The organism is Flaviflexus huanghaiensis, assembly GCF_014118685.1.
GTDB classification, from domain to species: domain Bacteria; phylum Actinomycetota; class Actinomycetes; order Actinomycetales; family Actinomycetaceae; genus Flaviflexus; species Flaviflexus huanghaiensis.
Genome location: NZ_JACFAK010000012.1, coordinates 1 through 57,671, shown reverse-complemented (window position 1 = coordinate 57,671; position 57,671 = coordinate 1). Strand labels below are relative to the sequence as shown.

Sequence of the window (57,671 nt, the reverse complement as noted above, 5' to 3'; positions counted from 1 at the left end):
GGCGATGCGGGGCGCGTGCCGGACCTCGTTGCAGGCTGCGACAGGACTGTTCTTGGTATCGGCCTGGGTCACCAGATTCTCGCGGGTCTGTGCGGGGCCCTCATCGAGCCCATCGAGCCCCGCCTCGGCTGGGTCTCGCACCTGCACGTCCCGGGCGATAGGGTCCACGACCCGCGCACGATCGTCGTCGATGGGCAGCAGGTCGTCGATAGCCATTCGTCGGCAGTGCGCGAGCCAACGGAGCGGATGGTGGTCGATGCGGTGAGTGACGACCATATTCAAGCCTTCCACGCGGTCGATCGGCCGTGGTGGGGCCTCCAGTTCAACCCCGAGTCCGCCCTCACGGAGGGCGGCGTTGAGAATATCCGAGCCTGGGCCCGTGCTACAGGGCTCCTGCCGCATGCTCCGGCGAGGCGCACGCTTCTGTCGCAGGAAGTGCCGTTGCCGGATCTCTCCCGTGCGGCTCGCCTTATGGTAGGCGACGGCCCGTTCTTCTGGCTGGACGAGGCGCGCCACGCGCATGCCGGGCCGGGCTGGTCCTACCTCGGGCTGGGCGGTGAGGTCGTGTGGCCGGACGAGGGCGAGGACGTGCTCGATGTCCTCCGCCGCTCCGCCTGGCGGGGCGTGGGTGGGCCGGATTCGCCGTTCACCGGCGGCTGGGTCGGCGTGTCGGGCTACGAGCCGGGCACGGCACTGTGGATGAGCGTCCGGCGCTGGGTGGCCGTCGACCATGAACGCCAGCGGGCCTGGCTGGTCGCCCGCGAGGAGCCGGGCGCGCAGGAGTGGCTGGACCGGACCGCCGCGGCGCTGAGCGCCCCGGCGGATGACGTGAGTGTGTCGGTCGATGCTGACTTGCTGGCCGCGGTTCGCTCATTGCCGGACCACCGGCGTGACGATGACGACTCATATCGCGCCAAGGTCGAGCAGGCTCACGAGCACCTGCGGGCGGGCACCAGCTTCGAAGTCTGTCTCACGACCATGGCCGAGGTCGCGCATGATGCGACACGCGAGGAGCTACTCGAGCTCTATCTCCTGCAGCGCCGAACGAACCCGGCACCCTACGCGGCCTTCCTCGCCTGCGATGACACGACAATCATGAGCTCCTCGCCGGAGCGCTTCCTCCGAGTGCGCGATGGCGAGGTGGAGTCGAGGCCCATCAAAGGCACGCTGCCTCGAGGGGAGACGCCGGAGGCTGATGCCGCGCTGCGCACGAGGCTTGAGACAGATCCGAAGCTTCGTTCGGAACTCGTCATGATCGTCGACCTGCTGCGCAATGATCTGGCCAAGGTCTGCGCGCCCGGTTCGGTCGCGTGCCCCGAGCCCGTCCGGGTCGACAGCTTCGCCACCGTTCATCAGCTGGCCGGTGTGGTGACGGGACTGCTTGGCGCTGGCGCCGATATCGTCGACCTGCTGCGCGCGGCCTTCCCGGGCGCGTCGATGACCGGTGCCCCCAAGCACCGCACGATGGAGATCCTTGCCGAGCTCGAATCGGGCCCGCGCGGCTACTACTCCGGGGCGCTCGGCTGGATCAGCGGGGATCGAGATGCGGAGCTGTCCGTCGTCATCCGCACGCTTGTCCACGACGACGGGGTGCTCTCAGTGGGTGCCGGAGGGGCGGTTGTGCCGGACTCGACCCCGCAGGGCGAACTCGACGAGATGCTGCTGAAGATGTCGGCGGCGCTGCCCTGAGGCCGTGGTCGGCCCGGCGGGGCCATCCGTTGCGACATCGTCCCCGCTACTGATGTCGACCGTCTGATTCTCTGCGGCCATTCCCTCTCGAGGTTATCTGGCTCGTACCGTAATGTGGTACGTAAAAGGAGTGGAGGCCGGTATGTCCATCAGTGCAAGCGAGGCGCGCAGGACGCTGTTCCCGCTGATCGAGCGTGTGAACGATAATTACGAGGCGGTCGAGATCGTTTCTCGGAAGGGCAATGCCGTGCTCATGCCTGCGGATGAGTACGCCTCATGGCAGGAGACTGCCTATCTGTTCCGATCACCGGCCAATGCCCGCCGGCTGCTCGATGCCTACGAGCGTGCTCGAGCTGGCGAGACCGAGGTTCACGAGCTCGATCGGGAGGAGTGAGTGCGCCTGGTCTGGGATCGGCATGGCTGGGCGGACTATGTGTACTGGCAGTCTGCCGATCGTCGGATTCTGAAGCGGATCAACGCACTGATCGATGCCTGCCTGCGAGATCCGTTCGAGGGGATCGGCAAACCTGAGCAGCTCAAATATGGTGCGCAGGGTGCGTGGTCGCGCCGCATCACCGACGAGCACCGCCTGGTCTACCTCGTCGACGATGACGATCTGATCATCCTCCAGGCTCGGTATCACTACTGAACGAGCAGGGCGGACTGCTCTGAAGGGCGCGCATGCCCATGGAGTGGCGCGTTCATCAGCTCCCAGATGAGTCGCTCGCGCGTCTCGCCGCGGGCTGAGAGGATTGTGGGGTAGATCAGAGCAGACCCTCGACAGGAGTTGAAGTGCCATGAGTTTCACCGTCTATCTGTCCGGCGAGATCCACACAGACTGGCGTGACGAGATCAAGCGCGGCGCCGAAGCCGCGGGATTGGACATCGCCTTCACCGCTCCGGTGACCGACCACGTTGCGAGCGACGCGGCCGGCGATCACCTCGGTGAGACCGAATCCGGGTTCTGGCGGGACCACCAGTCAGCGAAGGTCAACGCCATTCGCACCCGCACCCTCATCGAGAAGAGCGACCTCGTCGTCATCCGGTTCGGTGACCAGTACAAGCAGTGGAATGCGGCCTTCGACGCCGGCTACTGCGCCGCGCTCGGCACTCCCTATGTGACACTGCATTCGGAGGACATCGTCCATCCCCTCAAAGAGGTGGATGCCGGGGCGCAGGCCTGGTGCACGACCACAGACCAGGTGGTCGAGACACTCCGGTACGTGCTCAAGGACTGAGTAAGTCGAGCAGAGCGCCCGCGACTCGCGGGCGCTCTGCATAGTCTCGGGTGGTCATGCGTGGCGTGGTTCCTTGATCGTCATCGACGCTTGCCAGGCTCGAAACCGCCCACTCGCGACGAACCGAAGTATCGCGGCCGAGCGGTATCTTCTAACCGACCGTCCGGCGTAGGATGCTGTCCACATTGGAGGTGCTGTCATGAGTCAACCTGGTCACCACGAGATCGGCTACATCGAGTTCGGAGTCACGGATCTGGAAGCGGCCCGCAGGTTCTACGAGTCTGCGTTCGGCTGGGAGTTCAACGACTACGGTCCGGAATATTGCGGAATCAAGTCTCCCGATGGCGAGGGCGAGATCGGCGGACTCAGTGCGGGCTCTGAGCCGAGCAGCGGCAGCCCGCTCGTCCTTCTTCATTCCACCGACCTGGAGGCGTCGCAAACAGCCGTGGAGAACGCCGGCGGCATCATCGTCGCCGGGCCGTACGACTATCCGGGCGGTCGGCGATTTGAGTTCACCGATCCGAGCGGGAATCGGCTCGGCGTCTACTCTCCTCAGTGACCGGCCGCCTATGAGAGCGTGGGACCGGCGTGCCCGCCGGCGCAGCTGAGCCGGTCAGAGCATCGAACCGAGATCCGATCCGACGCTCGGGTAGGCCGCGACGAGGTTCGAGACCTCATCGGCCGTCAGGCCGAGCCTCATGGCCAAGGCGATGATGTTGACGACCTCGGCGTACTCGGGCCCGAGCATGTGCGCGCCGAGGATGCGGCGGGTCTCGCGGTCGATGATGATCTTCGTGGCGGCGACAGTCTCGCCGAGCCGGTAGTTGGAGAACCACTCGCTCGTGTCGCTGTACCGGACATCGGTATCCAGACCCTGCTCGCGCGCCTCATCCTCGAGCATGCCGACGCGGACGAGCTCGGGGATGGTGAAGACTGCCGTCGGAATCCCCGCGTAGTCCGGGGTCTCTCGGGTTTCATTGAGCATGTTGCGGGCGGCGACCCCGCCCTCCATCGACGCGACCGGTGTGAGTGGCATGCCCGGCGATGCCGCGGCGTCACCCGCGGCATAGACGGCCGGGTTGCTCACGCTCTGAAGATGCTCGGAGACAGTCACGCCGGCCTTCGAGTACTCGACCGAGGCTGCCTCCGGGTTGAGATCGGCCAGGTCCGGTTCTCGCCCCGCCCCGTGGACGACGAGATCGACTTCGAGCGTGGACTCCTTCCCGTCCATCTCTGTCACCACCGCGAAGCCAGACCCGGTGGGAACGATGGAGTTGATGGCGATGCCGGTACGGATGTCGATCCCGAGGTCCGTCGAGCGGGTCCGGAGAAGGTCAACCAGGTCGGGATCGAATCCTTTGAGCAGCCGGGGGCCATGCGTGGCGATCGTGACATCGCTGCCCACACGGGCGGCGATGTGGGCGAACTCGAAGGAGATGAAGCCGCCGCCCACGAACAGGATCCGGTTCGGAAGCTCCTCGAGCTCCATGAACGCGGTGCTGTCGATCATGTGCTCATTGCCCTCGAACGGCATCGCCTTCGGGCGGGCGCCGGTGGCGATGAGGAAGTGCGAGGCGGTGAGGGTGTTGCCGTCGACCGTCAGACGATCCGGAGCAGTGAACGAGGCGCGCCCATGGAGCGTCTTCACCCCGGCCGATTCGAGGCCCTTCTCGATCTTGTCGGACATCGGCTCCGTAAAGCCGCGCTTGTGTGCCATAAGCGCCGGCCAATCGACGCGCAGGGTGCCGGGGTCGATCCCCTTGCCGCTCAGGAGTGCGGCGCCGTCGATGATCTCGGCTCCTCGGCGGAGGATCTTCTTCGGGTCGCAGCCGCGCAGGACGCATGTGCCACCGAAGGGACGACTGTCGATGACGGCGACCCGCCAGCCCTCCTTCGCGCATGCGTGTGCCGCTGTCGTCCCGGCTGTTCCGCTGCCGATGACGATGAGGTCATAGTGCGTAGTCATGGGCCTGTCCTGTTCCACAAGTAGGAGACGTCGGGTGATATCGGGGTGCTCGTGGTGTCCGCGGGCCGACGGACTGGCCATCGTCCGGAGCGGCGCCTGTGGCCGTCGAGGGGCCGGTGGGCCGTATCGGTCGGACACGTGGGAAGGGATGTGACGCAGACTATACCGGAGTGCGCGGTGTGCAGAGGCTCCGCGAACGCTGGGCGCAGTCCCTGGTCAGGCTGGGGAGCGAGGCCCGTCCACTGGTCTGCTGTCCATGAGCCCCCTAGGGTGAAGTCGAAACCTGAGGAGGTTCTCATGTCTATCGAAGAGCGCGCACGCAACCTTGCCGACCAGCACGAATCCGGCGACCTCGTCATCCTGCCGACTGTGTGGGACACATGGAGTGCCCGCGTCGCCGCCGACGCAGGCTTCACCGGACTGACCATTGGGAGCCACCCGGTGGCCGACGCGATCGGCAGCGCCGACGGTGAGCAGATGGACTTCGATGAGTACCTGGCCGTTATCGAGCGCATCGTCCGCTCGGTTGACGTCCCCGTCAGTGCCGACGTCGAATCGGGCTATGGACTGCCTGGCGGTGACCTCATCAACCGCCTCATCGAGGTCGGCGCGGTCGGTGCGAACATCGAAGATGTCGTGCATCGCGAGGGCCGGCGCGTCCGCGATCGAGCCGAGCACGCCGAGTACATCGCCGCCGCCCGCGAGGCCGCCGACAGTGCCGGTATCCCGTTCGTCATCAACGGCCGGACGGATGCGATGAAGCTCGGCGATGTCTTCGAGGATCCGCTTGAGGAGGCCGCGGAGCGGATGAGGCTCATGGAGCAGGCGGGCGCCCGCTCGGTCTACCCGGTCGGACTCCGCACCGCCGACGAGGTGAGGCAGCTCGCCGGGGCGGTATCAGTCCCCGTCAACGTCACCGCCCATCCGGTGGAGATGCACGGGGCGGGCGACATCGCGACGCTCCGCGAACTTGGGGCCCGCCGCATCACCTTCGGTCCGAAGTGGCAGGCATGGCTCGGCGAGGTCTCGGCGAAGCAGTTCCAAACCTGGGTCGCAGAGATCTAGTCGCACAGGGCGACGCTGCGAGAAGGCGAGCGATCGGCGCCGCCTCTGAGCGAGCTGGCGACCGTCTCGTCACTCCGGTCCCACTGCAGTCTCGGACTGCTCGCCTGCGGCATCTCCCTTCAACTCGACGAAGATCGTGTGCGTCGGTGTCGAGCCGATGTTGTGACCGGAGTGCCGCTGGGCAGGAAGCCACACGGCCTTCCCGGCGGGGAGCGAGACGTCCAGTTCCCGATCTCCGGAGGTCAGCCGCCGGTCGAATGAGGAAAGAGTGATCATGACGCTGTTCGGATGGGAGTGCGGGGTGGTCTGCACGCCCGGGGTGTCGGTGTACTCCAGGACGCGAACGAGCTCGTTCTCCCACAGCACCCGGTAGTGATCGGGATTCGTTGTCGTCGGATCGTCGTCAATCATGGCAGAACGCTACGCCGCACCAGGCCGAACCACCAGTGCGCGGTTGTGTCAGATGGGATGGCTCTGCGCCGCGAAGGCAGTCTCTGGCGCCTTCGCGATGGCGCGGGGGGCCTCTTCCGTCAAGTCGTGGCTTGATTGCGGAGGGACATCCGCGTTGAGTCATCGGGATGCGTCGTCGGCCGCCAGGTGCAGCCAGTTCAGCACCTCAGAGTCGACATCCTCCGCGTCGTTGACTTCGAGGTGGTGCATCCACGGGCCAGGATGCACCACCTCCTTGAATCGTGGCGACTCGATGCGAGAGTTCGCAGCGATCGACAGCACGACCGGCGCGGCTGGGCGTCGAAGGTACTGGTCGGGCTTCCACAGAAAAGCGAAGCCGCGCCGACGGCGGAACGCCACCTGGCTTGTCGTCACCCGGATCGTCACATTCGGGTGAGACGTCAGGAGCGCGTCATGCACGCGCCTGAAGGTCTCGATTCCGACGCCCTCGGCGCCGAAGAAGTCGTCGGGCGATGATGCGGTCACGCCTTCAGTCTAAGTGGGGGACTGTGGGAGCCGTCGGCAGTGTCGCCGGGAATCAGGCCGAGGCCCGCCCGTGTGCTGATGGCTTGACGGCGCGGATCAGCGCGGAATGCATGCCGGGCGCCACCTCATGGGTGAACGTCACCTCTTCCTCTGCGAATCCTGCCTCGGCCAGCCCGTCGAGATACTCCGATCGGGATAGCGCGCCGGCGATGCAGCCGACGTAGGAGCCGCGCTCGGTGCGATCGGCGGGGCTGAGGTGGTCCTCTGCGACGACGTCGGAGATGCCGATACGGCCGCCTGGTGCCAGAACGCGGAACATTTCGGCGAGCACCGCGGGCTTGTCTGTTGAGAGGTTGATGACGCAGTTGGAGATGATGACGTCGACGGCGTCATCCGGCAGCGGGAGATCTTCGATCGTGCCCTTGAGAAACTCGACGTTCGTCGCGCCAGCCTTCGCTCGGTTCGACTCGGCGAGCTCGAGCATCTCGTCCGTCATGTCGACTCCGTAGACGAAGCCGGTGCGGCCCACGCGACGAGCTGAGAGAAGCACGTCGATGCCGCCGCCGGAGCCGAGATCCAAGACTGTCTCTCCCTCGCGCAGCTCGGCGACCACCATCGGGTTGCCGCAGCCGAGTGAGGCGAGCACCGCCTCGGTGGGGAGCTCGCTTCTCTCGTCGGTCGAATAGAGGGACGCGCCAAAGCCCTGCTCGACTGAGCCGGAGTCGCCACAGCACCCCGACGTGACTGTGGGGGTGCCGCAGCAGGACGATTCGGCGGGCCCGCAGCAGGACTCGTTCGCGGCGACGGTGAGAGGAACGTGAATTCCTTGAGTCACCGCAGTGGCGGCCGCGGCGTAATTCTGCCGCACCTGTTCGCGCATGTCGGACATCATGCCTCCTATTGATGAGTGTCGATATGACAATAGGGCACATATCGACGCTCGTCAATACGGGAGGTAGGGTGGGTGCTATGACTACGCGCATCGACCTCCCCATCGCCCCCGCCAGGGTCCAATCCTGCTGCTCGACGGCCATCGGGGACGGGCTTGATGTGGAGGCGGCAGAAGGGCTCGCGAGGGTGTTCAAGGCGCTGAGCGACCCGAATCGGGTGCGGCTCATCTCCCTCATCGCCGCCACCGAAGGCTCCGAGGCGTGCGTCTGCGATCTCACCGAGCCGGTGGGTCTGAGCCAGCCCACCGTCTCGCACCACATGAGAGTCCTCGTTGAGGCGGGCCTCGTCACCCGTGAGCAGCGGGGGAGATGGGCCTACTTCCGCCTCGAGGAGAGCGCCTTCGAGGCGCTGCGCGAGGCGATCAGCTTCTGATGTTCGAAAGGGTGCAGAATCGACTGCGGCGTGGCCCCGACACGCGCAAGAGGCGTCGCGTCGATGTCGCATCGTGACGCCTCTGTGCTCTTCGCACGCTCTGATCTATTCCTGTTCCCTTTCGTGCCTTCTCGCCCGTAGACTCAATCCACAATCGGCCCTGCGAACGGAGCTTCCATGTCAGAGAAGACAGGCGCCCGCTACAGCAGGTTGCGCAGATACAACATCATCGCCGCGGTCGTCCACGCGGCTCAGGCGGTCGCGGTGGTCTTACTCGCGACTGATTTCACCCTGCCCGTGACGGCGACCTATCTCGCTGGTCCTCCAGGAACTCCGCCAGGTGACTCCGTCCTCCTGTGGGATCTGTCGACGCCGATGCTGATCGCGCTGTTCCTCGCGCTGTCGGCGGTCTTCCATGTCATCGTCTCCTCGCCGCCGTTCTTCGCGCGATATAGGGCGGGCCTCGAGCAGGGCCACAACTACTTCCGCTGGGTCGAGTACTCGCTGTCGAGCTCACTCATGATCGTCATCATCGCCCAGCTCGTCGGCATCTCCGACGTCGTGGCACTGCTGGCCCTGTTCGGCGTCAACGCCTCGATGATTCTCTTCGGCTGGCTCCAGGAGCGCTACCACACGCCGGGCGACGGCGGATGGCTGCCGTTCATCTTCGGCTGCTTCGCTGGGATCATTCCCTGGATCGGCGTCGTCATCTACACGATCGCCCCGGGCTCGACGACAGGCGCGGAGCCGCCCGGCTTCGTCTACGGGATCATCGTCTCGCTGTTCCTGTTCTTCAACGTCTTCGCCGTTGTTCAGTGGCTCCAGTACCGGCCGGTCGGCAGGTTCCGCGACTACCTCGTGGGGGAGAGGCTCTACATCACCCTCAGCCTCACGGCGAAGTCGGCACTCGCCTGGCAGATCTTTGCGGGGACCCTCGCGGGCTGATCTGACTTACGCCGGTCAACGAACCGAACACTGCTGCTCTATCTCTCAGCGGCGCGAGCCGAGAGATAGAGCAGCAGTCTTTTGCGCCGAGATTTCGAAGGATCGGCTCCGATGACTCCCCCGCGGCGATGCGTAGACTGTGGCGCTATGGCGCGACCCCAACCGGAGAAGACTGACGATGGTCGGTGGATCATCGTCGGCGGCCGTCGTTGGCGCGCGACCGACCCGACGATTCCAGACGAGCTCAAGAATGAGCTTGTGCGCGAGCTCATGCGGGCGAGGCGTGCGATCAAGAGCGGCGACCTCACCGCCCGAGCCCGCGTTCACGCGGCGAAGACGGCGCTGGGCGAGCGCGGTGAACCCTGGTGGGAGCCCACAGATGAGGGCCGACGTGCCCGAGCCGTGGCGGTGATCAGCACGCTGCTGAGGGAACGACGAGGCGAGGCGGTCTACGCCGCCGAGGTCGCGCGCGTCGTCGGCGGAGACGATTGGCGGGACATCATGGCAGCCGTTGAGAGCGTCGTTCGGGACCGGCATTCCAATGAGAGTTGGGTCCTCCAGGAGGACGATGCGGGGCTCAGCGTAACGGCCGGGCCAGGATTTGACTACTGACGCGGCAGTTGGATCTGCCGCAGGAACCGAGGGCGCGAGGTTACGCGATGCCGCGGTCGAAGGTCGTGGAACGGCCAAGGCGTGGAGAGGTGAGGTGCCGAGCCGCATCTGAGCGCGCTGCTTCTGCTCAGGAGAAGACGCTGACCAGGTACATGAGAGACACAACCAGCAGGACGACCGCATGGACGGGGGTTGCCCGCTTCGCTCCGAGTATCGACAGGGAGATGAGGGCGAGGATTGCCAGGAATGCGATGTTGGTCGCCGACTCGGCGAAGACGATGTGCTGGCCGGTGATGAGCCCGATCGTGAGCACCGTTGGAATGGTGAGGCCGACGACCGACACCATGGCCCCGTGGGTGAGGTTGGAGACTCGCTGTATCTCCCCGAACCAGGCCGCGCGAAGAGTCGTCAGGCCTTCGGGCAGCATGACGATGGTCGTGATGAGGAGGCCGGACAGTGCGACGGGTGCGGATGTGCGGGCGAGAACGGTGTCGAGCAGCCCCGCCATGTCATGGCTGAGGACGACGATGGGGGCGGCTGTGAGGAACAGGATGAGGCCGTGGAGCCATGCGGGGCTGGTGCTCGGCGTCTCCTGCTCGACTCTCAGCGCGGTCACCTCTTGGAAGTCGCGTGCGCGGGGGCCGATCTGCTGCCAGAGGAAGAAACCGTAGGCGCCGGCTGTGGTGAGGACGACGAGGATGGCCTGGCCGGTTGTGTAGGCGCCGTCGACGCCGATGAAGCCGGGCAGGACGAAGGCGATCGACCCGAGGGCGATGAGCATGGTCAGGTAGGACGACAGGCCGGACCGGTTGAACTGGAGCGGGCCATGCCGCAGTGTCCCGATCAGCAGTCCCACACCGAGGAAGAGGCCGGGGAAGAGGACTGCCGCCGCCATCGTCGCATCCCGCGCCACCGTTTCGTTGTCCCCGGGGCCGAAGAGGACGGCACCGATGAGGGCGACCTCGATCGTGACGATCGACAGGGTGAGGACGAGCGTGCCATAGGGATCGCCCAGCCGGCGAGCCAGCTCCTCGGCATGGCCGAGGACCCCGAACGCGCAGACGACAATGACCGTGACGATGGCGACGAGCCAGGCGACCGACGCAGCCAGCGACTGCGATGGGTCGGGGGCGATGATGGCGAGGGCGGCCACGCCGGACCAGCCAAGTGCGAGGGGCCCGAGCGAGCGGGTGGAGACGGCCGAAGTCATTGATGGTCCTTCTCCAGGGCCGTCCCTGAATGAGAACTCATCGCTTCGCGGGTCGTCCCGTGAAGGTGCGCAGCAGAGGGCTGGGCACTGCCGAGGCTAGCACGGGCCGCAGGCTCTGCGCTGTGAGCTCGGACCCGCGGTCCGGCCGGTCTAACGCCTGACGAGACGGAGGACCATGACGCCGTCCTCATCTCTGCCGGGGACGTCTGTGAAGCCCTCGGATAGGTAGAGGTCCTTCGCGGGGTTGTCCTGCTCGACTGACAGGCTCAGCCGCTCGAACTCGAAGATGGCCGCCTGCACGATCAAGGCGCGGAGGAGTGTGCGGCCGATGCCACGGCGGCGTGCGGTGGGTGCGACCCACAGGCTCAGTTCGGGGACCGTGGGATCGATGAATCCATAGCCCGGGTCCGACTCCGGAAGAAGTACCGCCCACGCAACGCCGAGGACATCGCTCTGCTCGGCGACGATGCCGAAGTCGCCCCGGTCCGATTCAAGGTGCGTGTAGTGGGCGAACTCCGGCCGCTCGCGAACATCGTCGATCGTGAACCTCGGTCCGCACCAGTTCACGTTGCCGAGAGTCGCGGCCTCGAGAAGCGCCGTCTCGTCGTGGCGTAGGGGGCGCAGGCGTGGACTTTTCACTGCGCGATCCTACCCCGTCAACTGCGGACCATGCCGGTGCCCGGCCCCGGCTGGACTCGACGAAGTGGCGCCGCAGGCTCGACTGTTAGCATGGCCGGGACCTGTACTTTAAGGAGTCTGCCGTGGAATTGAGCATGTCGAAGGGCAACGAGTTCGTCGAGGCCACCCAATCGCCCGAAGGGGCCGCCGCCTGGAAGCACCAGCTCGACGAGTTCGCGCCCGGCGCCTCGGACTGGGTCGTCGGCGCGGTTTTCGGCGGCACCTACCAGCGCGAGGGTCTCGAACTGCGGGACAGGCAGATGCTCAATATGGCGGCGCTCGCGGCGATGGGCGGTGTCGAGCCCCAGCTGACGGGTCACATCAAGACCGCGGTCGACGTCGCCGGCATGTCCGCATCCGAGGTCGCCGAGTGCTTCATTCACCTCATGCCCTACATCGGGGTGCCGAAGACGCTGGCGGCGATGCGCTGCATGAAGGCTGCTCTCGAGGGCTGAGCCGCGCTGTCGGCAGTGCCGGTTCCCGGGGGCATCTGCACGTCGTGACGAGGAGTCCCACGGCTGTATCCCGTGGTCCTGGGGGTGTGTGTCCACCCTCGTGGCCCGCCAAACGGACCGAACCTGCTTTCTCGCCCCAGCCGCTTAGGCTGGGGTTTTTCGATTGAAAGGGAAAACAAGATGGCTGAGACAATTCGGACAACCCACGTGGGATCGCTGCCGCGCCCGACCGCCCTCATCGAGGAGAACATTGCTCTCCAGAAGGGAGAGCTCGACCGCGGGGAGTTCGACCAGCGTCTCCAGTCGCACATCAACGACGTCGTCGCGCAGCAGCTCGAGGCTGGCATCGACCTCGTCAACGACGGTGAGTACGGCAAGCCGATGGTCGAAGAGATCGAGCCGACCGCCTGGGTGTACTACGCCTGGCACCGATTCGACGGGCTCGGCTTTGCCGAGCACCGGGATGGCGTCATGCCGAACCCGAACGAGGTCCCCGGCAAGTATGACGAGCCGGAGTTGACGACCTACGCGAACCGTCGGGACTACTCGGCCTTCAAGGACGCCTACCTCTCCGACCCCTACAACGCGGGGATCATGGCGGCGCTCGACAACCCGACCGCCCCCGCGATCGTCAAAGAGGTCACCTACGTCGGGCAGGATGCTGTCCGCGCCGATGCAGAGGGCCTGCGCAGTGCGCTCGCGGCGGCCGGCGCCGAGGGTCGCGGCTTCATCTCCTCCATCTCGCCCGGCATGCTCTCCTCCATGGGCAACGCACACTACGAGTCCCGCCACGATGCCGGCATGGCCCTCGCGGGCGAGCTCAACAAGGAATACCGGGCGATTGTCGATGCCGGCCACACGCTCCAGATCGACGCCCCCGACCTGGCGGACTCGTGGGATCAGATGAACCCAGAGCCCACCGTCGAGGAGTACCTCAAGTACGTCCGGCACTCCGTCGAGGAGATCAACGAGTCCATCAAGGGCATCGACAGGGACAAGGTCCGCATCCACATCTGCTGGGGCTCCTGGCACGGTCCGCACACGACCGACATCCCCTTCGATGACATCGTCGACACCGTCTTCGAGGCCAACGCGGGAGCGTTCTCCTTCGAGGCGGCGAACCCGCGTCACGCGTGGGAGTGGAAGATCTGGAAGAACCGCACGCTGCCGAAGGGCATCAAGCTCATCCCCGGCGTCATCTCCCACAACACGAACATCGTCGAGCATCCCGAGACCGTCGCCCAGTCGATCATCCGCTTCGCGGAGTTCGTCGGTCCCGAGAACGTCATCGCCTCAACCGACTGCGGCCTCGGCGGCCGCCTGCACTCCCAGCTCGCCTGGGCCAAGCTGCGGGCGCTCGGCGAGGGTGCGCAGCTGGCCGAGAAGTACATGGGTCTCTGAGCCGAGAAAGTTCCGAGTTGAAATCAAGGGAGCGGTGGCGATTACTTGCCACCGCTTCCCTTTTCCGTTTGGTGCTCGAGAACTGGCATCCGTCTGCGTGGCTGGAGGGTCTCTGCGATGGCTGAGCACTCCTTTTGCGTAGCACGCGTGCTACATTTGATTTATGGAGAACGACGAATCTGTCATCGAAACGCTGTCCCAACGCGAATTGCGCAACGAGTCTGCACGCGTGCTGCGCGCGGTCACCGGAGGACAGTCTTTTGTGCTGACCAATAGGGGTGCTCCTGTCGCAAAAATCGTTCCTCTTTCGAGTCAGGAACCCGGCTTGCCCATCACGCGCCCGGCCAGGCGCAGAGGCGGCTGGGCTGAACTTGGAATTGAACGCAGAAATCATGGGGAGTCGCTCTCCGCCATACTCGAGGATCTGCGCGGAGATAGGCTGTGAGTGTGATTGTCTACGTCGATACCTCTGCGATGGGTGCGCTGCTGATCGACCAGCCGGAGAGTGAAGCACTCGTAAATTGGCTCGACAATTCGGATGCTTATCTGGTTTCCAGTGATCTCCTTGAAACCGAGCTGCGGCGGCTCGCAGTCCGGGAAGATCTTGACCAATCGGACGTGACACGGCTACTTGAAGGCATTTCTCTCGCCTCGCTCGATAGGGCTGTTTTCCGAAGCGCCGGAGTTCTGCCGCTACCGTATCTCCGCACCCTTGACGCGCTTCATCTTGAGTCTGCCATACGACTCGATGCGGCAATGCTCCTGACGTACGATCACCGGCTCAGCCAGGCTGCACGTGCAGTAGGACTCGAGGTCGTAGCGCCCGGGTCTGAAGAGAATTCGGCGTAGTTCATGGCTCGGATGTAGAAGCCGCGCCTATCTGCAGTGTCCGTGTGCCATGCAGTTGCATCGGGGGCTGTGCGCCCTGTCGGCAGGCGACACCGGAAAGGTGAAATGTGAGAATTCCACTTGTTCAGATCGATGCGTTCGCTGACTCGCTGTTCGAGGGAAATCCGGCGGCAGTGATGCCGCTCGATCGGTGGCTGTCGGATGATGTTCTGCAGAAGCTCGCGCTCGAGAACAACCTCTCTGAGACAGCATTCCTCGTCCGCTGCCAGAACGATGGGGAAGCGCCGCCGGACCCGGGTTCCCCGGCGTACGAGCTCAGGTGGTTCACTCCAGCAATCGAAGTTGATCTCTGTGGGCACGCGACTCTTGCCGCTTCCTCGTATCTGTTCGATGACGTGCATGGCGACGCGAGAGTTCTTCAGTTCTCGTCGCGAAGCGGCTGGCTCACTGTCACGCGGTCCGATGATGGCCTGCTGACGATGGATTTTCCTGCTGAGCCGCCGGTCAGGTCCGAGATTGACCCAGTCATCGCCCGCGCCCTCGGAGCTGACGTCCTCGAGGCACATCGGGCAACCGACCTCATCTATGTCCTCAAGGACGCTGAAGCGGTGCGGAACGTGAATCCGGATATGACCGTTCTGGCGTCGCTGCCCGTGCGCGGAGTGGCGGTCACCGCATCCGGGGAGGGCACAGGTTTTGATTTCGTCTCCCGGTGGTTCGGCTCCCAAGCCGGCATCCCAGAAGATCCCGTCACAGGCTCGGCGCACTGCCAGCTGGCGCCGCTGTGGGCGGAGCGCATGGGCAGGACTGAGATGACAGCCCGCCAGATGTCGCCGAGAGGGGGAACGGTGGCGGTTCGCCTCGCGGGCGATCGCGTCTTTCTCTCTGGCCGCTGCGTCCGCTATCTGGAGGGCACTGTCGTTCTGCCTGACTGACGTCAGCCACAATCGCTCGGCTAGGCGGAGCCGTATTCAGAAGAGCGTTGCCGTCACGGGCTCTTCACAGTCGATCGCCGAGTCGACTGCCATCTCGGCGATGATCGGGATGCCGTACTGTCTCGCCTTCTTGGCCTTGCCCGACAGGGAGTCGGGGTCACCGGCGATGAGGACCTTCGTGGACTTGGCGATGCCAGCCACCTGAATCCCGCGAGCAGTGAAGTAGTCCTCCCAGTAGGCCTGAGTCTGCGCGACCGGGCCGGTCACGCAGACCCGGTCGCCCGGGCGAAGCGTGATCGAGGGCAGTGCCGACCGCACGTGAGGGGCGAACATGGTGATCGGCGCCGATCGCTGACAATCTCCAAGGTCGACTCCGACGAGGTCTGACACCGATGTGATCACGGCGCTCTCGTGGCTCGTGACGATGCCATCGGCCTCCGCCGCGTGGATGAGGAGATGGACGTAGTCGGCGTGCAGACTCCTGAGAGCCGCTGCAGATAGGTCATGGGTTCGAGCGAACTGGAGCAGCTGACTCTGCTCCATCTGCGACAGATAGTTGTCGAGCAGGACATTGTCGAGGAGCGTGAAGTACTCAGCTGCTATCGCGTCATCGGGCCTCGCGCGATGCCCGATCGCCTGTCCGATCCACGCGCCCCCGGACAGGGTCTCCTGCGCCTGGGCGACCGCCTGGCGCGAGCGTAGAGCATCCCGAGTGCAGTGCGGGTTGTGAATCCGGTAGCCGCAGAACTCACTGCTTTCGCTCACGACATCTGCCCACTCGGGATGATTGCGCGCATTGTCGTGCTGGAGGAACGCCTGGAGTACCTGCGCGGTCGCGAGAGCATCGGAGAGCGCGCTATGGGCGTTCTCATTCCTCACCCCCAGCGCGTCACACACATCGGTGAGCCTGGATCTCTTGAGTCCGAGCACGCGCTTGGCGATCGCCATCGTGTCGAGGAAGGGGATCTGCGAGTCATCGAGGCGTCCGGCGGCCGCGAGCTCGCACTGCGCGAAGGCGGCGTCGAACTTCGCATTGTGCCCAACGAAGACGCTGCCGGACAGGTCGAGAGCGAAGAGGTCGGCGATGTCCTCGAACGTCGGGGCCCCAACGACGTCCTTGGCGCTGATGCCGTGGATATGGGACGCGCCGACGTGACGCATGGGATTGATGAGTGTCTCCCACGAGTCGACGATCCTCCCCTCGGAATCGAGCCGGACGACACCGATCTCGACGATGCGGTCGCCCTTTCGATGGGAGAAGCCTGTCGTTTCGAAGTCGACAACCGTATAGCCGCGCACGTGATCACCAGAGTCCATTGGGGGAGGTACGAGTCAATGATAGATGTGCGGGACGAAGGCCGGGCCTCATACTCACATCGGAGCGCGTGCCGAGTCCACGCGGGTGGCGCGAGCTGCCCTGCGCACGCCGTCTGGGACCCGGATGTTGGGGAGTGCACGCCGCTGTTCAGTGAAGCGCGTCGGCCGTCGCGAGGATCCGCTGCTCGAGCGCGGCATCCTCCGCATCGGCCCGGTCCTGGTTCTCAACGAGGGCCGTGAGAGTGAGGGAGTCGAGGACGGCGCGCAGTTCCGGCTGATCCGAGCGGGCGACGATGACGGCGCGTGAGAAGTCGCGAAGGACGTCGACCGCCTCCGGGCGCTGGAGCTCGGTCGCCCGCAGTCCGGCGAGGCTGACGGGGACGGGGGACTTGGTCATGCGCCAGACCCCCGCATCGACGTATCCCGCGAGCACGTAGGCGGGCACGAGGGAGTACGTGATCTCGACATAGTCGTAACCGCCCGACTTCGGGAACTCTGCCAGGGTGAGGCTTCTGTGGTCGTAGGACTCGGGGTCGATGGCGATCCTTATCGGAGTGCCTGAGTCGTGAGCGCGGCTCACCGTGACGAGCCGGTTGCGACGGTAGTACGTGCCCGGGTCAAGAGCGGTCGAGGCAAGGATCTGGGAGTCGCCGTTCCGCTCGATGAAGGTCTTGAATGTGCCGGCGGAGACCGCCGTGATGTCGAAGGTGCCGTCGAGGAGTGCCCGGAGTCTCTGCTCGCCGCCCGGCATCGTCTCGAGCGAATGGGGCACATCCATCTCCGACAGCTCGCTGCTGATGGTGCTGTGCAGGGCGTCGATCTCGATGGCTCCCGAAGGGGAGAGGACGATGCGGACGGGGCCGAGCTGGGCGAGGTGCCATGCGGCGCCGATGTTGATCGCGGTGATCGTGCGGCCAAGGTGGCCGCGTGCCTGCGTGAGCACGGCACCCTGATCCGCGAGGAGGGTGATGGCGCGTTGGATGGTCCCGGCGCCGACGCCGACGCTCGCCTGGAGGTCGCTGCTCCGCTGGAGAGTGCCGCCGATCCCTTTGCGGAGGGCGTCGAGCACGACGGCGCGAACCGCGGGCTGTAGGCCCTGCATACCGGTCACGCCGGCACGCGTCGGCGGGGAGCTCATCTGTACTCTCTTTCTCGATCCTGTTGACAATAGTAAACGAGCGAGGCAATATTCAGTTAATGGAATCTTCCATAAACTGAGTTCTCCGAAGGGTGATGATGCCTGAAATCTCTGAAGTAGTGGCCGAGCTCCGGTCGATCGTCTCTCCATCGGCCGTGCTGACGGACGATGACATTCTCGATGCGTACAGCCATGACACGTGGCCGCTGTCGACGAAGCAGGCAGGCCTGGGCATCCACGAGACTCGCCCGGACGTGGTCGTTCGCATCGAGAGCTTCGATGACGCCGCCGCGGTCTTCGCGCTCGCCTCAACCCGGTCGATACCGGTGACCATCCGTGCGCTCGCCTCATCGGTGACAGGCCAGCCGCTTCCCGTCCAGGGTGGCATCATCCTCGATGTCTCCGCGGTCCCGGCGCAGTACTCCGTCAACCGCACGAACATGACGGTCACGGCGACCGCCTCCTTCAACGGCGGCGAGCTCGAACGACTGCTGGAGGAGGAGCGGCTGACGCTCGGTCACTCCCCGCAGTCCCTCCATCGATCCACGGTTGGGGGATGGGTGTCGACCCTCGCGACGGGCCAGTTCTCGTCGAAGTACGGCGGCATCGAGGATCTCCTCGTCGGATGTACGGTCATCCTTGCCACGGGCGAGACGGTCGAGCTGAAGGCGAATCCCCGGGCGGCGATGGGCCCGGATCTCCGCCAGGTGTTCATCGGCGCCGAGGGCACCCTCGGGCTCGTCACCTCGGTGACGCTCAAGGTGTTCCGCCATGATCTGCCGACCGAGCTCGAGGCGTTCTCGATGCCGGACGTCCAGTCCGGTCTCGACGTCCTGCGCGAACAGAGCATTCTCGGACTGTCCCCCTTCCTCCTGCGGTTCTACGACAACTTCGAGGCGCGGCACGTCCTGGGCGACGAGGAGTTCTCGACTCCGCTGCTCTTCATCGGGGTCCGCGGGCCCCAGGAGATGATTGACGCCGAGTTGGCCATTCTCCGGCGTCTTATCGCCGAGCGCGGGGGTGAGTCGATCGGCTCCGCTCCGGTCGAGCGGTGGATGGCGAACCGCTTCGACTTCTCCTCGGTGGAGAATCGCCTCGCGGAGAATGGTGGCTTCGCCGAGACGATCGAGGTCGCCCACAACTGGGACGGCATTGTCCCCCTCTACGAGGACCTTCGCCGGGCGCTCAGCCCGCTGGCGGAGGATGTGTACTCCCACTGGTCCCACGTCTATCCTCAGGGAACCTCCCTCTACGTCATCCTCAAGGGCCACGCTGAGGATGATCCGGCGGCAATCGCGGCGATCCAGACGATGTGGTCGACGGCGATGGACGTGTGCCTCGAGCACGGGGCAGAGCTGTCCCACCACCACGGCGGCGGGCTGGCCCGGTCCCCGTATTCCCGGGCGTCACTGGGCTCGGCCCACATCGTCCTCCAGAAATTGAAAGCCGCACTCGACCCCGCCGGGATCCTCAACCCGGGAAAGCTCGGACTGTAGCGCCGGAGCGCTTCGCGAGCAGACAGTCAAAGGAGACTCAGATGTCGCACGAGAAGATACTTGTCATCGATGCAGGAACCACGGGCATTCGCGCCCTCATCTACGACCGCGACGCCACGATCCTCGCGACCGCCTACACCGACTTCCCCGTCTACCACCCGAGCCAGGACAGGGTCGAGCAGGATGCTCTCGAGATCTGGGAGGCCGGGCTGGCGATGGTGAAGAAGGCGCTGGCCGACGCTGACATCCAGCCCGGTGAGATCACGGCCCTCGGCATCACCAATCAGCGGGCCACCACCGTCATCTGGGATCGTGAGACGGGCGAGCCCGTGTCCCCCGCCATCGTCTGGCAGGACACGCGGACCTCGGACCGGGCGGCCGAGCTGCTGCCAGAATGGGGGGAGAAGGCCTATTCCCACACCGGCTGGTCGCTCGCTCCGATCTACTCCTCCCTCAGCATCGAATGGATCTTCGACAACGTCGAAGGCACGCGGGAGGCGGCCCGCGAGGGCCGGCTGGCCTTCGGAACCATCGATTCGTGGCTGATCTACAAGCTGACGGGAGGGAAAGTCCACGCTATCGGCGCCTCGAATGCCACGGTCGCCGGATGCTACGACCTCATCGCCGATGAATGGTACGAAGAGTTCCTCACCGCACTCGACATTCCCATGAGCATCTTCCCCGACGTCAAGGACGACTCTGGCCTCTTCGGCCACACCGATCAGGATGTGCTCGGAGCCGAGATCCCCATCGGCTCCGCCATTGCCGATCAGCATTCCGCCCTCTTCGCGCAGGGCTGCATCGAGCCCGGCACGGTCAAGTGCACGCACGGCACGGGCACGTTCCTCGACATGACGGTGGGGGACAAGCCGGTCATCGACACCGCGAGCGGACTGACCTGCCAGATCGCGTGGCGGATGAACGGCAGGACAACATATGTGATTGAAGGCTACGCCGGAACCACCGGTGCCGCCGTCCAATGGCTGCGCGACGGTGCTGGTCTCATCAGCACCTCCGCGGAGTCCGAGGAGGTGGCCCGGTCGGTCCCCGACACGGGCGGAGTGTACTTCGTCCCCGCACTGACGGGGCTCTCCGCACCGTACTGGGACCCGTACGCACGAGGCGCAATCCTGGGTATCACGCCCGGGACAACGCGCGGCCACCTCGTGCGTGCGACTCTTGAGGGCATCGTGTTCTCCGTTCGCGACTTCATGGATGTCATGAGCGAGATGTCGGGATATCCGATCACGAAGATCGCTGTTGACGGCGGCGGTGCTCGAAACAACCTCCTGTTGCAGATGCAGGCGGATCAGCTCGGTGCCACGGTCACCCGGCCCGCCAATACGGAGGCGACGAGCCTCGGTGCGGCGTTCATGGCCGGGCTCGCGACCGGAGTATGGGCGTCCGTCGATGAGGTGCTCGACCTTGTTGCCCTCGACGCGACGTTCGAGCCGCAGATCTCCGACGAGGAGCGCGACGCCGCCTACTCGGTCTGGAAGCGGGCCGTGGAGCGGAGCCAGGGTTGGGCACGGAAATGATGGGAGGCCAGAAGCGATGAGGCGTACCGGCATCGACGAGGCGGCGCGCGAGACCTTCGATGTCATCGTCATCGGCGGTGGGATCACAGGCGTGTCGACAGCCCGGGAGGCGGCGCTGCGCGGACTCTCCGTGCTCCTCATCGAAAAGACCGACTTCGCGGCCGGCACGTCGAGCAAGTCGTCAAAGCTCGTCCACGGCGGCCTGCGCTATCTGCAGACGTACCAGTTCCACCTCGTGGCGGAGTCCCTCCGGGAGCGCGAGAAGCTTGTGAAGACGGCCCCTCACCTGGTGACGATGCGCCCGTTCCTCTACCTCGTCTACGAGGGCGACGAGTATGGGATGCGGATGCTCAATCTGGCACTGACGTTCTACGACGTCGCATCCGGAGAGTGGCGCAAGCGCCGGCATACCATGCTGTCGAAGGAGGAGGTCATCGCGCTCGAACCTCATGTTCAGCGAGAGGGTCTTCTCGGTGCGGGGAAGTACTACGACGCGTTGACGGACGACGCTCGTCTCACGATCGACACGGCGAAGAGCGCCTGCGAGTACGGCGCTCAGCTCATCAACCACGCCGACGTCACCGGCCTCATCATCGAGAACGGCCAGGCCCGCGGCGTCACAGTGAGGGACGCGCTCACGGGGGAGTCGGCGCAGATCCACGGACGGCAGGTCATGAGCGCCGCCGGGCACTGGACCGACAGCATCCGGCACCTCGAAGGGGACGATGCCGCCCGCATCCGCCCCTCCAAGGGCGTCCACATCGTCGTGAAGAAGAAGGACTTCCCGCTCAACACCGCCATCTTCCTCACCTCCCCGGACGACGGCCGCACCGTCTGGCCCATCCCTTCTCTCAACGACGATCTCGTCTACATCGGGACGACTGATGCGGATTACACGGGCGATCTCAATGACGTGAGGCCGGAGCCGGAGGAGATCCAGTATCTACTCAACGTCGCCAACAAGGCGATCCCCTCCGCCCACCTCACAACCGATCACGTGGTCGGTGCCTGGGCCGGGTTGCGACCGCTTGTCGCGCCCGCCCCGGGAGAGTCTGTCGGGAACACCTCCCGCGAGCACGCAATCGCCGAGGGCCCAACGGGGATGCTCACCATCTCCGGGGGCAAGCTGACCTCGAGCCGACTCATGGCCAAGCAGTTCGTCGATCGCGCCGTCAAGAAGAACCGCTTCAAAGTCGCCAAGTCGACCTCGAAGCTCGTGCCGATCTCGGGTGCGAACATGAGGCAGGCAGAGGCGACCCGCCGCAGCGCGATCAGATATGGCGTGCCGGAGGGCATCGCTGCCGCCTGGGTTCACCGCTATGGTTCGAATTCGGAGAAGGTCTTCTCGATCTGGCGGGCGGAAGCGGATTCCAGGGACGTTGTCGGACCCCGCGGGCTGACGACGGCGGAGGTCCGCTACGGCGTGCGTGAGGAGATGTGCCTGACTCTCGAGGACCTCCTCATTCGCCGCACCTCGCTCTTCTTCTGGGATGAAGAGGGCGGTCTTGGCGGCGTCGACCGGATCGCCGGTGTCATGGCCGGTGAGCTGGAGTGGAATGAGGAGCGGAAGGCGGCCGAGATCGAGCGCTACCGCTCAACTGTGACCGCACACCGCTTTCACTGAGAGAGTGCGTGGGTGCGGCGCTGACATCGGCGCCGCAACCCCCGCGATCCCGCTGTCGTATCCGGAGGTTGGATCTGTCCCATGGCCGGTGAGTCTGTGCCACCGTTGCCACCGTTGAATCCCTCGAGGACGGCCGCTTTGAGGGCGGGGGCTGTTCCCGGTGGGTTGATGTCAGCCTGCCAGTATTGCCTCGACGGCCGCCTGTGGGGAGCCCTGCCAGGGGGCGCCGTGCCCCGGCAGCACCCAGGATGCGGGGATCTGCGCTAGACGGGCGAGCGAGTCCCTCGCCTCATCCGGAGCATCGGTGAAGGGCGCGGGCTGAGCGCCGGTCACACCGGGACGTGCCGGGTCGTCAGCGCATCACCGACGAAGACGGCATCGACAGCAGGGATGTGGACGGCGACGCTGCCGGGCGAGTGCCCCGGCATGCCGACAATCACCGGCTGGCCCGGCAGGTCAAGGATGTCTCCGTCTTCGATCTCGACAACTTCCTTCACATGCGTCGTGCGTAGAGCAGACTTCCGTGCGGCATAGGCGAAGAAGCCGAGCGTCGGCCCGAGCCGCATGGGCCCCATGGGGGTCTTCGGCTTTTCGCCCGTCCGTGCTCGATGGGCGTCGGCCGAGTGGATGTAAATCGGCACCTCTGCCTCTCGCCTGAGCCGCTCGGCGAAGCCGAGATGGTCGCTGTCACCGTGGGTGAGGATGAGGCCGCGAATGTCGGACAGCGGTCGGCCGATCTCCTCCAGCTCCCGCTGAAGATCTCCCCAGTGCCCGGGCAGTCCTGCGTCGATGAGGGTGATGCCGTCCGGCAGGTCCACAAGGTAGGAGGCGACGATGTCGTTGCCGAGGCGGTGAAGGTGGGGTGCGAGCTTCATGATGACTCGTTCGGGTACGATGGCTACGATAAGTAGCCGTGATGGCTAATGTCAATAGCCGAGGAGGACAGGTGGCGGCACCTGCGCGCACCACGAACGAAGAAGTCATCTCTGCGGCCCGCGCCGTCCTCGAATCGGCAGGGCCGGTCGGGCTGACGATGCAGGCGGTGGCGAGGCGCGTCGGCGTGCGAGCCCCCTCGTTGTACAAGCGGTTCCAGGATCGTGAGGCCCTTCTCGGCGCCGTCGTCTCCGCCGCGATCGACGAGCTGACCTCCATGCTCGAGGCCGCCGCGCCGGATCTTCGGCTCCTCGCGGGCGCCTTCCGACGCTTTGCTCATGACAATCCGGAGGCGTTCCGACTGATCTTCACCCCGTACGCGCCGCAGGATGCTCTCGAGCGTTCGTCCGGCCCCATCCTTGAATCCACCGCCGCGCTCGTCGGTGAGGAGCACGCGCTCGGGGCCGCACGGCTCCTCACCGCATGGGCGACGGGTTTCGTTCACATGGAGCTCGCGGGAGCCTTCCGGCTTGGGGGAGAGGTCGACGAGGCCTTCGAGTACGGCCTCCAGCACCTCATCGCCGGGCTCGGTGGTGCCGACAGGGTCGAGGCCTGAGAGATTGATTCGCTCCCCGGACGAGGCGTGCGGGGAGCGAGGTGGTGAATAGAGAGTAAGCGAGGTTAACTCGGAAGCAGCTCTGACAACTCCTCGTGGGTGGTGATCACCAGCTGATCCCGCGCGCGTGAGGCGGCGACGTAGAGGAGCGATCGCTCCCTCTGGCGAGCATCGTCCGCCTCCGCGACCGCCAGCCCCGTGAGCTGATAGCGCTGGGGGAGGACGTTGCGTCCGACACCGATGAGCACGACGTGGGTGAATTCCATGCCCTTGGCGCTGTGCATCGTCATGACCTGGACGAGCGGGCCATCCCCGCGGTCCTCGGAGAGGGCGATGTCGATGCCGTGTTCCGCCAGGCCATTGACCGCTCGATTGACGAGGGCTTTGGTTCGTGCGAGAACCCCCACGTGAATGCCTTCTTGGCCCTGCATCCATGCCTTGATAATGCCCGCCACAGCCCTGATTTCATCTGCCTCTGACGAGAACTCGAAGAGGGCGGGCTTCGGCCCGGAGCGGGCGGAACGGTACTGGTCCGTCGTGTCGGTCTCACCCTCCGCGTCGGTCCACTCGCCATCGAGAATCCTCACCGCGTAGTCGAGAGTCTCGCGTGTCGTTCGATAGTTGAGGGTGAGGCGCTTCGAGGCACGACCCCTGGTGGATATCCCGAATCGGCTCAGCACATACTGCTGCCCGTAGATCCTCTGATGAGCATCCTCGGCGATGAACACATCGTTCGGTCCTTCGGCGACGAGACTGCGGATGAACTTCCAGTGGCCCGCGTGGAAGTCCTGCGCCTCGTCGACGAGGACGTGATCAAACATCCGTGGTCCGTTCTCAGCAGCGCGCTGTTCGAGGATCTCAGCGCCTATCGCAGCCAGGACAGGCCACGACACCTTGCCCTCCATGGCGCACGCACGCATGTACCTCTCGATGATCTCCCAGACCTCCTTTCGCGCCTTCCGGTTGAGGGGAGTCCCGCGCCCTGTTCGTGGAATGCGCAGGTAATCGGCCTGGGTCGTGATTCCGTGTGCGAGGACGACTGCCTCGTACTCCTGGGAGAGGAACGTGTCATTGGCGAGCTCGTCGCTCAGCCCGGCGCCCGCGAGAGCTCGTACATCGGACCAGAGCAGCTCCTCCTCCGACCGATTGAACACGCTGATCCGACTGGCGGCTGAACCGAGGACGACTTCGCTCGCGGCGGCCAGTTCATCGGGCCGTGCCTCCTTGACGGTCCGCATGACCAGCTGGTCGATTCCGCTTATCCACAGCCCGGAATCACCGGGCCTGGCCGCTTCGCTGTACACCGGATTGAGCGCCGTCATCTGTGACTTGAGGGAGTCGGCGAGTACACGCGTGTAGGTCGTGAGAAGAACACGGGGCGACTCGCGATCTCGATTCGCGCTCGCGAGCCTGTTGGCGCGGTGTACGGCGACGACGGTCTTACCGGTCCCCGCGCCTCCGAAGACGCGGCCGGATCCGGAGTAGCTGCGGGTGACAACATCGAGCTGGCTCGGATGGAGGAACACCCGCCAAGAGGCGAAGTCGCCCGACTCGAGGACATTTCGCAGCTCGTCATTGTCGCCGCCCTCGAGATACGCGTACTCCAGCCGGGCTGCGGGAGTCTTGAGACCCTCGACGAGCCGACTGTCGGCATCTCCGTGGACCGGAGCCACCATCCCAAGGCTCTCCTTGACCTCCTCGATCGTCATGCCCGCGACGAGGCCGATGAAGGCATCGCTCTCCCAGGCGGGGCGATGCTCGAGGGCCTTGAGGAGCAGATCCTCAGACTCGAGCCCGAGGACGATCTCCGTCGAGGTGGGGTCGATGCCGAGCTCGGACTCGAGAACTTGAGGCGTGTAGCCAGCGTCCGTGAGAGCATCCGATGGCCGCGTGGGTGCGGCTTCGACAGGGGGCGGTGCGCTGACGCTTCTCTCCTCCATCTGCTCTCGAGCCTGTTCTTCGGCGATGCGGAGCGCTTCGCGCTCCGCAACTGCGGCTTTGACACGCGATTCGACCTCGGCCCTGACGACCGCGGGATCGGGTTCGGACGCGTGGACGAGTTCGGTGATGCCGTTGATGGGATTCACCCGCAGAGTCGCGGTCTTGATCTTCGCGATGTCGTCATCGTGGTTGTAGATCCCGACGATGACGAAATGGTGCGTCTCCCTGTCGCGAAGCTCGAACATGACGGCGCGGTAGAAGTCCGTGACGCGGCCTGTGCGCGCCCGCGAGTCCGCGCTGCCCGCGATGGGCTTGACCCGAAGCGACGGATTAGTCGGATCCTCTTGGAGCTTCTCGAGGAAGTCCATGACCGACTTCTTGATGCTTCCATCAAGCTTCAGGCTGTTGTGGATACTGATTGACGCGGTCATCGGCGTGCCAGTTCTTTCAACTCGGTGGGGATACGGTCAGCACTGAGATCCTTCGCTCCGAACACGGTCCAGCCTCCCAGCGCTGCAGGATCACCTTCATCGTCGTAGAGCATGGCGATCTTCGCGCTTGTCCACATGAGCAGAGCCGGAATCCCGGAAATCTCACTGCCGATCTCATCCGCCACAGGCACTCCTTCGTCGATGAGCAGCTGGAGCGATTCCTCGATGCCCTCGCCCTCGAACTCCTCGAGAATCTCCTGCCATTCGCTGGAGACAACGGAGGAGATCGACTCTTCCACGGGCGTTTCCACGGGTGTGGCCACGGACGGCTCCTCCTGGCCCACAGTCTCAGTGGAGTGAACGTCGATGAATTCAGCCGGATCGTTGGACAGCCAGTAGAGGTTGGCGAGGTTGAGGAAGTCGTTCCACTGCTCGATGCTCGGGTAGCCAGGTGTGGTGTCGAAGATCAGACGATTGGAGCGGATGCCTCCGCTGCCGTTGGGCTGCGCTTCGACTCTGACCCCGCCGCCGTGGATTGCGCCGACGAGCCCGTTGTCGAGCCGTTCCGCGCCTTTGGATAGGACGAAGGCTGCCGCGACGTGCCGCATGTCCTCCCAGGCGGGATTGTCCGGTCTCTCAAGGATTTTGAGGAGCAGGTCGAAAGGTGAGGCCTTGACGAGGCTGTAGTTCGTCGCGCTGAGCCCACAGGACCTCCGGGCAAGCTCTTCGCCATTGGCAGTGCCGAACCACGCGGGCTCGATGGTGCTGTCGCTCTGCCTGCGATCGAGGTCGCGAGAGGTGAGAGCGAAGGGCTGGATGCCCTCCTCATACAGGCGAGCCCGCTTTCGAACATCGCCGTCGACTCGGTTGTTCGCGGGAGATACGTGATACGCGGCGCCATCCAAGAAGACGGCAATCGGCCGGGCATTCGAGTTCATCGGTTCGAAGTAGAAGTCGGGCACCGTGTATCCGAACGAGTGCTGTTCTCGCATGCGCCACTTGATGCCTGCCGGCGATACGCCGGCGGCGGGCATCGTGAACTGCCATTCGCTGCGACCGCCTGACATCGACTGCGTGACGGTCACGCCGGGCAGCGCCTCGAGGGCGGCGAGCAGCATCTCCCTGAATCGGTTCTCAAGGTGGGAGCCTTCGGTGATGGCGGGACGACTCGTCATGATCTCCCACTCGTCGCCTGTAATGGGCGTGCCCGGCTCGGGGCTCCGCGACGCAAGCAGCAGCGACCGGAGTACCGCTTCTGCAGCCGCCCGTGACGTGGACTGAACTGCGCGGCGCGCGAAGGGGATCAGGCACCGCGGGCAGGCCATTCTGTCCTCGAACTGACACGGACATGCCGACACAGTCTCGAGGGCGGCGGTCAGCAGGCGGCGCACATCCTCCGGCTTCGCGAACTGGTAGAGGTAGCCGGTGCCCCCATAGATCGAGTCTGAGAGCAGGAGTGCATCGACCGGGCCGCGCTCTCCCATCACTCTCACACTGTCGACCTCGAGGTGCGCCGGATTCCCACCGAGCACCTCCTTGAAGCCGAGACGGATCGCGGCCGTGAGGCTGGGGATGGCGAGGCGGTCAGCATTTGAGGAATAGCGCTCGGGCAGATAGAGCAGCACGCCTTGGGTGCGCAGCGTGCGGCCCAGAGCGAAGGAAATCGACTTCTCCTCGTGGGAGTGCCGCTGCGGGCACCAGGGTCGGTGATCCCACTTCGAGTTCGATCCGGCCTGCGAATCCACGTGGCCACAGGACTGGCACACCCGGAAGAGAGGCGCTGACACGGTTCTGCCGCCGACCGTGAGCTCCGGGCCCTCGCCCCTGCCGAGGTTGAGCCAGCGCAGGTCGACACGGGACATGAAGGCTGCACCGAATCCGTCCTGCGTGTACCACGTCTTGTCTTCAGCGCCTTCAGGCACAACAAAGCTCATGTGCATCGCGTACATGGCCGACGTGCGTTCGTCGCGCGAGTCGTTGATCGCGGCCGATGTCTGCTCGACCTCGGAGTACACCTTCTTGAGGGGCAGCACATCGATGACCGCACCGGTGTCGGCGAACCTCGGGTCGTGGCAGATCGGGCACGAAGGGCGCTGGCTCTCCCACTCGAGCTCCGAATACGAGCACTGGGCACAGATCCGCCACTTCTGGACGGCCTCGCCATCCCTGCCGATCTCGACGGAGTCGATCTTCGCAGCGATCCCCTGCGCATAGAAGGTCGAGCCCGGGGCGAGCTCGGTGAGCGCTGCGGAGATGCCCCGCGAGTAGTTGTACGGCTGCGTCTCGAACTCGAAGGTCTGCGGGTCGAGGCGCGTGACATGGACCGACAGCTCGACAGCGTCATCGAGCAGGGTGAAGTTCGGCAGAATGCCGTACCGTTCGAGGGCGGTCACCCAGTGCTCCTCGAGGAGAGTTTTACGGCGCGACCTCTCGAATCGCAGCGAGGAGCGAACTTCGCGGCGCTCCTGAATGACGTCGTCATCACCGGCATCATCCATCGCCTCGAATGCCTCGACCTGCTCCTGCAGGTTGGCGATGCGCTCGGCAATCGACTGCCGTTCGTCGAGCCACTCACGCCGAGCATCCTCCAGCTTCGAGCGGAGGTTCGCCACACTATCGCCGCGCGCCCATGCCCGCAGCTGCGTCGTGGTCGACTCATCGACGCGGTCGGCAATGGTCGGGATGAACTCGTCGAGAGCCCGGTCAACCGTAGAATCGAGACTGTCGACCAGAACATCGATGAGCGTGGGGTTTCCCGGACTGTGGTCGAACACGTCGAAGCTGGTGTGGAGCTTGGCGACCATGTCATCGAGCGGCAGAGTGTCGATGAGATAGGCGGTGAACTGGCGCTCGAGGATCTCGACAGCGGAGAGGAATGCCGCTGGCGGTGTGACCATACCGGAGATGATCGAGAGCGGCTCATTGAGCTTGGGCAGCACCTCGCCGCGGCCGCGGATAAGCGCGAGAGCGAGGGAGTTGCCTGTCAGGCGGCCTGCTCGGCCGACCCGCTGGACATAGCTCGCAACCGTGTTCGGCAATGAGGACAGCATGACCGTGGACAGGTCGCCGATGTCGATGCCCATCTCAAGCGTCGGTGTTGCCACCAGCACGTTGGGAGCGTCCGGTGCCTGGCCCTCGCCAGATCCACGGAACGCGTCCTCGAGCTCCTTTCGTGTCGTGTTCTCGAGCATCCCCGTGTGCTCGCGGGCCACCACGCTGCGGGGCGTGGTCGCCGCATAGAGCCTGCGGTAGTAGTTGTCGGGAACTGGGACAGCATGCAGGGTGCCCTGACACGAGGGGACGAAACACGGCGCATCGTCGAGGAGGTCACGGACGTCCATGGCAAGACCGGTGCTCGCACGGCAGATGCCGCACTCGAGAAGGTGCGGATTGTCTTCACTGGTGATGACAACGTGCTCGGGCTCAATCGCGTAGATCGTCGCACCGGAATTCGTGTTGACCGCCGTGAGGAATCCTCGTGCTGACAAGGCGCCAAGGAGGGCGCTGACTGCGCGGGCCGAATCGTGGGGCGTGAGGCCGAGCATCCTCGACGTCCATCGGGCGTACCTGCCGGTCGGTGAACCTGCTGCGGCGACTCCGTAGTCTCGCTTGGCCGACGACAGCGGCGAACCGACCCGAGGGAACTCGGGCGACCCTCCTCGCGGGAAGGCCGGCACACCCTGCGCTCGCTCCTGGCGCCGGTTGAGGAGATAGGCGTTGCCATCATCTTGGAGATAGCGCTCGAACCACCGATGGTTGATGCCGCCGCGGATGCGGATCATCTCGAGAATGCCGTGGACCCAGGCGGTGACTCCCTGTCCGTCAACCGTGTCGAGGGTATGCTCCACCACCTGGTCCATCGCCTCTCGACCCGCGGAGTCGAGCAGTGCGCCAGGAGCGTCGACCGCAACGTTCAGTGCGCCCGTCGAGACCAGTGATCGAGCAAGGTCGGCGCGTTGACCGAATTCGAGAAGCGCGTCGAAAGCGAGGCGGTCCTCGACCTTCTTCTCGCTCTTCCTCTGTTCTCGCCGATCCGCGGTCGGATCCCAGTAATTCTTGAACTCCGTGTAATCGGCGATTTCGGGCGGGAGGAGCTGGTAGCGCGACCGGCAATCATCGCCCGCTGCACGTGTGAGAGCCTCAGGGATCTCATCCAGGCCGTAGGAGGAGGAATCGATGGCACGGCGGATCTGCGTACGCAGCGCGAAGGCGCGTGATCGGGCCTGGACGAAGCCGGCTCGATGCGCGGCGTCCTGGACCGAGTCGGTGAAGACGAGAGTCTTCTTCTCGGAATCGTCGAGGCCCGGCATCCCGAACAGATTCGACAGAGACACCGACAGGAGGGTGGCCACCGAGGATCCGATGTAGCGGATGGCATCCTGCTCGCCACACGACGGGCACGTCTGATCCTTCGAGGCGTCCTCCGCATCCGGTCCGTAGTGGGTGAGGACGGGGATCGAGGCGAGTTCTTCCTCCTCGCCCTCGGCAGGAGGCGACATCGACAGCTGCTGAGTATTCGTGTGCAGCCACAGGACTGCCGATGTGCCATCGGAGCGAAGCCCCGCGACGGGCCTATCATGCGCCAGCGCGTAGAGCTGCTCCTGCGTTGCGTCGATGAGAGCCCGCGTGCGGTCGCCGTTCCGAACTGAATCCTCCCGGACCTTCTGCGGGGTGAGGATGACCGCGCCCGTGCCGGGCTCGAGACTGACCATCCACCCGGAGCGTCCGCAGCTTCGGCAGTAGCAGGCAGGGAGGAACGTCGCTTCTGACTCCGCGTTACCATCAGTGGCGCCATCATCGCTCCAGCGGAAGACGCCCTCACCGAGGGTGCCGACTGAGCGATCCACTCGTGACAGCTCTCGGAGCCAGAGGTGGGCCTCGACTCCCGGCAGGCGCTTGCCACCCCAGGGATCGCGCTCCCCGTGCTTCGATCGGAGGTAGGAGAGCGCTGCAAGGGCGTGGCTCATGAACTCAACCGATTTTTCCTCGCCGAGCCTCCGGGATTCTTCGCCGAGCACGAGGTCGGGAAGAGTAGCCACACCGTCCTGCTCGCGCCTGATGAGAGGCGTGGCTGAGCCGGCGTTGGTGAGCATGAGAGCAGTCAGCTCGTGCTGAGCAGCATTGGCGATCGCTTCATCGAGACTGAAACCATCGGCACCACGCCGGCAGCCCCACACCTGCTCGCAGAAGTGCGCGAAAACCCTCTCGTCGTAGTCTGGGCGGTCAGCCGCCCCGGCCAGAGCATCAAGAAGCCCCTCGATCTCATCGGCTGTCGGCACCGTTCGCTGTTCGGCAGGCTGCGTGCTCGCGCCGAAGAGCCCCAGCATCTCCGTACGCCACTCATCGAGCGATAGGAGGGTTTCTGGGACGATGCAGTCCTCATCGAATTCCATGCCGAACACGGTCTCGGCGAAGTCGAGCACCGGCTGGTTCTCGCCCTTGGCCCCGAGAGTGGCCGACGTTGCGACGGGCGTGAGCCGCCCAAGGCATCTGCTCGACTCCTCCTCCGTGAGAAAACCTGCGGGTTGGAACCGCTTGAGCATGAGACCGAGCCGGCGGAGCAGCAGTGCCACATCCGTGCCCTGTGCGCCGTCGTAGGTATGGAACTCATCGAGCACCAGGTATTGGAGCGAGGTGGCCGAATGCGCCCAGATCTCACGGTCCGCGGGGCGCAGGAGAAGCTGATCGAGCATCTTGTAGTTGGTGAGGAGAATGTCCGGAGGATTTCTCTGCATCTCGCTGCGGTCGGTGATGAGCTGGTTACGGCTCATCGTTGTCCGATTCGATGTGGCCTCGCCGGTGTAGATACCAGCGGTCAGTCCGTGCAGCTCGTCGTTGTCCCAGATGAGCTTGGCGATGCGGTCGGCCTGATCGTTGGCCAGGGCGTTCATGGGGTAGAGGATGAGGGCCTTGACGCCCTTTTCCCCTTCCATCCGAGCCCGCCGAGCATGGTCGAGGATCGGCATGAGGAACGACTCCGTCTTACCCGAACCCGTGCCAGTGATGACAATCGTCGGATCAGGGTCCCGCCTACCGTTCTCATCCTTCGTCCGCAGCCGGGCGAACGCCTCAGCTTGGTGGTGGTACGGCACAAACCCATTCGGAAGCCAGTCGAGGATCTCCTCCCAGTCCGTCGCCTGCGCATACGGCAGCCGAGTCCGCACGTAGGGCCCATGGAACATCCCTGTCTCAGGATGACTGAAGAACTGCTTCAGTGCCTCCGCCATATCGGGATCCGCCAGCGAAAAGCTCGTCGCCAGATACTCGTTGATACCGTCCCGAATGTTGTTGGCGGCGTGAACCGGAATGAGAGTCGCCATTGACTAGTTCTCCTTCAGAATCTTCTCGTACTTCGCGTACGCTGCGCGCAGATCTGCTTCCCGATCGAGCTGGCGAAACGGGTACTCATACAGGTACTCGACGCCGGACTGGGGATGAGTCAACCGCCGCTCACTCTCGGAGAGCTGCACAGCGTCGCCCACCTTGGCCTGCTTCTTGAGGATCTCCTTCGGAACCTTGCGCCCATTCGCGTCGAAGCGATCCTCCTGATCGTAGCGGCGCATAACCGGGAACTGTGTCCGGTAAATCATGCACAGCTCATCGGCTGTCACGCCGAGAGAGATGGCGACGATGGCATCGATGTCGTTTTGAGCTGCTCGGCGTTGCTCCTCGATCCGGAGCGGAGTCGCAGGAGACCATTCGGCGCTGGATATCTCTTGCCAGATCGGCCCGTACGCGGAAGTCAGAGAGTTGAGTTTCGTGTACAGTCTCGCGAGCTCAATCTCCAACAGTGGATGCGGCGCAAAAGGGAGTTTCTGAATGGTCTGCGCGTAGATGTTGGCTACTCCCGTAGCCCTAATCTGGAAATCTGCAAGTAGCGAAGACATCGATGAGGCGGCTAAAACTGTCGACCGCCGACTTCTAGCGCACGTCCCGGTGATGGCCGCACCCGAAACGGCTGCGGCGGGCGGGATAAGGGCGGGATATAACGTACGGTAACCCGTGGTCGCGGCCATTTTTCGCCAGGCAAATCGGAACAAAGACCGGTCGGGTACCAGTTGCTCGTCGACCTTGTGATGCGTATAGGAAGAGTCGTAATGGTCACCTGTTACTCTGACGAAAGCTGTTGCCGGAATGAAATCAGCCGGGATCGCCTCCAAGTCGATCTCTGTCCAGTCCTGGTTGTGCTTCATCGTCGGATTGGGCTGCTTCTGCATCGGCAGAGACACTCCGAGATGAGGGCCCTGGAGAATCGCATCCTCCCACAACTCTGGATGCCCCCAGCCGACGTCGAAGTAGCCCTTCTTGCGATCGGCAGTCTCATGCCAACCGCTCGAGAACTGCAGGTCGATTTCTCCGATGCGGGGTGCGTGGGAGAGCTTCTCGAGAACTGCCGCTGCCTCGGTATTGACCGCATAGACCATTCGGGCTTCGAGAATCGGCACGTTGCCTGTCTCGAGGATGGAATGCCAGACCTTGAGTGTCTCCGTGTCGATCGTCTGAATGCGGTCCTTATGCGGGCGGAGGTCCCAGTTGTCGTGGTCATCCTTCAAACCAGGGAGCGGCCCGCTGCCGTCGTGGCTGAGGGATTCGGCGACAGTGCGCGGGTGGTAGAGGGACCCGGCGTTGAGGAAGTTCGGGGTGCTTTGAGGCGCGGAATAGACGTGCACCCCGTACCCGACAAGGTGGTGCACATCGAAAAGGACCAGCTCGTTGATGAACTGCCAGTGCCTGCGGAGTCTGAGGTATGCGCCTCGCCGCAGCGGCGCAGCCTTCAGCTCGGTGAGGTGCGATTCTGGGTGGATCAGAGAGACGACACCCGCGTCGGAGTTGTTCGACCACGTCCGCTCCATGAAGGCGCGGTAGAGGTCGGGCTGCTGGTTGATGAGGTAGGGATACGTCGGCGTGGTGCCCAAGAAAGTTGCGGTGGCCACGGTTTCGCCGATCCCGCTGAGGATGATGTTTTGAACCTGCTCGTCCTCCGCGTAGCGTTCTCGGCGGTCAGCTTTGGCTCGCTGAGTCGGCTTGTGGGCAAGAGTGAACCACGGGTCCACCTCGGAGTAGAGACCGTCGAGATCGGTCCTGGGTCGTACCCACGGCGGGTTGCCGACCTGCAGATCAAACCCGCCCTGCGCGAACACCGGGGAGAAGTCGAGATCCCAATGGAAGAAGGCCTGGGATGCGGAGGTCTCGATGACTGTGTTGAGCCACGGATGCTTGTCCACAACTTCTGATATCGGCAGCGTTGCCGCCGAGAGAATGGCGAACTGCTCCTGTTCGTTGAGCTCATTCCATTCCACCGACGCGCCAAGAGCCGTTTGGCCATGATCGACGGTCTTTCCGGTGACACCAAGAATGTCCGTCAGCGCATCGAGCCACTCTCCGAAATCCGGAAGGTTGGTCGAAACGGTACCGCACTCGTCGACGTCCAGTTCCGACAGCGGCCAGAACCAGAGGGCGCTCCACGCATCCATGACCAGTCGCAGCCGGCGATAAGCGCCGTCCTCGTTACCGAACAGATCTCGTTCGATCTGTTCGCGCGAGGTGTTCTTCGCCGGTTCGTCGGCCTCCCGGCCCCACACGGAGATGCTTCGGCGGGACTGCTCCTCGGCAATCTCAAGTCGCGTCAGCGCGAATTGCCACAGGGCCTCGACCCGCTGTGAGAGGTTCTCGAGCCTCTTCACTTCGGCCTTGGTCGGCTTGCGAAGGATGCTGCTCCGCCACGCCTTGAGGGCCTTCTGCCGTGGGGCTGCGATGCTCTTGAGGTCCTTCGCATCAGCCGCTGCTCCCCAACCGGTTGCGGGCAGGAGGAAGTGGTGGATGCGGCCGCTGACGCTGAAGTCGGGCTTGCCGGTGTCGATGGCGGTGCGCAGAGTGGTGAGCGATTCCCGGCGCGGCGTCTCCTTCTGCCAGGCCTTACTCAGCACCTGTGCCTGGGAGTAGGTGGACCGCAGTGCGCCGATGAGGGAGTTGCCCTGCCGCAGATGAAGACCGAACCACGGGGCCTGAAGTTCGGAGGTCATCGTGTCGAGCCAGAGCGAGATCTCCGCCAATTCGACAGCAGTCGCGTTGAGGTCGACTCCGTAGACCTGGTGGAGTGCGATGTAGGCCTTGACCTTCTGAAGCTCACGAGTGCGGTCCTCGGCGGGGATGTGCTGCCCGAGTTCGGCCTGGCGAAGTTCGAGGTAGAGCTCCGCCAGCTGACGGACTGCCTCGACGGCGAACGCTCCGGAGCCCATGGCGGGCTCACAGATCGAGAGGGAGAGGACATCCTCAGCCTTGTTGATTCTTCCCTCGTCCTGAAGAACCTCGATCGCCTGGCCGACGGTGAACTCCGTGAGGACCTGGGGGGTATAGAAGGAGGCTGACCGCTGGCGGTCTCGCGACGACTGGCGGAATACGAAGGAACCACGGTTGTGCCGCCGGCGGATTCTCTTCATGCCGCCGCCCTCGGCTTCGACCTCGACTTCAACGAAGGAGTTCTGCGGAACGTCATCAGCCCTCGATGTTGGGATGACCCAGGAGCCCTTCTCCGGGTTTCCGTTTGGGGCGACCTCGTAGAGGTCCTCCTGGGCGATGAAGCCCTTGTAGGACATGAGGCCCTCATAGACCTGCCCGAGTTCAGTCACTCCCAGCGTGGCGTAGGAGATGAAGCCGCGATCCCGCGAGGACTTCTTCGAGAGCAGGAGGTTCTCCAGCACATGATTGAGACAGAGGTTCGACAGCTGCACTTCGTCGATGTAGGAGGTTGCACGGCTCTGGAAGAGGTCGGCTCGCAGGTTCCTGAACTCGAGACCGGGCTCGCCCGCTTCGGAGTCGAAAACATCGTCGGTTCCGTGTGACGGGTCATGGCCTTCGTCGACCAGCCGGAAGAGAACCTGGAGGGACTCGTAGAGATGGGTGCCGTTCTGGGCGCGGCGGGAGACGGGTGGGTTGAGGATGAGCTCGCGGAGTCGAGTGAGACCATACCCATCGTCATACTCCGGTGTGCCGGTGGGAAGGACCTCCAGCTCGGGGGATGCCTCCGCGAAGAGCAGGAAGAGGATGCGGTAGAGGTAGCGCAGTGACTGCTTGGCGAGTTCATTGCCGTCAACCGACTCGATGTCGAGCCCGGCCGCCCTGCGGCGCTGGAGGACATCGTTGCCGATGAGCTCGATCGATTCGCGAACGGCGTTCCGCAGTTCGCCGGAGACTTTGATCGCGTGTTCCTTCGACTCCTCCAGAACCTCGATCCACCATGTCACGCCCTCGGGCGAGCGCTCCGTGTTCTCGCGAGCGAGCGCGCACGCGACCCGCTGCAGCTCGCCCTTTGAGGTGCGGTCGTTGCGCTCTGCGGCGAGTGCGACATCGACGGCGAGATAGCGGCCGAGCGGCCAACTCTCCCGCTCGGCGAGAAGCACCCACTGGCCGGCGATGATGAGGGCGAGTGCCGGCGGGTTCTCGGACAGGAAGATGTCGCTGACAACAGCAGCGGCTGGTCGCTCGGCAGTCTTCTCCCCGTTGGTCACATCCCCGAGGATTCTGGCGGTCAGCACATCCTCAACAGCGTCGACCTTCTCGGCCTCGACGAGGACGACAGAGCGGTTATCACCGGACCAGGCGTGGACGGAGAAGGTTTCGTTGAGGTGGTCGAACACGGTCGGCTTGAGGTCGCCGTAGCCGAACGCGGCGCGGATGACGGCGGCCACGTCTTCTGGGCGGGCGTCCTGCGTTGACAGCGCTGTCTGCAGGTCGTTGCGGTGCTCGAGCAGCCTCGTGAGAGGAGACATGGCGCCTGCGTCTTCGCCCGTCTTCCACTCCTTCACGCGATTCTGGACTCGCTTCGAGAACGACTCACCCTTGGTCTCGTCGGTCGTGAGGTAATGGTCTGAGATCCAATCCTCGACGTTGATCATTGATTCAAAGCTGGCCATCAGAGCGCCTCCTGCTCATTCGGGAGGACAAGCACGAGCGGTCGAATGAGCTGTTGATCCGGCATCAATGCGTTCATGAGTTGGCGCTCCTCCTGGATGAGCTTCTCCGAGTGGCGAATCGGTGCGGTGCGCTGGCCGACGATCTCGATTCCTGCTTCCCAGAGATGAGCACGGTCACTCCAGGATTCAATGCGCTCCTCGGCTCGCTTCCTCGCTTCGGCCGACATCGGTGTCGCCTGGTCCGTCGCGAGTCGTACGGCCTCCTCGATGAGGGAGTGGTGATCGTCAGGCAGTCGGGTGTCGCCGCGGTTGACGGCATCAGCCCCGAGGCCGACCGATCGCAGCCACTCGACGGGGTCGGTGACGACGGTGGTGTTGAAGATATCCGACGTCGCGATGAAGGAGCGGGAGATGACCTGGCCGCGCTTGTTGCTCAGTGTTGCCATGAGGAAGACCGTCGGCTCCGAGACTGAACCCTGGACGGCCGGGATCTGCCCCCGGCTGAGGTTGGCGAGAGCAAGGTCCGTCGCCCAATCGGTGACGGGGTGGAGGGGGCCGAGGTGGTGGGCTCGCGGCCACGTCGATCCGTCCTCGCCTGTCCGTGCGGCAGTGAGGACCTGCTGTCCCTGCTCGAAGGACGTCGTGAAGACGAACTTCTCCTTGACTCGGCGGTCAGCGACGTAGTCCTGGGGCAGGAAGTCGAGTCTGCGCTGCAGGTCCTTAGGTGGCAGCAGCTCAGCGGTGCTGTTCGGATGCTTGACGAAACCGACACCATTGCGGCCGGGAGCAGCCTCCGGAGTGCCGTGGAAGGCCTCTCGAAGGGCGTCCTGGAGGTAGTCGATCTCCTGCTCATACAGGCTCGCCGCGGACTCTGACGCCGCCACGGCTTCAACGACTGAGCCGGGCTCGTTCGACCCTCCGCTCTCGAGGGAAGCAAGCAGTGCATCAATGCTGTCCATGGAGTCGCTATCGGCAATCATCTCAGGATCGGCCACGACATCGTCGAAGTCGCGCTGACCCTGAAGGACGTCCCTGATGGCGTCCTCCTCGAGCTTGACCGAGTGCTTGCCCATGAGTGCGCCGGCATCGCCGATGATCGTGTGTGCTCGATCCTCTCGCTCGAGGAGCCGCAGAAGCACATGGAGTTCGCCCACGTTGTTGTTGGCTGAGGGATCGAGGAGCAGTGACGTGATCTCGGGGGAGTTCAGCTGTCCGTACCGGTCGATGCGGCCATTGCGCTGCTGGATGCGGATGAGGGACCAGGGGATGTCGTAGTGGATGAGGTGGTGGCAGAGCGTGTGAAGGTTGACGCCTTCGGATGCGACGTCGCCAGTCACGAGGATCCGCAGTTTCGAGTCCGTTCTCTTGAACTCGTCGACCAGCCTCATCTGCTCCTGATCAGGGAGCCCGCCATGCATGACCTCCACGGCGCCTGCGGGCATACCCAGGGCTGTCGACAGGTTCTTCTTCAGCCAGTGGAGGGTGGCAACGCGCTCGGAGAAGATGACGACACGGGTCTGTGACTTCTTGGATATGCCGATGCGCGTGAGCTCCTCAAGGAGCTGCTGGAATTTCGCGGACGATGCCGGTGTCACACTGTTGCTGAGGCGCTCGAGCCGGCGGAGGGTGTCTGCCTGCTCCGGATCGGAGTCCTCGACGCGCTTGATCCTGCCGCGCACGGTCTCGGACAGGGCTGCAGGCGAGGAGAGGAATGCTTTGACCATCGTCCACGGGAACAGCCGGTCACCCGCAGGATTCTTCCCTCGAGGATTGATCCACACCTCGTCCAGCTCCGCGGCGATGGCGTCCTCCTCCGGAGAGGCTGGGACGTGGACGTTGCGGGGCTCGGCGCGCTTTGCCCACTTCCTCCCGACCTCATCAGCCACTTCAGGGGAGTTCCTGTGCCTGCGAATAATGAGCCGTTCAGCGGCCGCGCGGTCGATCGTCCCATCCGGCAGCACCGCAGTCGGATCGAGCAGGCGAAGAATCTCCTTGAAAGACTCCGGGTCGCCGTTGTGAGGCGTTGCGGAGGCGAGCAGAAGAGCCTCCGCAGTTGAGGCGACTGTGCGTGCCAATGCGTTGTTCAGCGTGCCGGTATTGGTCGAGTTGTGGATCTCGTCGATGACGACCGCATCCCACCGGACCTTCTCGAGCTGCGCACGATACTTCGGTGACTTGATTGTGTCGAGGGAGATGATGACCCGCGGGTAGTACGTGAAGGGGTTCCGGGAGGCGGGGAGGATCTGGCGCACCTTTTGAATGCCGACGGAGTCAAGGCGGACGAGAGGAATTGCGAACCTGGCCCACAGCTCCTGCTGGAACTGCTCCATGATGTGGCGCGGCGTCACGACGAGAATGCGCTCACCGCGGCCGCGGCGAATGAGCTCGGAGAGGATCATGCCGATCTCGAGCGTCTTGCCGAGGCCGACAGCATCCGCGATCAGTACGCGCGGCCGCGGATTCTTGGTCGACAGCGCCTTGCGGACGGCGCAGAGCTGGTAGTCGAGCGGGTCGAGGAGCATCTGCGTCGAGACCGAGAGCTGCTCCTGATAAAGGGGGATCGGAGTCTGCCGCAGGGTCGTCTCGAGCCAGAGGCGGCTCTGCCGGTATCCTGGAGAATGGTCAGGAACAACCTCGACCTTGGTCGGGTCGAGAACCTCAATATGGTCGAGCGCTGAATAGAACGTCGCATCCTCATCCCGCACGTACTCCGACAGGCCCCGAACCTTGAGTCGATAGCCGTCGACAGACCGTGCGACATTGGTGATCAGCCACATTTCGTCGCGAACGGTGACGACTGCACCCGGAGCATAGTTGTGCTGAGACACCTGCAGCGTTGCAGATGCTTGAGTTTCGCCCATGAAACCAACCTTGATGACGCAGTTCGAGGCCATCGAGAAACGTCTCTTCTCGCAGGTCCACAAACATCACTTACTGTTCTTTATCCACTGTCAACTATAACGGTGACAGAATTTGCGGAAACTCCTGCTTTCTCGGTGTAGTGCCCGCCAGCGCATGGTACGTTTCCCTCGCATCGCGAGAAACGGCACGATTGATACTGTCAATGGGCGGCCCTCGACAGGCCCGTACCAGCACCAGCGAGGGAAAGACTGGTGCGATCCGCGTCTGATCTTCAGTAGGGTCCCGGACGTCATCCCCCTCAGCGGCCGGACGCCTCCACCTCAGCCGCCGCCCGGATACCCGCATCGAGAGCGCCCTCGATGGAGGGGCTTGTCCGATGGTCGCCGGCGAGGAACGCCCGCCCGCTGATCTGCGACTTCTGGGCCGAAGAGCCAGCCGCATAATCGGGCAGCGAATGCGGGACGTCATCGCGGGCGAGAAGAGTCAGCTCCCCGGCCTCCATCCCCCAGATCCTCGCGGTGTGCTCTTGTGCCTCGTGGTCGCTCACGTGCTTGGCCCCGAGCAGGCCGGAGGCCTGGATCAGCGGCGTGCCGTCGGGGGAGTAGCTCGGGGCCACGTTCGTCACGACAGCCGTATTGAGGACGGGGCCCGATCGAGTGCCATCAACGGCGATGAAGGGCTTGTCGGTGGGGGCGCGATCGGCTGTGAACCACCACGTGGTCAGTCCGTGCGTTGGGATCTGCTCGCGGCCAGTCAGGTCGCCCACGGCCTCGGAGCCGACGGCGACGATGAGGGCGTCTGCCGTCAGCGTCTCGCCCTGTGCTGAGACGGTGACCTGGGCAAGGTCCTCGGAATAGGAGTCGACCGGTGCGTCGGTGCGGATCTCGGCGCCCGCACGGCGCGCCTTCGCGGCGAGCTGCCTCGGCAGGGCCTGGATGCCGCGCGAGGGAAGGCTGGGGCGGCCGAGCGCGAACATCGTGAAGAGGAACCGGACGTAGTCGGCCGACGTCGACAGGTCATCGGTCGCAACAACGCCCGCGAGGAACGGCTCGAGCACCTGCGTGCGCAGGGGGCCATGAATACCAGCCGCGTCCCAGGCCTCGCCGATGGGGAGGTCCGCCTTCGAGCGCTCGATCGTCGACCTGCCGAACCATGTGGCGAAGGCGGCGATCTCCGACCTGTCAACGAGATCGCTCCTGAGCGTGCCGGTCAGGTGCTGTGGGTGGCGGGCGGGATGGGCGAGCAGGTCGAGGCCCTTCTCGGTCCGGACCATGACGCCGGACCCGAACGCGTGCAGGTCGAGTGCATCGACATCGACGTACTTCTTCACGCTCGGGTACGAGGGGTTGAGCAGCTGGAAGCCGCGGTCGACGAGGAATCCGTCAACCTCACGGGTGCGCTGCCGGCCGCCGACGGTACTCTCCTTCTCAAGGACGAGGACGCTCCGACCGGACTCGGCGGACTTCCAGGCCGCCATGAGCCCCGAGAGGCCAGCACCGATGATGATCGTGTCGTAGTGATTCGCCATGATTCCTCCGTCAGCAGCTGTCCCCGCCATCCTACGGCCGTCGACGGGGTGCGGCAGGAGCATTCGGCCTCTGCAGCCGTTGCGCGAATGGGCCGGCCAGACTCTGGGGACAGGTATGCCGCTGTTCCGGCTACCTCCCAGTCGTGCTCCGCTAGTGTGGTGGAATGGCTCGACACCTGCATCGATACCGAGAGATCGCCACAGTCCTGACCCGCCACGGGCTCTACGCCACCGCCGTTCAGGCCGGCTTGGGCCGATGGGTGCCCGCCCCGGTGGCGGAGGGGGTGGACGAGACGTCCGACGTCCCCGAGCTGCTCGTCAGCGCCTTTGAGGAGCTCGGCGCCGCATTCGTCAAACTCGGTCAGCTGATCTCCACCCGTCCCGACATCTTCCCCGAGGAATACTGCAACGCCTTCGCGAAGCTCACCGATTCGAGCGCCCCCGTCCCATTCGAGGAGCTCGAGGGAGTCATCGAGGCGGACCTCGGTGTGAGCGTCGATGAGGCCTACGCCTGGTTCGACCGCGTCCCCGTCGCCGCCGCCTCGATCGGCCAGGTCCACCGGGCACGGCTCCACGACGGTCGCAGTGTGGTCGTCAAGATCCGCAGACCCGGGGTGGCCGCCGAGGTCCATGAGGACCTCGACATCCTCCGCACCCTCGCCGGCAGGCTGGTCCGGAGCTCCCAGACGTTGGCTGATATGGACTTCACCCGGCTTGTCGATCAGTTCTCCGCCTCCCTGCGTGCCGAGCTCGACTACGTCGTCGAGGCGCGAGCCTGCGAAGAGATCGGAGCGAGCTTCGAGGGCGACCCGGCGGTTCATATCCCCTGGATCGACTGGGAGAGCACGACGGCGCGTGTGCTGACCATGGAGGAGCTCTCCGGAGTCCGGATCGATGACCTCGAGGCTCTCGATGCGGCCGGTATCGACCGGCCCGTGCTCGCGCGGCAGATCGCCGACATGTTCGTGAGCATGGTCTTCGAGGATGGCGTCTTCCATGCGGACCCTCACGCGGGCAACCTCTTCATCGAGGATGATGGAACGATCGGCATGATCGACTTCGGATCGGTCGGCCGGATCAACGAGACCATGCGGCGCAGGTTCGCCACCATGGTCCTCGCCTTCTCGAAGAACAACCCGGATGCGATCACGCGGGGGCTGCTCGAGATCGCGCCCGCGCGCGGGGCCCTCGACCGTGCCCTGCTCCGCAGCGACGTCGCGAGGATGACGGACCGACTGGACGGAAGCACCCTGGCCGACATCAGGGTCGATGAGCTCGGCAGTGAGCTCTTCGCGATCGTGCGCCGCCACCGGCTGTCGCTGCCCCCGGAACTCGTCCAGCTCTTCCGCATGCTCATCATCGCCGACGGTCTCGGACGGAAGGTCGACCCCGAGTTCGATATCAACGAAGCCTTGGCGCCTCTGACCGAGCGCCTCATCGAGGAGCGCATGGACCCGTTCGCGTGGGCGGGACGGCTCAAGGACGTGGCGGTCTCCGCCGCCGAGTTCGGCATCGACCTTCCCGATTTCGCGCGGAAGCTGGTCGACCGGATCGACAGCGGCACTCTCGACGTCCACATCCGCGCGAGTGAGCTCGATCCTCTGGTCGCTCGGCTCGAGCGAACGGGGGACCGGCTCGTCGCCGCTCTTCTCGTTGCCTCGATGGTCACCGGCGGCACGAACGTCCTCGTCGCGTACAGAGATCAGCTGGGTAAACTCGTCGGCCCGGCGATAGCCGCTGGCGGAGCGGCACTCACCGGCGGTAGCGCATACATCGCCTGGACGAGCCGGCCGCGCAGGCGCCGATGAGAGCGCGGCTACTTGCGCACGGACTGCCGCGGTGAGTGAATAAGATCGTGTACTCAGAAGTAACGGCCTTCCTCCGCGCCTCCCTCGTCGACCGAGTGCGAGAGCGCAGGGAAGAGCCCGCGCGCAGAGTGCGCACGCGCAGGATCATCGTCGCGACCACGTTTGTCCTCGGCGCGGTTGGCCTCGGTGCAGCGCTCACCATCGAACCAGGTGAGCCCCTCTTCTATGCGGCGACGCTCGGGGTTGCGGCCGTGTGGGTCATCGGCGCCTTCGCTTCGGGCCCGCTCCACCTAGGCCGGTCACGGACCCGGGCAGGAACGGCTGATGGGCGGGCGGCGCTACAGGGCTTCATCCTCGGTGGCACGCTCCTTGTCGTCTTCTTGCTCGGTGCGATGGTCGTTGGCCAAATCGACGTCCTGCGCGGGCCCGTTGATGACCTCATGGAGCACGCGCTTTACGGCAGTCTTCCTATCGTCGCCCTCGTCACCCTCATCAGCGGGGTCTGTGAAGAGGTGTTCTTCCGGGGCGCTGTCTACGCGGCCATGCCTCGCCGGTGGGAGATCGCCGGATCCACTCTCATATACGCACTGTCGACCGTCTTCGCGGGCGTCCCGCTGCTCACCTTCGCCGCCCTCAGCCTCGGCCTGCTCACCGCCGCCCAGCGGCGGGTGACAGGAGGGGTGCTCGGCCCTATTGTGAGCCATGTAACATGGTCGCTCGGCATGCTGTTCCTTCTGCCGCATGCTCTCTCGATTGGAGACCTCCTATGGTGAATGCGGAGCGGGGCCGGGCCCTGGTGACCGGAGCGAGCGGCTTCATCGGCGCCCAGCTGGTCCCCGCGCTCCTCGATGAAGGGTGGACCGTCCGAGTCTTCGCGCGCACGCCGAGCAGGCTCGATGATGCGTGGCGAGACAGGGTTGAGGTTGCCCAGGGTGATGCCACCGAGGAGTCGGACCTGCGGGAGGCGCTCGCGGACGTTGATGTCGCCTACTATCTCCTGCACTCGATGGACGGCAAGGGCGACTTCGTCGAAAGAGACAAAGCGCTTGCCCAGTCCTTTGCGACTGTGGCGAAAGAAGCCGGCGTCAACAGGATCATCTACATGGGTGGACTCCACGACGAGAACGCGGAGCTTGCCGCTCACATGGCGTCGAGGGCTGAAGTGGGCACGATCCTCCTCTCCTCCGGCGTGCCCACGACCATCCTCCAGGCCGGAGTCGTGCTCGGGGAGGGATCGGCGTCCTTCCAGATGCTTCGCCACCTGACCGAGCGGCTCCCGGTCGCGATCGCACCCCGCTGGGTGACGAACCGTGTCCAGCCCATCGACATCGACGACGTTATCCATTACCTCGTCCGGGCGGCCGAGCTGCCGCCCGAGGATTCGGGCCCGCTCGACATCGGCATGGAGGAGGTCTTCGTCTATCGAGACATGATGCGGCGCTACGCGAAGGTCACTGGGCTGTCCCGCAGATTCATGGCGACCGTCCCCGTCCTCACCCCGGATCTGGCGAGCCGCTGGGTCGGCGGCGTCACCCCGGTCTCATCCGGTGTTGCCAGGCCCCTCGTCGGCTCCCTCATCCACGACGCAGTCAAGGGAATGGGGAATGCCCGGGACGCCTCCGAGGTACTCGGTGACCCGGAGGGCGGACTCACCGGCTTCGACGAATCCGTCCGCAGGCACACGGCGGGTACCGACCCGAAGAGAGTCGGGCGGATCTTCCGCAGGGTCGCGCTCGCGGTCGGCGCGACAGCCGCTCTCGGGAGTGTCCTGACAAAGCCGGACAGCGCGTGGTACGAAAGCCTGAAGAAGCCGTCCTGGCAGCCGCCCGCGGCCGCGTTCCCGATCGTGTGGACCACGCTGTACGGAGTCATCACCGTCGCATCAACGATGGCGATCGCTGAGCAGATCGAGAACGGTGACGAGGGCGAGGCCCGCTCTTATGCTCGAGCGCTCGGCGTTAACCTGGCGCTGAACGCCGGCTGGTCCGGAATCTTTTTCAGGAGCCGCTCACCTGAGCTCAGTGCAGCGGCCGCTGGCCTGCTGACCGTGAGCAGTGCGGACCTGGCCCGCAGGGCCAGTAAGGCGCGGCCCCAGCTCGGCATCCTGCTCAGCCCCTACGCCGCCTGGTGCGGCTTCGCCACGGTGCTGAGCGCGGCCATCGCCCGCAAGAACTGAAGCGTAGGACCCGGCGTCAAACGCAACCTCTGCCCGGAATCCGCGGGTGCTTCGCTAAGCAGTCGCCAGCGCCGCGGGCTCGGCTGTCGACCTCACCTGGTCGGCGATGCCGTCGAGTCTGTGCCGCAGAAGCTCCCATGGAGAGCTGAGGTCGAGCGTCTGAGCGGCAAGGCGAGTTCCCTGGATCGTGACGTCGAGGTCCGGCGATCGTGACCCGGATGTCTGGGCGTAGAGGAGCAGGGCGCCGACGGTGCCACTCTGCTCAATGTCGGCATTTTTTGCATACGCGAACATCTGGTAAAGATGCGCGGAGCGCACCGTCCCCTTCCCATAGTGGCCCGTCTGCTGCGCCTCGGTGTAGTACTTCGCGTCGATGATGAGGGTGCGGCGCCCGCTCCGAAGCGTGACATCCGTCCTCATCTCCGGGAGCTGCGCCGCGTTGTACGAAGCTGCACGGTCGAGGTCCCAGGGAACCTTGCGGGCGGCGGGGGAGAGCTCGGGATGGTGGTGCTTGAAGTACTCGAGCAGAAATCGTTCGTACAGGCGACTCATCTCCTCATCCGCGACCCAGGACCGGAGCTTGAGTTCTCCGGACTGTTGGGTGGCGAGCAGCCCGCGGACGACGAGCTCGCAGACGCCGAGCAGGAGCCGGTACGTGGCATTGGCGCGGTGGTAGGTCAGTGCGCTCCACCTGATCTCTGAGGGGGCGATGTGGGTGACCTCCTCGAGATAGGGCAGGAGCCGGCGCAGGCCATCGCGACGATCTCGGTCGACGTCACCATGGCGGATGAGAAGGATGATGACCGATTTCAATGCCCGGTTGTGCGGAGTGTCCGCCACGTATTCGTCGAAGTCGCACACGAGCCTGCCACGCAGAGTCGAACGGGACGCGGCCGTCGTCGCGATATCGATCCGTCCACGCACCGTCGTCAGCTCCTCGCTCCGCATCCGGTAGTCGCGATGGAGTCCGCGCTTGACCTGCGACCCCACACCGCGCAGCAGGATTTCGGCGAACAGGTCGTGGATGCGGGTGAAGGACTCGCCTTCAACCTGCTGGACCCCATCGCTCTTGATCGCCCGGAACGCGTACGCCAGCATGTAGTGCACGTTCCTGATGAGGATCGGGTTCTCTGTCATGTAAGGGCGCTCCGCAGAGCGTTCGCCCACTCGTTCGCCTTCGCATCCTCGTCGAACCAGTACTCCTCCAGCAGAGGAATCAGCTCGTCTACGACGACTGAGAAGAGCCAATCCTCGTCGTCAACATTCGAGGGTTGCGGCTTGATGAGGTAGCTGTGCCCAATCTTGAAGCCTGGGCCCAGTCCCGGGTCGGCCCCGATTTCGCTGTTGAGTTTGACGACGGTCTCGACGAGCACATCCAAGGCAGGGCTGCCGACACTCTCTTTCCAGGCTTTGAAGCCTTCCGAATCGAAAGCGGGAGTCATTGTGAAGAATCCGAAGCGCCTGCGCAGCGCGTAGTCGATGACGGCAAGACTGCGATCGGCGGTGTTCATCATCCCGATGATGTGAACGTTGGGAGGGACGGTGAAGTCCTCCTTCTTATAGAGGAGGCGCAGTTTCCTGCCGCGCTTGTCTGCTTCGATGAGCATGAGCAGCTCGCCAAAGATCTTCGAGATGTTGCCGCGATTGATTTCGTCGATGATGAAGAAGTATGGCCTGCTGGGATCGTCCGCTCGGGCCTCCTCACAGAACTGGTAGAAGGGTCCCTCGTCGAGGACGAAGCCGCCCTGCTCGGTCGGACGGTAGCCCATGATGAAGTCCTCATACGAGTAGCTCTGATGGAACTGAACCATCTGGATACGGTCGTTGTCCCTCTCGCCCATGATCGAGTGGGCAAGCCTTCGAGCCGCGAAGGTTTTTCCGACACCCGGCGGCCCTGCGAGGATGATGTTCTTCTTTCTCAGGAGGAGTGAGCGAAGCCGGTCGTAATCACTATCTGAAATGTAAACGTCCTCGAGGAAATCCTCGCGTGTGTACGTCGGCAATGGTTCTGTCGTCGACGGCGCTTCTGCTGGGAGGCCGTCTGTGAAGAGCGCCTCGAGTCTGTCGATCTCGTCTCGCTTATCGGAGATATCGGTCAGGGTCTTGAGTGGTGCAGAGTCGGAAAGCGGCCATGATCCCTTATGAGTCCAGTTGACTGAACGGACGTGGCGGTAAGATTCCCGGTCCGGTTCGTAGCGTGCATCAGACGTCACTTCGCCGCGGCCGACGATCTCTTGTCGGCCCCTCTTCGCGTACACGATGTCGCCAATACGCATCTCCTGCTGGAACTGCCATACCGCCAACGCATCGTGCTTGGCAGAGGAGCCCGAGCCGTCCCCAGCCAGAATCTGGCGGATGGCCTCCTGGCTTTCGTACTCTGTGGGATCACCGAGCTCGTCCCACCCGATTGCCATCAGCTCGTTCGACGAGAACTCATCCCACTTGGAAGCCTGGCGTCCAGGCGAATACATCCAGTACCTGCGAGATCTCGGCTCGTCCGTCCACTCCGGATCGGCCGTCGGCGCCGGAGGATCCCAGACCTCTCGAATGCCTGGAGCCCAGAAGGTGAATTCACCGGAGATCTCCTCCGCGAGAACCGCACGGATGTTGAACAGATCTCGGTCTATTGCATCAGGGCCATCTCCGGTCGCGCCACCGACACGGTCCGCTAGAGCCTTGCGAATTTTCTTCTTCTTCTCCGCGGATGAGATCGCTTCGAAGGTATCGGGGCAGGCGAGGAACTGGAGGACGTTCCTTATGTCGGAACGGTCCTTGCCCGACTCGAGCATGACCCTCTGAAGCTCCCATGGACTGTTTCGCGCGATTATGCGTTCGTCTTCCCCGAGGCTGTTCCAGTGGATCATGAACGTCGCGGCCCACGTGAGGTGCAGCCACAGGCCACCGTAATATCCCTGACTGCCCTTCAGCCCGGCCCGTCCTGCGGGACGGGCCGTCCATTCGAGCATCTTGTCCGGGATCGTGACAGGGCTGTCCAGGTTTGCGAGCACCTGCTTGAGATTCGTCAATCGGGTTTCTGGCCGGCTATTGCTCAGCACGAATTCGCGCAGGAAGACGAGCTCGGCCGCAAGCAGTACAGTCTCTCTCTTTGCTCCACTGAGCTGGATGTCGAGCTTGTCCCATTGCCCCATGCTCTTGCCATGGATGGGATCATCCCCGACCCGGGCCCGAAGCTCCGCCCCGGCCTCAGCAGTCCAGATCGTCGCAGAAGGGTCGATGACCGACCTGCCGTCCCCGAGCATGTGGTCGAAGATCTCGCTCACGTCGCGTGCGAGTGCGACGTCTGCGCTCGGCCGCGAAGCTTGAATTGCCATGTAAGTGTCGTCATTGACTTCAGTCATGCCATCATTCTGTCAGTCGCCGGAGCCACTTTCCCGGGATGGGTGATTCAGGTCGAGAAGGAGGAAGCCCCGTCCTGCCTGGACGCAGACGACTGGGGATCGATGCGCGGTCGGCGCAGCCAGATGAGGTGCTCCTCGTCGCCCTGAAGCTCGAGCCGGCGCCAGAGCACACTTCCCGGCACTGCTTGACTCGCGTGCTTGGCGATGGCGCGGTTCTGGGCTTCACGATCAACATGAACCACGATGTCGCCCATGTTGCTACTGCTGGCGAACGGTGCTCCCGTCTCGGCCCGCAGAGCTTCCACCACCTCACTCGACAGCGTCCACGTGAGCACCGGCAGATCAAGCTCCTCGCTGGCGGCGAGCGCGGCGTGTGTCGCCGCGATGTGGTCAGGGTGGCCGGTGATGCCGAGCGGGTCGAACGTAAGAAGTGCGTCTGCTCCAGCCTCCAGGGCTGCCTCAGCGACGTGCGTGCGCAGTTCATCGGCATCGCAGTCCGCCAGCCCGCCGTCAGGATGGCCGAGGAGAATGGTCGACGCGGCTCCGAGCTCCTGGGCTGCGGTGCGCAGCTCCTCGGCCCGGACCACTGCAAGGTCAGGACGGGCGCCCAAAGTTGATGCCTCGCCCTGCGTGAAGCAGAGGATGTCAACCGCGGCGCCCTGCGACGCGAAGGCATCGATGACGGCGCCGAGTCCGAAGGACTCGTCATCTGGATGGGCGACGACGACAAGGACGCGGCGCCATGTGGGCAGGTGGTCGGCAGGTTCTCGGCTCATAGCCCCAGTATACCCCTAGGGGTATAGCAGTGCGACCGATTGCACCCTCGGCCTCAGGATCTGCGAGGGTCAATAGCTTCCGCCAGCGATCCGCTCGACGACGTGCCGTCGGATGTCTCGGCAGGTCCCGGGGTCCGCTAACGCACCTCCGGGAACGCGTCAGGGGCTTCAAGCCCGTACTTCCTCATGAGGAACAGGGTCGCTGCGTACAGTTGTCCCTCGTGGGCGAGGCGGCCAAGCGCGTGCTGATTGAAGCCTGCTCCCAGGAGCATGCCGACAATCGGAATACCCGCTGCCGAGCTGTCCAAGGCCAGCACCTCTCCCTCTCCAACCGTTTCGATGAGATCTCCCGCTGCATTCGCCACCCGAGGGTCCTCGGCGACCCGCGCGCTCCACACCTGTGCAGATCCGACAAGAGCGTCCCCTGCCGCGCCGGCTTCGCTGACACCCTCGGCTTGAACTGCATCGTGAAGGACGCTGCTTCGAGCAATGGCGTTGATAATGTCGCCCGGGTCGAGGTCGGCAGGACCGAACCCGAAGGAGTGGGCGATATGTGTGGCAAGCGCAATCGTCAGGGCGCGAACCACAACGAGGTCGAGCGAGATGGCGGCGAAGCCCGCGGCGGGAACCGGAACGAGGGAAAGTGCGCCGACGGCGCCGCCCTCGAGCAGGCCAACAGACCGCCAGTGCAGTTCCAGGTGGCGGTCACCCCCTTCGACCGTCTCCAGATCGAGGTCTCTCATATCCGCCAGAGTGCGGAGCATGATGCCATCCTCCGCAAAGGAGTCAATGGTCGTCTGCGGATCGGTCAGCCGGGCCGTCAGCGTCGTGGTGGAGCGGAGCAGGTGGAGCACCGCATCGGAAGTCATGCGGCTTCCACGAAAGGGGGCTCGAGCGTGCTCGACTGTGGAATGCACGGCGTGTTCGACCACCTCGACGGCGGGGGTTGCCACCCTGCTGACCTGTGCCGCGGTCTTTCTCAGCTGCCGAGTCACCCTGTTCGGCGGGAGTTTTCGTTTTTCGGCGGCCAGCCGCCAATGCTCGGTCAGCTCGTCCCATCTGCGCTGCTCGTAGGCAGACATCTGGTTCTCGGGCGCGTCATCCATGGCCTCAGCCTAGGCCGCCGTGGCCGTGACCGCTGGTGCTTCAGCCGAGGTGACGGCAGCTGAGAGGCCGGGTTAGTCGCCCAGGAAGCGGGGCCGAAGCGGGGGCCGCGGCGCCCCTGGCAGGGCGCCGCGGCACTGGAGGCCTCAGGTGTCGAGTCTACCGTCAGCTGCGGTTGTCATTCCTTCTCGCCGTTGCTGTCCTTGACGCCACTCTCATGTGCCGAATCGCCGTTGGTGTCGTCGATGTCGCCGGTCACGATGAGATCACCTTCAACGACAACATCGCCGGGGAGCTTCCACGCCCCCTCTTCCAGCTCCCAGTAGGGCTCTTCGATGGGGTTGCCGTCCTCGTCGTATCCAGGAGCGGGCTGGTTCTCGCCTTTCTCCAGGGCGTCGGCGTCGAATGTCCTGTCCCAGTACCTCGTTCGTGGCGCGGGCACTGCCGCGGCGTCCTCCGACATGGCCTTGACGAGGGCCCACATCATGAAGAACTCAATGAGGAAGAAGGGGAGGGCGACGATGATGACGACCTCCTGGATGGCGGCGATGCCGGACTCGGGGGCGATGAGGATGAGGGCGGCCGTGACCGCGCCGATCCCAATGGCCCACCCGACCCGGTAGATCGTGGGAGCCACATTCTCCTCACCGGTCGAGAACATGTCCATGACGAGTGCCGCGGAGTCGATCGAGGTGATGAAGAAGATGATGATGATGAGGAGGGCAATGGGCCCGACGATGGCGTAGAGCGGGTACTGCTCGAGCAGGCTGAACAGTGCCATCTCCGTATTGCCGTTCTCGACGACCGGGCCGGTGAGGACTCCGGGGTTATCGAGCTCAATCTCGAGGGCTGCGCGGCCGAAGATCGAGAACCAGATGAGGATGAAGGCGGAGATGAGGCCGAGGACGCCGCCGATGAAGCCGCGGACGGTGCGGCCTCGGGAGATGCGGGCGATGAACATGCCGACGTAGGGGCCCCAGCAGATTGTCCATGCCCAGTAAAACGCGGTCCACGTCGCGTGGAACCCCGGGTTCTCGTCGTAGCTGTCGACCCAGAACATGAGTTCGGGCAGGGAGGTGGCGTAGATACCGAAGGATTCGACCGACTGGTTGATGAGAGTGAGGGTGGGGCCAGCAAGGAGGATAAACACCATGAGCCCAACCGCCATCGCAATATTGGCGTTCGAGAGAATCTTAATGCCGCGGTCAAGGCCCGTACCGACCGAGATGCAGGCGGCGACCGTGATGACGAGGATAATTCCGAGGTGAATTCGTGACGCGATCGGCACGCCCCACAGGATGTTCATGCCCGCGTTGATCTGCAACACGCCAAGGCCGACCGAGACAGCGATACCGAACGTTGTCCCGATGATGGCGATCGCGTCGATGAGCTTGCCCGGCCAGTCATACACTCACCCTTTGAGGAGCGGGCTGAACACTGATGATATGCGTTCCGGCATTTTTCTCTTGTAAATGAAGTAGCCGAGCGCAAGCCCTGGCAGGGCGAAGACAACCCACATGTGGGCGGCAAAGTGGTAATACGTGAATTCGAATGCCTGCTCGATTGCCTCAAAGGACATGGGTTCGAGGTCGCCACGGGGCGGGTTGTACGCGTGATGGAGCGGCTCCGCCGCTCCCCAGAACATAAGGGTTGCGCCCAGGCCCGCTGCGAACAGCATTCCAAACCAAATCGGAGTCGAGTACTCCGGCTTGTCATCATCGTCGCCAAGCTTGAGCTTGCCGAATGGCGAGACGAACAGGACGAGAAGGAACACAAAGATCGCCGACACACCGCCGATGTAGAGCCAGGCGAAGTTGTCCATGAGGGCGCTGGAGACGGACCCGTAGAGGTTGCGGGCTCCCGCGCCGAAAGCGATGGTCCCTGCGACGAAGATCGTGATGAAGCCGACCGCGGTCAAGAAGATCAACGGGTCGGTCTGGAGTCCGAACAACCGCTTCTCAGGCGGTTGCCCGACAGGGGGCTCGGATGCGGTGGGTGACGGTCGGTCGTCGTTAGGTTCGGTCATCATTCCTCGAAATCGAGCGTTTACCTGTCAAAGAAGCCTCAAGAGGCATGACAAGTGCACTCTGCGAACGTGACGGTCGTCACATTCCGGCGCTCGTCTATTGGTGGAGAGCGAGATGGCATGCGGCATCACCCTGCGACGCGCTAGCGTTCTAACTGCCGGGCACGCCGTCGAGATCCATCTCATCGTCAGTATTCCGCAGATCCAGGCGCCACGTCCTGATTGCAGCGGACGCACGGGATGCAAAACTGGCATTTGGAAGAATGGGGCTGTGATGACAGAGGAATGGCCAGAAACGGCCGAGGCTCTCATGCGCTCACGGTTCGCCGCTTTCGCATCGGGTGACGCGGACTGGCTACTGCGTTCGTGGCATGAGTCGACGCGGCCGGACGAGCTCGACCTGTCCGACAATCCGTTGTGGCGAGGGCTTCAGATTGTCGATGTCGTTGGCGGGGGCCGTCATGACGACACCGGCATCGTCGAATTCCGCGCCACGTACCTCGACAGTGGCTCCGTCGGAGTCCTTCACGAGCGTGCCCGTTTCATGAGAGAAGATTGCCGCTGGTTCTATGTTGACGGGCAGATCTTGGGCTGAACAGCCCGCCTCTTTGTGGGCTGTGCCATAGCGCTGGGTCACACGATGTCCGAGTATAGAGCCTATGAAGTTCTTCTCTGATCCGGTACTCGACTCGATGGCCACTCGACGGTCTGTCTCGAAAGTCGGTCCGGAGACCCCGACTGATGACGAACTGCTCAGGCTTCTTACGGCGGTTACGCCGGTTGCTGATCATAAAGCGCTCCGTCCGTGGCGCCTCATCCCGCTACGCGGCGATGATCGGATGAAGCTTGCCGAGGCACTTGACGCCGCGCAGGGCATTGACCGGGAACCGGGCGAATACAACACGAAACCGTTCCGGGCCGAGCTCCTCATCGCCATCGTTGCCAGCCCGAAAGAACATCCCAGCGTTCCGGTGTGGGAACAGCATGCAACAGCCGCCGGCGCAGGCCACCTCCTCGAACTTGCACTGTGGCGGGCGGGGTGGGGCGTTATGTGGCGCACGGGCCTCTACGCCAACTGCCCCGAGGTGCGCACGGTGCACGGCTTGGAGGACGACGAACTCCTCATGGGCTGGCTCTATGTCGGGAGCATCGACGACGCATTCCGAAAGCGGATGGAGGAGTCGAAGCGGCCCGGCCTTGATCCCCGTCAGTTCCTCGGCACGATGCCCTGAGAACGGCGGCGAGCAAAGCATCCGCCGCAAACACGGCACAGCGTCGACGGGTCCCACGGCAAGGGCTGTCTTCGGCCGCTCTGTCTGCTCACGCACTAGGCTGGCGGCAGTGGACCACGAAGAGGGAGAATCATGGATCGCCAACAGTTTGATGGCCTCGTTCAGCTTTTTGAATCAGCTCTCGATGGCGAGGGCAATAAACTCAACATGCATTACCTGCTCATCAAGCAGGGGGAAACGGAGTTCTTTCACGCATTCGGTGGCCGAACCGAGGCGTCGGACATTCGATCGATCTCGAAGACGGTCATGGCGCTCATCCTTGGAACGATCATCGAGTCCCGCGAGGACATCGATGAGGACACGCCTGTGTGGCCGATCCTCGAACCACTGAGCACTCTCACCCGTGAAGAGAATCGGGAGAAGCTTGAGCGGGTCAAGATCAAGCACCTCATGAACCACACGATTGGCTTCGACAGGATCCTCATGATGAGGGGGGACATCGGGAACATGGATCCCGCTGACTACATCGACTACATCGTCAATGAGCCCATTCCCCACGAGCCAGGCACGCACTATCTCTATTCAAATGCTGGCTTCTACCTGCTCTCCGCCCTACTGCAGGAGTATCTCGGGGAAGACCTGCAGGACTATGCGGACAGGGCACTTTTCGGGCCCCTCGGCATCACCGACTACCGGTGGGAGCGCTACGGAGATTACCTCGCAGGAGCGACACGGCTGTGGCTTCATCCGCACGACATGCTCAAGATCGGCGAAGTCCTCCTTCACGGCGGCCAGGGCATCGTCTCACCGCAGTGGGTTGAGCGCATGAAGCAGTTCACCGACTTCACCCCGGGCGTCGACACTCCGCCTAACCCGCTCTTCCGCCGCTGGGCCTACGGCTCAAGTCTGTGGCTCAGCAACAAGAACGGGATCTTCTTCGGACACGGCACCGACGGGCAAACCCTTGCCATCGTTCCCGACCGCGATGCCATCGTCGTCACGACCGCCCATCAGGTCGACGTCACCCGTTTAGAGGAGCTCGTCGATAAGGCGATCGCCCTGCTCTACTGATGAAAGGGTGTGGCCGGCTCGAAGCCGGCCACACCCATGAGCCCCGTGACGCGGGGTAGCCTCAGTCAGTTTGCTCCGCTGTGGCGGGCGGTCACCTCGGCTAGTTCGTTATAGACACCGTTATCGGCCCACGCGAGGAAGGCCTTCTCGAAGACGGCAAAGAAGTCGGAGTAGATGGCGTGCGCGTCCATGTTCGGCTCAATGAAACCATGGGTGTGGACCATCGCGTCGACAGCTGAGTCGATGTCGGGCAGTTCACCGGCGCCGACAGCGCCAAGTATCGCAGCGCCGAGTACCGCACACTCCGAGACTTTGAGTCGCTCGACCGGCCGACCGTATATGTCCGCCTGCATTTGACTCCAGAACAGCGACTTTGCGCCGCCACCGGAGAGCCGGATTGTGTCGAACGGGCGGCCGAGCGCACCTTCCATCGCTTCCACCGCCATCCGCAATTCGTAGATCACACCTTCGAGGACTGCGCGGGCAGCGTGATGGCGGGAATGGATCTGGGTGATGCCAAGCATGCCGCCACGTGCGTTGTCGTGGAAATGCGGGTTCGCTTGGGAGTTGAAGAAGGGGAAGAACAGGAGGCCGTCACAACCGATTGGCGCCTGCTGTGCCTCGAGGGTGATGAGGTCGTAGGGACTGAGATCGAGAGCCTTGGCCGCTTCGACTTCGGGTTGACCATACGTGTCTCGCCACCAGCGCAGCACAACACCTGCTGCGTGTGCCGTTCCCTCCATGTCCCAGCGGTGGGGAACGGCGTGAGCGCCAAAGGAGACGCCACTCGTGATGTTCTCCGCCATATCCGGCGCCTCGTCGAGCTGGGCGACCATGACGGCAGCGGTGCCGAGTGACAGCTCAGCCATACCGGCCTTCGTGACGCCCGATCCAACGGCGGCGCACTGCTGGTCTCCGCCACCGGGGCTCAGAACGGTGCCCTCTGCGAAGCCGGTGGCCGCAGCGCCCTCCGCAGAGACCACTCCGACCTTGCGCAACTCGTGGACGATGGGCGGCATCATGTCGAGATCGAGCCCAGCCCGCTCGAATAGTTCGGGGGCGTACTCGAGAGTTTTGATGTCGAACATGCCGTTGTAGTTGAGCGCGGATGGGTTGGCGAACAGCTCGGTCGAGCCGAGTCGATGGAGGATCCATTCCTGGCCGTTGAGGAACTTCCATGTGCGACTGTAGATCTCGGGCCGGTTTTCTTTCAGCCACTTGAGCTTCGGGTACACCCACAGGCTCGACGGATTGAGTCCTGTGATGGAGTAGTAGCCTTCATCGCCGAACTCATCGATGATCCACTGAGTCTCCTTCGTGGCTCTGCCGTCGGACCAGACGATCGCGTCGCTCAGCGGCTCCCAGCTTTCGTCGACGGGAACGAAGGACCCGCGCTGTGACGAGACTCCGATGGAGACGATCTGCGTCAGGTCTCCTTTGAAGCGGCTCGTCGCCTGCTTCGCGGCCGAGCAAAGCCCGTCCCACAGCTCGTGCATGTCCTGATCCACCCATCCAGGGTGGGGGTGCTTCGTCCGATATTCGGAGTAGCCGCTACTCATGATGGTGCCGTGCCGATCGAAGATCATGACTGTTGTGCCGGTCGTGCCAGCGTCGATGCCAGCGAAGTACTTCTCCATGGATATTCCCCTCGGGTTCGCGAAAACCGGCCGCGACGATGCGGCCGGAGGATTTTGTTGTGACGCGAAACTCAGTCGTTGAGTTATTCCCGACTATACCTTGGTCTGTGTGATCCAGCCATCATCCGGCGAGCTCGGCACCTTCATCCGCCATCGCGCAGCCCCGGCCTGGGCCGGGACTACGCCACGACAGCGGCATGAGGTCAGGTGGTGACAGGAAGCGCGAGCTCGTGGGTGGATAATGCGGGGTTGCTCAGCGTGTCTTGCACCGGGCAGTGTGTCTCGACGAACTCGAGGAAGGACTCGATCTCGTCGCGGGTGTTATCCGCGTCGATATGGAACGTCGTGTGGATCGACGAAAAGCCAATCTTCGCCGCTGTGTTGATGCCGAGGAAGCCGTCCGGATCGAGGGTGCCGTGGCATTCGACAGAGACGTTGCGCAGTTGGATGCCGTGCGCGGGAGAGAAGACCCGGACGACGATGCACTTGCAGGCGCCGAGAGCGCCGAGAAGAGCCTCAACAGGATTCATACCCATGTTCGTACCACCCAGTTCAAGCGGCTCGTCCAACGTGAATGACATGTCTCGCGCGGTCACAGTTGTCTCAAGGTTAACGGGGGCACTGGCGGTTGCCGTGAACGTCGTATCAGCCATTGATACTCTCCCTTCATAGTCGGTGACCTGAGTTTAAGGAACTGGGAGTTCCTCCACATGAGCCAAACGGCCCCGGGTCCAAAGGCCCTCTGGCAGGCAGGGCAAGGGCGTGGCGCGGCGGGCACACAGTGCGGGAGGTTCCGGCTCGCCAGATTGACCTACAGGGACATGAGGGGTGGGGCCCCCACCGGGGGCCCCCCCCGGGGCCGTGTGGGGGGTGTGGTTGCTAGTGGGTTGGGGCTGCGAACCC

At 64.1% G+C, this 57,671-nt stretch carries 45 protein-coding genes and 1 pseudogene (1 of these 46 running past the window's edge); 24 read left to right on the top strand and 22 right to left on the bottom strand.

Annotated elements, in window-relative coordinates; translation table 11 throughout:
* The 5 genes from H7E91_RS09130 to H7E91_RS09110 all read left to right on the top strand — a co-directional run.
* Nucleotides 1-1,689: the 3' portion of a chorismate-binding protein gene (locus H7E91_RS09130; protein ID WP_182354792.1), read on the top strand. It extends 177 nt beyond the left edge of the window; 1,689 of the gene's 1,866 nt are visible here — the last part of the coding sequence; its start codon lies off the left edge, out of view; the stop codon is at nt 1,687-1,689.
* Between the two features lie 142 nt (nt 1,690-1,831).
* A complete protein-coding gene (locus H7E91_RS09125) occupies nt 1,832-2,083 on the top strand; it encodes a type II toxin-antitoxin system Phd/YefM family antitoxin (RefSeq protein ID WP_182354791.1) in 252 nt (83 codons plus the stop codon).
* Nucleotides 2,084-2,338, top strand: coding sequence for a Txe/YoeB family addiction module toxin (locus H7E91_RS09120; RefSeq protein ID WP_182354790.1), 255 nt, complete (start codon nt 2,084-2,086; stop codon nt 2,336-2,338). It begins immediately after the preceding gene.
* A gap of 148 nt (nt 2,339-2,486) precedes the next feature.
* Nucleotides 2,487-2,927: a YtoQ family protein gene (locus H7E91_RS09115; RefSeq protein WP_182354789.1), complete on the top strand. Its 441-nt coding sequence runs from the start codon at nt 2,487-2,489 to the stop codon at nt 2,925-2,927.
* A 199-nt stretch (nt 2,928-3,126) separates the two neighbouring features.
* The gene (locus H7E91_RS09110; RefSeq protein WP_182354788.1) at nt 3,127-3,486 is read left to right on the top strand and encodes a VOC family protein; all 360 of its coding nucleotides are present in this window, start codon (nt 3,127-3,129) and stop codon (nt 3,484-3,486) included.
* Nucleotides 3,487-3,540: 54 nt separating this feature from the next.
* Here H7E91_RS09110 and H7E91_RS09105 read toward each other — a convergent pair whose 3' ends face one another.
* Complete coding sequence (locus tag H7E91_RS09105; RefSeq protein WP_182354787.1) at nt 3,541-4,893, bottom strand: dihydrolipoyl dehydrogenase family protein; 1,353 nt, start codon at nt 4,891-4,893, stop codon at nt 3,541-3,543.
* Nucleotides 4,894-5,190: 297 nt separating this feature from the next.
* On the opposite strand from H7E91_RS09105, the gene H7E91_RS09100 reads away from it, so the two are divergent.
* Nucleotides 5,191-5,958, top strand: coding sequence for an isocitrate lyase/PEP mutase family protein (locus tag H7E91_RS09100; RefSeq protein ID WP_182354786.1), 768 nt, complete (start codon nt 5,191-5,193; stop codon nt 5,956-5,958).
* A gap of 69 nt (nt 5,959-6,027) precedes the next feature.
* Here H7E91_RS09100 and H7E91_RS09095 read toward each other — a convergent pair whose 3' ends face one another.
* The 3 genes from H7E91_RS09095 to arsM form a co-directional block, all read right to left on the bottom strand.
* The gene (locus tag H7E91_RS09095) at nt 6,028-6,369 is read right to left on the bottom strand and encodes a cupin domain-containing protein (RefSeq protein ID WP_182354785.1); all 342 of its coding nucleotides are present in this window, start codon (nt 6,367-6,369) and stop codon (nt 6,028-6,030) included.
* A gap of 159 nt (nt 6,370-6,528) precedes the next feature.
* The gene (locus H7E91_RS09090) at nt 6,529-6,894 is read right to left on the bottom strand and encodes a DUF5655 domain-containing protein (protein ID WP_206680406.1); all 366 of its coding nucleotides are present in this window, start codon (nt 6,892-6,894) and stop codon (nt 6,529-6,531) included.
* 52 nt (nt 6,895-6,946) lie between these two features.
* Nucleotides 6,947-7,783, bottom strand: a complete 837-nt coding sequence (gene arsM, locus H7E91_RS09085; protein WP_182354784.1) for an arsenite methyltransferase — start codon at nt 7,781-7,783, stop codon at nt 6,947-6,949.
* Between the two features lie 80 nt (nt 7,784-7,863).
* Between arsM and H7E91_RS09080 the strand changes: the two genes are divergently transcribed.
* From H7E91_RS09080 to H7E91_RS09070, 3 genes are all read left to right on the top strand, one after another.
* Nucleotides 7,864-8,217 (top strand): ArsR/SmtB family transcription factor, encoded by a 354-nt coding sequence (locus tag H7E91_RS09080; RefSeq protein ID WP_182354783.1) that lies wholly within the window; start codon nt 7,864-7,866, stop codon nt 8,215-8,217.
* 177 nt (nt 8,218-8,394) lie between these two features.
* The gene (heR, locus tag H7E91_RS09075; protein WP_182354782.1) at nt 8,395-9,162 is read left to right on the top strand and encodes a heliorhodopsin HeR; all 768 of its coding nucleotides are present in this window, start codon (nt 8,395-8,397) and stop codon (nt 9,160-9,162) included.
* A 147-nt stretch (nt 9,163-9,309) separates the two neighbouring features.
* A complete protein-coding gene (locus H7E91_RS09070) occupies nt 9,310-9,774 on the top strand; it encodes a DUF3253 domain-containing protein (protein WP_182354781.1) in 465 nt (154 codons plus the stop codon).
* Nucleotides 9,775-9,901: 127 nt separating this feature from the next.
* On the opposite strand, the gene H7E91_RS09065 is transcribed toward H7E91_RS09070, so the two are convergent.
* A complete protein-coding gene (locus H7E91_RS09065) occupies nt 9,902-10,984 on the bottom strand; it encodes a calcium:cation antiporter (protein WP_182354780.1) in 1,083 nt (360 codons plus the stop codon).
* A 150-nt stretch (nt 10,985-11,134) separates the two neighbouring features.
* A complete protein-coding gene (locus H7E91_RS09060) occupies nt 11,135-11,623 on the bottom strand; it encodes a GNAT family N-acetyltransferase (RefSeq protein ID WP_182354779.1) in 489 nt (162 codons plus the stop codon).
* 122 nt (nt 11,624-11,745) lie between these two features.
* Between H7E91_RS09060 and H7E91_RS09055 the strand changes: the two genes are divergently transcribed.
* The 5 genes from H7E91_RS09055 to H7E91_RS09035 all read left to right on the top strand — a co-directional run bounded on the left by H7E91_RS09055 (nt 11,746) and on the right by H7E91_RS09035 (nt 15,302).
* Entirely contained in the window at nt 11,746-12,117 is a 372-nt protein-coding gene (locus H7E91_RS09055) for a carboxymuconolactone decarboxylase family protein (protein ID WP_182354778.1), read from the top strand.
* A gap of 180 nt (nt 12,118-12,297) precedes the next feature.
* The gene (locus H7E91_RS09050) at nt 12,298-13,518 is read left to right on the top strand and encodes a cobalamin-independent methionine synthase II family protein (RefSeq protein WP_182354777.1); all 1,221 of its coding nucleotides are present in this window, start codon (nt 12,298-12,300) and stop codon (nt 13,516-13,518) included.
* 163 nt (nt 13,519-13,681) lie between these two features.
* Nucleotides 13,682-13,963: a type II toxin-antitoxin system Phd/YefM family antitoxin gene (locus tag H7E91_RS09045; protein ID WP_182354776.1), complete on the top strand. Its 282-nt coding sequence runs from the start codon at nt 13,682-13,684 to the stop codon at nt 13,961-13,963.
* A gap of 2 nt (nt 13,964-13,965) precedes the next feature.
* Complete coding sequence (locus H7E91_RS09040; protein ID WP_206680405.1) at nt 13,966-14,367, top strand: PIN domain-containing protein; 402 nt, start codon at nt 13,966-13,968, stop codon at nt 14,365-14,367.
* A 107-nt stretch (nt 14,368-14,474) separates the two neighbouring features.
* Nucleotides 14,475-15,302, top strand: coding sequence for a PhzF family phenazine biosynthesis isomerase (locus H7E91_RS09035; protein WP_182354775.1), 828 nt, complete (start codon nt 14,475-14,477; stop codon nt 15,300-15,302).
* 36 nt (nt 15,303-15,338) lie between these two features.
* Here H7E91_RS09035 and H7E91_RS09030 read toward each other — a convergent pair whose 3' ends face one another.
* Complete coding sequence (locus H7E91_RS09030; RefSeq protein WP_182354774.1) at nt 15,339-16,619, bottom strand: exonuclease domain-containing protein; 1,281 nt, start codon at nt 16,617-16,619, stop codon at nt 15,339-15,341.
* Between the two features lie 148 nt (nt 16,620-16,767).
* Nucleotides 16,768-17,757: a YhfZ family protein gene (locus H7E91_RS09025; protein WP_182354773.1), complete on the bottom strand. Its 990-nt coding sequence runs from the start codon at nt 17,755-17,757 to the stop codon at nt 16,768-16,770.
* A gap of 98 nt (nt 17,758-17,855) precedes the next feature.
* On the opposite strand from H7E91_RS09025, the gene H7E91_RS09020 reads away from it, so the two are divergent.
* Genes H7E91_RS09020 through H7E91_RS09010 form a run of 3 tightly spaced genes read left to right on the top strand, consistent with a single transcriptional unit; the run spans nt 17,856 to nt 22,415 of the window.
* Nucleotides 17,856-19,253, top strand: coding sequence for an FAD-binding oxidoreductase (locus H7E91_RS09020; protein WP_182354772.1), 1,398 nt, complete (start codon nt 17,856-17,858; stop codon nt 19,251-19,253).
* Nucleotides 19,254-19,294: 41 nt separating this feature from the next.
* Nucleotides 19,295-20,791 carry an FGGY family carbohydrate kinase gene (locus H7E91_RS09015; RefSeq protein ID WP_182354771.1) on the top strand — a complete coding sequence of 499 codons (1,497 nt, stop codon included), beginning with the start codon at nt 19,295-19,297 and terminating at the stop codon, nt 20,789-20,791.
* A 16-nt stretch (nt 20,792-20,807) separates the two neighbouring features.
* Nucleotides 20,808-22,415 carry a glycerol-3-phosphate dehydrogenase/oxidase gene (locus tag H7E91_RS09010; protein WP_182354770.1) on the top strand — a complete coding sequence of 536 codons (1,608 nt, stop codon included), beginning with the start codon at nt 20,808-20,810 and terminating at the stop codon, nt 22,413-22,415.
* A 171-nt stretch (nt 22,416-22,586) separates the two neighbouring features.
* On the opposite strand, the gene H7E91_RS11575 is transcribed toward H7E91_RS09010, so the two are convergent.
* Both H7E91_RS11575 and H7E91_RS09005 read right to left on the bottom strand, forming a co-directional pair.
* Entirely contained in the window at nt 22,587-22,748 is a 162-nt protein-coding gene (locus H7E91_RS11575; protein WP_206680404.1) for a hypothetical protein, read from the bottom strand.
* On the bottom strand, nt 22,745-23,290 hold the full coding sequence (locus tag H7E91_RS09005; protein WP_206680403.1) for an MBL fold metallo-hydrolase: 546 nt from the start codon (nt 23,288-23,290) through the stop codon (nt 22,745-22,747). Before H7E91_RS09005 ends, H7E91_RS11575 begins: the two co-directional genes overlap by 4 nt.
* Before the next feature lie 71 nt (nt 23,291-23,361).
* On the opposite strand from H7E91_RS09005, the gene H7E91_RS09000 reads away from it, so the two are divergent.
* Entirely contained in the window at nt 23,362-23,904 is a 543-nt protein-coding gene (locus H7E91_RS09000) for a WHG domain-containing protein (protein WP_182354769.1), read from the top strand.
* A gap of 65 nt (nt 23,905-23,969) precedes the next feature.
* On the opposite strand, the gene H7E91_RS08995 is transcribed toward H7E91_RS09000, so the two are convergent.
* From H7E91_RS08995 to H7E91_RS08975, 5 genes are all read right to left on the bottom strand, one after another.
* A complete protein-coding gene (locus H7E91_RS08995; protein WP_182354768.1) occupies nt 23,970-26,276 on the bottom strand; it encodes a 3'-5' exonuclease in 2,307 nt (768 codons plus the stop codon).
* Nucleotides 26,273-32,596: a DEAD/DEAH box helicase gene (locus tag H7E91_RS08990; protein ID WP_182354767.1), complete on the bottom strand. Its 6,324-nt coding sequence runs from the start codon at nt 32,594-32,596 to the stop codon at nt 26,273-26,275. Before H7E91_RS08990 ends, H7E91_RS08995 begins: the two co-directional genes overlap by 4 nt.
* 3 nt (nt 32,597-32,599) lie before the next feature.
* Entirely contained in the window at nt 32,600-37,189 is a 4,590-nt protein-coding gene (locus tag H7E91_RS08985) for a DNA methyltransferase (RefSeq protein ID WP_182354766.1), read from the bottom strand.
* A complete protein-coding gene (locus H7E91_RS08980; RefSeq protein ID WP_182354765.1) occupies nt 37,189-40,050 on the bottom strand; it encodes a DEAD/DEAH box helicase in 2,862 nt (953 codons plus the stop codon). Before H7E91_RS08980 ends, H7E91_RS08985 begins: the two co-directional genes overlap by 1 nt.
* 299 nt (nt 40,051-40,349) lie before the next feature.
* A complete protein-coding gene (locus tag H7E91_RS08975) occupies nt 40,350-41,579 on the bottom strand; it encodes an NAD(P)/FAD-dependent oxidoreductase (RefSeq protein WP_182354764.1) in 1,230 nt (409 codons plus the stop codon).
* A gap of 164 nt (nt 41,580-41,743) precedes the next feature.
* Between H7E91_RS08975 and H7E91_RS08970 the strand changes: the two genes are divergently transcribed.
* From H7E91_RS08970 to H7E91_RS08960, 3 genes are read left to right on the top strand one after another with little or no spacing between them, the layout of a single operon-like run.
* Nucleotides 41,744-43,387 (top strand): ABC1 kinase family protein, encoded by a 1,644-nt coding sequence (locus H7E91_RS08970; protein WP_182354763.1) that lies wholly within the window; start codon nt 41,744-41,746, stop codon nt 43,385-43,387.
* A gap of 47 nt (nt 43,388-43,434) precedes the next feature.
* Nucleotides 43,435-44,160 (top strand): CPBP family glutamic-type intramembrane protease, encoded by a 726-nt coding sequence (locus H7E91_RS12160; RefSeq protein ID WP_206680401.1) that lies wholly within the window; start codon nt 43,435-43,437, stop codon nt 44,158-44,160.
* Complete coding sequence (locus tag H7E91_RS08960) at nt 44,154-45,563, top strand: tryptophan-rich sensory protein (protein WP_182354761.1); 1,410 nt, start codon at nt 44,154-44,156, stop codon at nt 45,561-45,563. The genes H7E91_RS12160 and H7E91_RS08960 overlap by 7 nt, the downstream gene beginning before the upstream one ends.
* A 54-nt stretch (nt 45,564-45,617) precedes the next feature.
* Here H7E91_RS08960 and mcrC read toward each other — a convergent pair whose 3' ends face one another.
* The 5 genes and pseudogenes from mcrC to H7E91_RS08935 all read right to left on the bottom strand — a co-directional run bounded on the left by mcrC (nt 45,618) and on the right by H7E91_RS08935 (nt 52,828).
* Entirely contained in the window at nt 45,618-46,730 is a 1,113-nt protein-coding gene (gene mcrC / locus H7E91_RS08955; RefSeq protein ID WP_206680400.1) for a 5-methylcytosine-specific restriction endonuclease system specificity protein McrC, read from the bottom strand.
* Nucleotides 46,697-48,922: an McrB family protein gene (locus H7E91_RS11815; RefSeq protein ID WP_182354760.1), complete on the bottom strand. Its 2,226-nt coding sequence runs from the start codon at nt 48,920-48,922 to the stop codon at nt 46,697-46,699. The genes mcrC and H7E91_RS11815 overlap by 34 nt, the downstream gene beginning before the upstream one ends.
* A gap of 47 nt (nt 48,923-48,969) precedes the next feature.
* The gene (locus H7E91_RS08945) at nt 48,970-49,698 is read right to left on the bottom strand and encodes a PIG-L deacetylase family protein (RefSeq protein ID WP_182354759.1); all 729 of its coding nucleotides are present in this window, start codon (nt 49,696-49,698) and stop codon (nt 48,970-48,972) included.
* Nucleotides 49,699-49,835: 137 nt separating this feature from the next.
* Nucleotides 49,836-50,804, bottom strand: a complete 969-nt coding sequence (locus H7E91_RS08940; RefSeq protein WP_182354758.1) for an MATE family efflux transporter — start codon at nt 50,802-50,804, stop codon at nt 49,836-49,838.
* A 176-nt stretch (nt 50,805-50,980) separates the two neighbouring features.
* A pseudogene (locus H7E91_RS08935) lies at nt 50,981-52,828 on the bottom strand (BCCT family transporter).
* Nucleotides 52,829-53,102: 274 nt separating this feature from the next.
* On the opposite strand from H7E91_RS08935, the gene H7E91_RS08930 reads away from it, so the two are divergent.
* From H7E91_RS08930 to H7E91_RS08920, 3 genes are all read left to right on the top strand, one after another.
* On the top strand, nt 53,103-53,423 hold the full coding sequence (locus H7E91_RS08930) for a YchJ family protein (RefSeq protein WP_182354813.1): 321 nt from the start codon (nt 53,103-53,105) through the stop codon (nt 53,421-53,423).
* Between the two features lie 64 nt (nt 53,424-53,487).
* On the top strand, nt 53,488-54,060 hold the full coding sequence (locus H7E91_RS08925; protein ID WP_182354757.1) for a nitroreductase family protein: 573 nt from the start codon (nt 53,488-53,490) through the stop codon (nt 54,058-54,060).
* A 132-nt stretch (nt 54,061-54,192) separates the two neighbouring features.
* On the top strand, nt 54,193-55,131 hold the full coding sequence (locus tag H7E91_RS08920; RefSeq protein WP_182354756.1) for a serine hydrolase domain-containing protein: 939 nt from the start codon (nt 54,193-54,195) through the stop codon (nt 55,129-55,131).
* 65 nt (nt 55,132-55,196) lie between these two features.
* Here the strand turns inward: H7E91_RS08920 and H7E91_RS08915 are convergent, their stop codons facing one another.
* Both H7E91_RS08915 and H7E91_RS08910 read right to left on the bottom strand, forming a co-directional pair.
* Complete coding sequence (locus tag H7E91_RS08915; protein WP_182354755.1) at nt 55,197-56,768, bottom strand: FGGY-family carbohydrate kinase; 1,572 nt, start codon at nt 56,766-56,768, stop codon at nt 55,197-55,199.
* Between the two features lie 203 nt (nt 56,769-56,971).
* The gene (locus H7E91_RS08910; RefSeq protein ID WP_182354754.1) at nt 56,972-57,421 is read right to left on the bottom strand and encodes an OsmC family protein; all 450 of its coding nucleotides are present in this window, start codon (nt 57,419-57,421) and stop codon (nt 56,972-56,974) included.
* Nucleotides 57,422-57,671 lie beyond the last annotated feature (250 nt).

What these genes read in the sequence shown, in the direction of transcription:
- H7E91_RS09125 (WP_182354791.1), top strand. Translation starts at nt 1,832, where the DNA reads ATGTCCATCAGTGCAAGCGAGGCGCGCAGGACGCTGTTCCCGCTGATC.
- H7E91_RS09115 (WP_182354789.1), top strand. Translation starts at nt 2,487, where the DNA reads ATGAGTTTCACCGTCTATCTGTCCGGCGAGATCCACACAGACTGGCGT.
- H7E91_RS09110 (WP_182354788.1), top strand. Translation starts at nt 3,127, where the DNA reads ATGAGTCAACCTGGTCACCACGAGATCGGCTACATCGAGTTCGGAGTC.
- H7E91_RS09105 (WP_182354787.1), bottom strand. Translation starts at nt 4,893, where the DNA reads ATGACTACGCACTATGACCTCATCGTCATCGGCAGCGGAACAGCCGGG.
- H7E91_RS09100 (WP_182354786.1), top strand. Translation starts at nt 5,191, where the DNA reads ATGTCTATCGAAGAGCGCGCACGCAACCTTGCCGACCAGCACGAATCC.
- H7E91_RS09095 (WP_182354785.1), bottom strand. Translation starts at nt 6,369, where the DNA reads ATGATTGACGACGATCCGACGACAACGAATCCCGATCACTACCGGGTG.
- arsM (WP_182354784.1), bottom strand. Translation starts at nt 7,783, where the DNA reads ATGTCCGACATGCGCGAACAGGTGCGGCAGAATTACGCCGCGGCCGCC.
- H7E91_RS09080 (WP_182354783.1), top strand. Translation starts at nt 7,864, where the DNA reads ATGACTACGCGCATCGACCTCCCCATCGCCCCCGCCAGGGTCCAATCC.
- heR (WP_182354782.1), top strand. Translation starts at nt 8,395, where the DNA reads ATGTCAGAGAAGACAGGCGCCCGCTACAGCAGGTTGCGCAGATACAAC.
- H7E91_RS09070 (WP_182354781.1), top strand. Translation starts at nt 9,310, where the DNA reads ATGGCGCGACCCCAACCGGAGAAGACTGACGATGGTCGGTGGATCATC.
- H7E91_RS09065 (WP_182354780.1), bottom strand. Translation starts at nt 10,984, where the DNA reads ATGACTTCGGCCGTCTCCACCCGCTCGCTCGGGCCCCTCGCACTTGGC.
- H7E91_RS09050 (WP_182354777.1), top strand. Translation starts at nt 12,298, where the DNA reads ATGGCTGAGACAATTCGGACAACCCACGTGGGATCGCTGCCGCGCCCG.
- H7E91_RS09045 (WP_182354776.1), top strand. Translation starts at nt 13,682, where the DNA reads ATGGAGAACGACGAATCTGTCATCGAAACGCTGTCCCAACGCGAATTG.
- H7E91_RS09030 (WP_182354774.1), bottom strand. Translation starts at nt 16,619, where the DNA reads ATGGACTCTGGTGATCACGTGCGCGGCTATACGGTTGTCGACTTCGAA.
- H7E91_RS09025 (WP_182354773.1), bottom strand. Translation starts at nt 17,757, where the DNA reads ATGAGCTCCCCGCCGACGCGTGCCGGCGTGACCGGTATGCAGGGCCTA.
- H7E91_RS09020 (WP_182354772.1), top strand. Translation starts at nt 17,856, where the DNA reads ATGCCTGAAATCTCTGAAGTAGTGGCCGAGCTCCGGTCGATCGTCTCT.
- H7E91_RS09015 (WP_182354771.1), top strand. Translation starts at nt 19,295, where the DNA reads ATGTCGCACGAGAAGATACTTGTCATCGATGCAGGAACCACGGGCATT.
- H7E91_RS09010 (WP_182354770.1), top strand. Translation starts at nt 20,808, where the DNA reads ATGAGGCGTACCGGCATCGACGAGGCGGCGCGCGAGACCTTCGATGTC.
- H7E91_RS09005 (WP_206680403.1), bottom strand. Translation starts at nt 23,290, where the DNA reads ATGAAGCTCGCACCCCACCTTCACCGCCTCGGCAACGACATCGTCGCC.
- H7E91_RS08995 (WP_182354768.1), bottom strand. Translation starts at nt 26,276, where the DNA reads ATGACCGCGTCAATCAGTATCCACAACAGCCTGAAGCTTGATGGAAGC.
- H7E91_RS08990 (WP_182354767.1), bottom strand. Translation starts at nt 32,596, where the DNA reads ATGGCGACTCTCATTCCGGTTCACGCCGCCAACAACATTCGGGACGGT.
- H7E91_RS08985 (WP_182354766.1), bottom strand. Translation starts at nt 37,189, where the DNA reads ATGGCCAGCTTTGAATCAATGATCAACGTCGAGGATTGGATCTCAGAC.
- H7E91_RS08980 (WP_182354765.1), bottom strand. Translation starts at nt 40,050, where the DNA reads ATGGGCGAAACTCAAGCATCTGCAACGCTGCAGGTGTCTCAGCACAAC.
- H7E91_RS08975 (WP_182354764.1), bottom strand. Translation starts at nt 41,579, where the DNA reads ATGGCGAATCACTACGACACGATCATCATCGGTGCTGGCCTCTCGGGG.
- H7E91_RS08970 (WP_182354763.1), top strand. Translation starts at nt 41,744, where the DNA reads ATGGCTCGACACCTGCATCGATACCGAGAGATCGCCACAGTCCTGACC.
- H7E91_RS08960 (WP_182354761.1), top strand. Translation starts at nt 44,154, where the DNA reads ATGGTGAATGCGGAGCGGGGCCGGGCCCTGGTGACCGGAGCGAGCGGC.
- H7E91_RS11815 (WP_182354760.1), bottom strand. Translation starts at nt 48,922, where the DNA reads ATGACTGAAGTCAATGACGACACTTACATGGCAATTCAAGCTTCGCGG.
- H7E91_RS08945 (WP_182354759.1), bottom strand. Translation starts at nt 49,698, where the DNA reads ATGAGCCGAGAACCTGCCGACCACCTGCCCACATGGCGCCGCGTCCTT.
- H7E91_RS08940 (WP_182354758.1), bottom strand. Translation starts at nt 50,804, where the DNA reads ATGGATGACGCGCCCGAGAACCAGATGTCTGCCTACGAGCAGCGCAGA.
- H7E91_RS08930 (WP_182354813.1), top strand. Translation starts at nt 53,103, where the DNA reads ATGACAGAGGAATGGCCAGAAACGGCCGAGGCTCTCATGCGCTCACGG.
- H7E91_RS08925 (WP_182354757.1), top strand. Translation starts at nt 53,488, where the DNA reads ATGAAGTTCTTCTCTGATCCGGTACTCGACTCGATGGCCACTCGACGG.
- H7E91_RS08920 (WP_182354756.1), top strand. Translation starts at nt 54,193, where the DNA reads ATGGATCGCCAACAGTTTGATGGCCTCGTTCAGCTTTTTGAATCAGCT.
- H7E91_RS08915 (WP_182354755.1), bottom strand. Translation starts at nt 56,768, where the DNA reads ATGGAGAAGTACTTCGCTGGCATCGACGCTGGCACGACCGGCACAACA.
- H7E91_RS08910 (WP_182354754.1), bottom strand. Translation starts at nt 57,421, where the DNA reads ATGGCTGATACGACGTTCACGGCAACCGCCAGTGCCCCCGTTAACCTT.